The following is a 57671-nucleotide window of genomic DNA, read 5'->3' as shown; positions in this document are numbered from 1 at the left end:
CGCGACGGATCCGGCGGCGGCGCTGGACCTGCTCGCGAACGTCACCTTCTTCTGGGTCTGCTCCGGCTACCTGTACGAGGCCCGGCAGTACCTGGAACGGGCGATCGGGCCCGCCGAGTCGGCCCGGAGCACCGCTTGGGCGCGCGGTCTGTGGAGCCTGGGACTGACCCTGACCCTGCAGGGCGAGCAGGAGGCGGCGCACGAGACGGCCCTGCGGTGCCGGCACGCGGCCACCGCCACCGCCGACGCCGAGGAACTGGGCCGGGCCGCCTATCTGGACGGCCTGCTGCACCTGCTGGAGGGACGCCCGCTCGCGGCCGCGAACGGCGTCGCCGCCACCGAGACCGGCGCCACGGCCTCCCCCGCGCGGCCGCTGGGCGCCGCGGCCGCGCTCTGCCGCCTCGTGCACGTCTTCGGGCTGACCGGCTGCGGCCGGCTGGACCAGGCCCGCCGTGAGGCACGCGAACTCCGCGACGCCTGCGCGGCGTCGGGCGAGCACTGGACCCGCTCCTACGCGGAACACCAACTGGCCCTCATCGCCTTCCTGGAACGGCGGGCGCGCGACGCGGTACGCCACGCGCGGGCCGCCCTCGACGCCAAACGGCACATCGGGGACGCCTTCGGGATCGCCATGGTCATGGACCTCCTCGCCATCGCCCTGGCCGACGCGGGGGACGAGGGCGCGGCGGCCTACGCCTTCGGGGCGGCGGCCCGCTTCTGGCAGACGGTCGGTCATCCGCAGCGCGGCACACCGGAGATGGCGGCGCTGCGGAACGACTGCGAGGACCGGCTGGTGAGTTCGATGGGCGAGCGGCGCTACGAGCGGATGTTCCGGCGGGCGGCCACGAGCGACGCGCGGTCGCTCGTGGCCTGGGGAGCGGGCGGAGGACCCGCGCCGCTGCGCTGAACGGGGCCTGTTTTCCTCCCCAGTAGTGTCCTGCCGACCCATTGTGTTGAACCTTGTGCGCCTCTACTGTTCGGCTTTGCCTGAGTCTGTTCGATGGTGAGAGCTCAGGCGGATGGAGGCCGCAATGCAGGGCAGTGGGATCCGTTCAGAGATCGTGAGACCCGTACGCCGCCGGTGGCGAAGGGCGCTCCTGGCGACGGCCGCGGCCCTCGCACTGGCCATGGGCGTGACCGGGCCGGCCGCCGCGGCCCGCGACGACGGCGGCCGGGCGCCCGCCCCCCAGGCCGCAGCGGACCCGCAGCCGCACACGGTGACCCTCGACGGCTACTCCTTCCTCGTGGACGGCCGGCGCACCTACCTGTGGTCGGGCGAGTTCCACTACTTCCGGCTGCCGAGCCCGGACCTGTGGCGCGACATCTTCCAGAAGATGAAGGCCGCCGGCTTCAACTCCACCTCCCTGTACTTCGACTGGGGCTACCACTCGCCGAAGCCGGGCGTGTACGACTTCACCGGGGTACGGGACGTCGACCGGCTCCTGGACATGGCCCAGGAGGCCGGCCTCTACGTCATCGCCCGCCCGGCGCCGTACATCAACGCGGAGGTCGACAGCGGCGGCCTGCCCGGCTGGCTCACCACCAAGGCCGGGAACAACCGCAGCGACGACCCGCGGTTCCTCCAGTACGCCGACGAATGGCTGACCCGCATCGACCGGATCATCGCCCGCCACCAACTGACCAACGGCACCGGGTCGGTCATCGCGTACCAGGTCGAGAACGAGTACTACAACGGCTCCGACGCCGGCCGCTCCTACATGCGGCACCTGGAGGAGAAGGCCCGCGCCGACGGCATCACCGTCCCGCTGACCGGCAACAACAACGGCACCTTCAACTCCGGCACCGGAGCCCTGGACGTGGACGGCCCCGACTCCTACCCGCAGGGCTTCGACTGCTCCAACCCGGCGAAGTGGAACGGCGTCCCCGACATCAGCTACGACCACCCGGCCGGAAAGCCGCTGTACTCGCCGGAGTTCCAGGGCGGCGCCTTCGACCCCTGGGGCGGGCCCGGCTACGACAAGTGCGCCCAGCTCATCGACGACCGGTTCGCCGACGTCTTCTACAAGCAGAACATCGCCGTCGGCGCCACCGCGCAGAGCTTCTACATGACCTACGGCGGCACCAACTGGGGCTGGCTCGGCATGCCCGAGAACTACACGTCGTACGACTACGGAGCGGCGATCCGCGAGACCCGGCAGCTCGATCCCAAGTACGACGAGGACAAGCTCATCGGGTACTTCACGCAGTCGGTCGCCCCGCTGACCAAGACCGAGGCGATCAGAGCCACCCCGCCGGACGACCCCGCGGTCGTCGACACCGCCCGGATGAACCCCGACACCAGGACCCAGTTCCACGTCCTGCGGCACGGCAACTCCACGTCCACGGCCGTCGACAGGACGCACATCTCCCTGGACCTCAACGCCCAGCCGTCCGCCGACACCACCTACACCTGGGACGACCCCGACTCCGCGCTCCAGTACGCCGGTTCGTGGTCGCACGTCGCCGACACCAGCTACACCGGCGGCGACTACAAGCACACCGAGTCCTTCTCGAACAAGGCCGGCGACTCGCTCACCGTCCCCTTCGACGGCACCGCGATCCGCTGGATCGGCTCGAAGACCGGCAACCACGGCTACGCCGACGTCTACCTGGACGGCACCAAGACCGCCACGGTCGACGACTCGGGCGGCGAGAGCCAGGCCGTGCTCTTCCAGAAGACCGGCCTGACGCCCGGCGCGCACACACTGAAGATCGTCGTCGCCGGGAACCACAGCCCGGGATCGACGGACGACTACGTGGCCGTCGACGCCATCGACGTACCGACGGCCGCCACCGCCGAGCCGACCTACCCGGTCGTGCCGCAGCAGCCCGGCACCGCGATCACCCTCGACGGACGCGACTCCCACGTGATCGTGGCCGACTACCGCCTCGGCGACACGCAGCTGCGGTACTCGACCTCCGAGATCATGACCAACGCGACCATCGCGAACCGGGACGTCGCCGTGCTCTACGGCGACCGGGGCAGCGACGGCGAGACCGTCCTGCACTACGCCACCGAGCCCACCGTGACCACCGACGGCGGTACGGTCGCCACCAGTTGGGACCCGGCCACCGGAGACCTGCGGCTCGACTACACGCACCAGGGCCTGATCCGCGTCAGCGTCAGCGGCGCCGGACAGCGCCCGCTCCTGCTGCTCGTCGGCGACAAGGCCACGGCGAAGACCTTCTGGCGTCAGGACACGGCGAGCGGCCCGGTGCTCGTGCGCGGCACCCACCTGCTGCGGACGGCGACCAGCCTGCACGGCGGCCGGACCCTGGCGCTCACCGGCGACAACGCCGACGACAAGAACATCGAGGTGTTCACCTCCGCGACCCACATCACCTGGAACGGGCAGGCGTTGGACGGTCACGCCACCGCCACGGGGAGCCGTACCGGAGACATCCCGGTGGCCGCCCCCGTCCACCTCCCCGCGCTCGACGACTGGAAGCACGCCGAGGAATCCCCCGAAGCGGCCCCCGGGTTCGACGACACCACCTGGCAGGTGGCCGACAAGGCGACCACCAACAGCGTCTCCGGAGCCGGCTCGCCGCCGGTGCTCTACGCGGACGACTACGGCTTCCACACCGGCAACACCTGGTACCGGGGCCGCTTCCGCGCCACCGGCGAGGAGACCGGCATCCACCTGGTCTCGGACTCCGGCGGCGGCGCCCAGGCGTTCTCCGCCTGGCTGAACGGCACCTTCCTGGGCAGCTCCACCACGGGCAGCGGCGACTTCACCTTTCCCGCGGGTTCCGTGAAGTCCACGGGCGACAACGTCATCTCCGTGCTCACGGTTGACATGGGACACGAGGAGGACTACAAATCCTCCAACGGCAACAAGACCGCGCGCGGTCTGACCAGCGCCTCCCTCGTCGGCGCGCCGCTGACGTCCGTCACCTGGCGCCTCCAGGGCGTACGGGGCGGCGAGGACCTCCAGGACACGGTCCGCGGCCCGCTCTCGACGGGCGGCCTCTACGGCGAACGGGCCGGCTGGTCCCTGCCGGGCTACCCGGACGCCGACTGGAACCGGGTGTCCCTCCCGACGACCGACACCACGCCCGGCGTCTCCTGGTACCGCACCGACGCCGACCTCGACCTGCCGCGCGGCCAGGACACCTCGCTCGGGCTGACGTTCACCGACGACCCGGCCCGCAAGTACCGCGCCACGATCTTCGTGAACGGCTGGCAGGTCGGCAACTACGTCAACTACCTCGGCCCGCAGCACACGTTCCCGGTCCCCGACGGCATCCTGAACCCGAACGGCCACAACAGCATCGCCCTCGCCGTGTGGAACCTCGACGGCAGCACCGGCGGCCTCGGCAAGGTCTCCCTGACCGACTACGGCAGTTACGCCTCGTCCCTGCGCGTCGCGCAGAACGACAGCCCCCGCTACGACGCCCGGACCTACGCGATGCCCAAGCGCCCGGGAGCGGACGTCACCCTGGACGTGCCGGACACCGCCCAGCCGGGACAGGCCTTCACCGCGCGGGCGACGGTGCGGGTGCCGAAGGACGGGCAGCCGGCTTCGGGACTTACGGCGTCGCTCGCCGCCCCCGAGGGCTGGAGCGTGGGTTCCCCGAGCCCCGCGTCGGTCGGGCGCCTGCGGCCCGGCACAGCGGCCACCTTCACCTGGACGGTCCGGCCACCGGCCGGAACAACGCCGTCCGCCTCCGCGCTCACCGCCACGGTGCGCTACCGGCAGAAGGGCCGGCAGGCCACCGGCACCGACGAACGCATCGTCGGCGGGATCCCGCCGGCACCGCCCGCCGGGAAGAGCGACGTGAGCGACCTGCCGTTCCTGTCGGCCACCAACGGCTGGGGCCCGGTCGAGAGGGACAGCAGCGTCGGCGAGCAGGCAGCCGGCGACGGCCGCCCGATCACCATCGCGGGCGTCGGCCACGCCAAGGGCCTGGGCACCAACTCCGTCAGCGACGTCCAGCTCTACCTCGCCGGACAGTGCTCACGGCTGACCGCGGACGTCGGTGTCGACGACGAGACGGGCGGCGCGGGCACCGTCACCTTCTCCGTCGTCGCCGACGGCAGGACCCTGGTCACCACGCCGACGCTCCACGGCCGGCAAGCCGCCGTTCCGCTCGACGTCGACGTCAGCGGCGCCCAGGTGGTCGACCTCAAGGTCGGCGACGCGGGCGACGGCAACGGCAACGACCACGGGGACTGGGGGACACCCACGCTGACCTGCGGTTAGCCGGTACGGCCTGGCACCCGGATCCGGTCAGGGCAGGATGCCTGCCGGAGCCCGGGTGAGGTCGTGCAGGCGGGCGGCGTCGCGGCTCGGCGGCGCCCCGAACTGGCGGCGGTATTCCCGGCTGAACTGCGAGGCGTTGTCGTAGCCGACGCGCCGCCCGACACCGGTCACGTCGCCGGGGCGGGTGGCCAGCAGCAGCCGGGCCTCCTGGAGCCGGATCTGCTTCTGGAACTGGATGGGGCTCATCGCCGTCACCGCCTGGAAGTTGCGGTAGAAGGCGGAGACGCTCATGCCGGACATCCGGGCCACGTCCTCGACGCGGAACGACTCCGCGTAGTGCTCGCGGATCCAGCGCACGGCCCGTGAGACATGGCTCAGGCCGCTGTCGGCCAGACCCAGTTCACGGACCGTCGCCCCCTGCTCGCCGGTGATCAGCCGCCACAGGATCTCCCGTTTGACCAGCGGCGCGAGCACGGCCCGGTCGCGCGGCTCGTCGAGCAGCCGCAGCAGCCGGACCACCGCGTCCAGCAGCGCCGCCGGCGCGTCGCTGACGGCGATGCCCGACGGGACCCCTGCGCCGGCCCGGGGAAGGTCGCCGGGGCCCGCCCGCAGCAGCAGTTCGGCGACGGCGGACGGCTCCAGGGCGAGGCCGAAACCGAGCGCCGGCCGCTCGGGACCCGCCTGCGTGAACTGTCCCGTGACCGGCAGGTCGACCGAGGCGACCAGATACTGGCCGGCGCCGTACTCGTAGACCCGCTCGCCCAGGGCCAGACGCTTGGCGCCCTGCGCGATCACCGCCAGCACCGTGCCGGACATGGCGGGCGCCGGCGGGTCCGGCCGGTCGACCTTCGAGATGAGGACGCCGTCGACGGCCGTGCTCCAGTCGGGCCGTGCGTGCCGCTCCAGCAGGACGCGGAACTCTTCGAGGGACATGCGTCCATTCCAGCACCCCGCTGCCCCGCCACTCCCGTGATCGCGAGGATCGTGCAAGGACGCGAGAGCCGCAGGGGGTGACGGCGCCGGGCCGCCGGTGACACGATGCGAGGGGCGAGAAAGGTGGCGGCCGTGGTGCCTGACGTCCGCGCGTCGGTGGGCGCGATGCTCTTCCGCCGGGTGGCGGGCCCCGACGGACCGGCGACCCGTGCCCGCATCCACGGCACACCCGGCCCCCGCTGGTTCGCCTCCGGCCGCCCGATCCGCGCCGTCCACGCGGACGCCTCCATGTTCGTCGGCGGGCTGGGCGCCCTGCTCCTGCAGTCCCTGCACCCCCTCGCCATGGCCGCGGTCGCCGCGCACTCCGGCTACCGCGGCGACCCGTGGGGACGGCTCCAGCGCACCAGCGCCTTCCTGGCGGTGACCACCTACGGCACGGCGGACGACGCCGGGGCGGCCGTGGCCGCGGTGCGGGGCATCCACGAAAAGGTCCGCGGGAGGACACCCGACGGCGAGCCGTACCACGCGGCCGACCCGCACCTGCTCGGATGGGTGCACGCGGCGGAGACGGAGTGCTTCCTGCGCGCCCACCAGCGCTACGGCTCGGCGCCGCTGGACCGGGAAGGCTACGACGCCTACGTCGCCGACACCGCGCGGGTCGCCGAGGCACTCGGGGTGCCCGACCCGCCGCGCGACCGCGGCGAGCTGTCCGCGCGGCTGGCCGCGTACCGGCCCGAACTCAGGGCCACGCCCGAGGCCAGGTCCGCGGCCCGCTTCCTGCTCCTGGAACCCCCGCTGCCACTGCCGGTCCGTCCGCTCTACGGCATCCTGGCCGCGAACGCAGTGACCCTGCTGCCCTCCTGGGCCCGGACCCTGCTGCGGCTGCCCCGCCTCGCGGTCGTCGAGGACGTCACGGTGCGCCCGGCCGGTCACCTGCTCACCCGCACGATCCGCTGGGCCATGAACACCCCGGACGTCTCCTAGGGGCCCCGGACGGCGCGGACCCGCCGCGCCCCGGAGGGCGCGGCGGGTCCGGCGGTCGGCTGGTGGACCGGACTCAGGGCCTGCCCCGGGTCAGCGCCCACTCCGTCGCAGGTGACCAGAGCCCGCCGCCCGGCGTGCCGGGAGCGGCCCAGCCGCCGGGTCCTGCCACGGTGCCGTGGCCTCCGCCCGTGCCCGGCCGGTCGTCGTGGTCCGTGCGCTGGATGCCGACCGTGTAGGTCCGGGTGACCGAGCCGTTCGCCGAGGTCACCTTGATGGTGCGGGTGGTGAGCCGGGAGCCGGTCGAGGAGAGGACCGCACTGCCGTCGGTGATCCTCACCCGCGCGCCCGGCTCCGCGGGCACCGCGGACACGGCCGGGATCCCGCGGTTCTCCGGCCAGTCCACGACGTAGGTGGACACGTCCGGATCGAACCCGTCGATCGCGACGCCGCCCACCTTGATCGCCCGGGCGTCGGCGACGCTCGCCTTCGTGGCGTCCGAGTGGTTCGTCACCGTGACCGATCCGTCGGCGTTGACGACGACCTGTGCCGCCATCGCCGCCGCCAGGTTGATCCGCTGCCAGCTCGCCCCGCCGTCCGCGGTGAGGTCGAGCGGGTAGCCCGAGTCCGTCGCGGTCTGCTCCAGGACCTGGGTGCGCTGTGCGGCGGTCAGGTCCGGGAAGGCGGTGATCAGCAGGGCCGCCGCGTCGGACGGCGTCCGCAGGGCCTGGCCGCCCTTGCCGACCTGGGAGAACCCGTAGGTCAGGCGCTGGGTGTACAGGTCGACGTCCTGCGTCGTGCTCAGACCGTCGTAGGGGTCGCCCGCGCAGGCCGCGAGCGTGTCCCCGTACCCCTCGCTCTCGCACTGCGCGAGCAGTACGTTCTCGATCTCCGTGTGGGCCTGCAGCAGCAGGTCCTGGAACTCGGGGTCGGCCCACCGGTGCGCCACGGTCGCCTGGCCGGCGATCCGGCCTCCCATCACGTCGAGCGGGTAGTGGAACCCGAGGACGATGCGGTTGTTGCCGTACTCCGAGGTGCGGGCGAGGATCGACGGCGCCAGCTCCGGCAGCAGCGTGGCGAGGACGGTCCCCGCCTCGTAGCCGCCGTAGGTGTGGCCGCTCGGGTACGAGCCGCTGGTGGTGAGGCTGCCGTAGGAGCCGTCCTGCGACTCGTAGACGTCACCGCCGTCGCCGACGAACCCGAGCCGCACGTAGGGGCGCAGGTAGTCGTAGTGGTTCTTCGCCGCGTCGACCTTGTCCAGGCCCTGCGTGACCCGTGAGAACAGCGCGCTGGTCTTGGGCAGCAGGCCGCCGCCGAGGGCGTCGCCGTAGATCTTGCCGAGCCGGGATCCGAGCCCGTCGGCCATCGTGACGGTGGAGCTGTTCGTCGCGTCGACCTCGGCCCGGTCCACCTCCTTCTGGGTCGCCGCGTTGTTGACGGCCACCGCGATCCTGTCGTTCTCGGCGGTGAGCGCGGTGCCGGCCGGCACCTTGGTGTTGGCGGCCAGGGTGCCGGTGCCGAGGTCGCCGATGCCGTTGAGCAGGCCGTAGAAGTAGTCGGTCCCGTCGCCGGTGCCCGGCCAGCTGTCCGAGGCGTAGTCCGCCTTGAGCGTCGAGTCAGGGAAGGGCGAGGGCTGGTACGCCGGGTCGGCGGCGTCCGCCGTCGCGGCCGGGTCCGTGGCGGCCGGGTCGTCGGAGGTGCCGGCCAGGGTGACCGCGGTGACGGCGGCCGTGTGCGCCTTCGCCTTGCCGGTGGCGGTCAGCAGGGCCGTGTCCGCGGTGGCGGGCAGGTGCGCGGTGCTCCCGTCGTTCAGGGTCACGGTGTAGCCGATGACCGGGAAGCCGCCGTCGCCGGCCGGCCGCCAGGTCACGCGGACCTGCCTGCCGTCGGTGAGCACGCCCGTCACGTGCGGCTTCTGCGGCTTGCCGCCGCCGGTCACCACGGGTGCCGTAGCGGCGCTCCGCGGCGAGGCGCCGAACTTGTTCACCGCCTGGACGCGCGCGGTGTAGGACCGGCCGGAGCGGAGCCAGGTGAACGTGGTGCTGCGGGTGCCCGGGTCGTCGATCGTGATCCGGTGGCCGTCGCCGAGGTCGATCCGGTAGCCGGTGACGGCGGAGCCGCCGTCGTCCGCGGGTGCGGACCAGGCGACCGTCACGCTGGTGCCGGACGAGGCCGCCGACACCGCGCCGGGCGCGGCGGGTGCCGTCCTCGGCCTGGTGGCGAGCGCGGACACGGCGTGGCGGAGGGCGTCGTACCGCGCGGTGAGCGTGGCGTCCGTGGCCGTGGTGTCGGCGACGGCGGCCTTCGCCGCGGTGAGCGCGGTGGTGAACGCCTTCCAGGACGCGTCCGTGTAGCGGTCGTCGGTGAGGGCCGACGCGGTGGTGACCAGGTCCTCCAGCTTCAGTCGCGGCAGCGGCACCAGCTGGCCCGCGGCCAGGGTGAGGCTGCGGGTCCTGGTGTCGACCTCGGTCTGCGTGGCGTCGTCCGCGTCGGCGAGGGTCCGGGCGGCGGTGAGTTCCCGCAGGTACACCCCGAAGTCGATCGAGTCGTACCGGTCCGCGTCACCGGCGAGTCCCTCGTACCGGGCGATCGCCTCGCGCAGCGCGGTCCTGTCGGTGACGGCGGGCGTGTCGACGTGGGCGAAGGTGATCCGGCCCAGGTTCGCGACGTACGGGTGCGAGGAGTCCGGGGTCGTGGTCAGCCGCAGGTGGACGGCGTGCTTGCCGGTGACCGCCTTGGGCAGCGTCAGGCTGGTCGTCCCGCCGGACGACCACGCGGCGCCGGTGACCGGCAGCGGCACGGTCGCGTACGGCGTGCCCGGGTTCGCCGCGTCGAAGGAGTCCAGGTAGAGCTGGACGGCCGAACCCGTGCCGCAGCGGGCCGAGTTGTTGACGTAGGTGAGCGTCATGGTGGTCTTCGGCGAGGTGCCGAAGTCGATGTCGCCGTAGTCGAGCCAGGCCCCGTCGTAGGTGCCGCCGAGGTCGGTGGTGGAACCCGAGCCCGTCCAGCCGACCGGTTCGCTCTTGAGGCCGCCGCCGCTGTTCGAGCGGAACGCGGTGGCGTCGAAGCCCACGGGGGCGTCGGCCTGCCGGGTCAGGGCCAGCGAGTAGACGTTGCCGACGTAGGGCTGGGAGGACGTCTGCGTGCCGGAGACGAAGTCCGCGTAGACGTCCTGGACGCCGGTGAAGACGTTCGGGTCGAGCGGCACGGTCGTGGTGGCGACGGTTCCCCAGCCGGAGCCGGTGTAGTCGAGCGGGACGTCGACCTTCTTCGCGCCGTCCTTCGAGCCGAGGTGCAGCTCGATGTGCGAGTCGGACGCGGCCCGCGACTGGGGCTTGTCGTAGCGGACGGTGAGACTGTCGGCGCCGCTCTTGAGGTCGGTGTCCTTCCACGCGGCGAAGGCGCCGTCCGTCACGTTCTCGAAGATGCCGTTGGCGAGGTTGAGCGGAAGCGAACCGCCGCCGGTGGTGGTGCTGTTGACCGCGGTCAGCGTGGCGAGCGTGGTCGTGGGCGACGAGGAGACCTCGTTCGGCGAGAACTGGTACCAGTCGAAGTTCGACACCCACTGCTGGCCGGTCGGGGCGTGGAAGACGAACGTCGCGCTCTTGGCGGCGAGCAGGGCGTCCGGGTCGGTGACCGCCGCCTGCACCGTGCTGTAGTACTGCCAGCCGCCGGTTCCGGGCAGCGGCACGGTCGCCACGACCGGCCCGTCGGCGGTGCCGGCGTGGATGTCGACGCTGCTCGGCTTCGCGTTCGTCGCCTGGGCGTTGGCGTAGCGGACCGAGACGCTCTTCGGGGCGACGCCGCCGAAGTCCAGCTTGCCGTAGCGCTCCCAGGCCCCCTCGGTGACGCCGCCGAGGTCGCCGTCCGAGTAGTACGCCTCCTTCACCAGGCTGGGGCCCTCCATCTGGTCGGCGGCCTCGGCCTGGAGGACGGCGAAGCCGCCCTCGTCGAGGGTGAGCGCGTCGGCGGCGGAGTGCAGCCCGTCGCTCGCGGCCATCAGCGTGCCGGTCGCGGAGGCGGGGTCGGCGACGACGGTCCGGGCGCGGTCGAGCGCCGACCTGAACACGGTCCAGGAGCCGTCGGAGTAGTCGCCGCCGCGGACCAGGGACGCCTCGTCGACGAACGCGCCGAGCGCCTTGCGGTACACCGCGGCGGCCGAGATGCGCAGCGGGTCGGTCGCGGAGATCCCGGTGCCGGTCACGGTGGCGGCCGGCACGTGGTGGGCGAAGGCCGCGTCGCGGAAGGTGATGCCGAAGCGGACGTCGGTTCGGGTGCTGCCGGACAGCGCGAGCGTCGCGGTGCGGGAGCCGCTGACCCGCAGGTCGGCGCGGACCCCGTCCGGCAGGCCGGTCACGCTGGCGGCTCCGGACCGGGTGAGGCTGGTGCCCTCGCGGGCGTCGAACGCGGCCGGCCCGGACAGCGTGAGCCGCACGCTGTCGTCGACCGTGCCGTCCGCCGCGGTGGCGACGGTGCCCGGACGGGCGGAGAGGACCGTGCTGTCCTTGCCGGTTCCGGTGCCGCTGTCACCACCCGTGTCGCCGCCGTCGGTGTCCAGCGAGTACGCGGACTCGGTGTGCGCGCCCCACCGGGAGGGCTTGGAGCCCATGGTGAAGTCCAGGGTGCCGCCGGCGATGATCTGCGAGTAGTCCAGCCACGTGTTGTCGAACCGCTTGCCGTTGAGGGTCGTGCTCTGCACGTAGTAGGAGCTCGGCGAGACGCCGTCGGCCTTCACGGTGAACTTGGAGCCGCCTGCATAGCTGATCGTGGTGGAGTCGAAGAACGGGCTGCCGATCTGGAACTGGCTGGAGCCGGCGGTCACCGGGAACAGGCCGAGCGCGGCGCCGACGAACATGGTCGACATGGTGCCGGCGTCGTTGTCCATGGTCGGCAGGAAGCCGTTCGGGGACAGCTTGTAGACCTGCGTCTTCACCGGCGGGGTGAACTGGCCGCCGGAGCTGGGCGCCTCGTTCGTGGAGCCGGTCGCGATGTAGCGGTTCCAGGTGGCGCCGGTGTAGATGGCGCGCACCCACTTCTGCGTCAGGCTGGGCTCGCCGACGTAGTTGAAGAGGTACGGCGCCTGGAGGTCGATCTCGTTGGCGTTGGAGTGCAGCATGGTCGAGCCGTCGTCGGCGGCGGAGTCCTCGCCGAACATGTGCTCCACCGCGGCCTTGCCTGCCTGGTCGCCGCCCATGGCCTTGATGAGACCGCCCATGTCGTAGGCGTCGTACCAGTGGTACTGCCACAGCGTGCCCTGGTAGAGGCCGGCCGCCTCGAACTTCTCGTAGTCGGCGCTCTGCCAGTCGCCGCCCGTGGCGCGCGGGGTGAGCAGACCGACCTCGGTGCCGTCGGCCGCCGTCCAGGCGCCGGACTTCACGAGGTTGTCGATGGCCATGGTCGACTGCGTGCGCAGCTTCTTCGCGTCGTCCTTCTTGCCGAGCGCGTCGGCGATGACGGACAGCGCCCACTGGTCGTAGCCGCGCTGCACGGTCGTACCGGGGTCACCGGAGACGTAGCCCTGGCGGAGCTGGGCGCCCGTGTAGTAGCCGGAGTACGCCAGCAGCGCCGGATAGGCCTCGTCGAGCCGGTCGAAGTTCTTGAAGCCCTTCGACAGCGCGTCGGCGACCAGCACGGCCGAGCGCTCCCAGCGGACGGTCGGCACGGAGTGGGTGAGGCTGCCGAGGCTCTTGCCGGACGCGCGCTGGTCGGCGAAGAGCTCGATCAGCGACTGGATCATGTCCCGGTAGGTGGCCGGGTCGATGTACGCCTCCACCGAGTACTTGCGGAAGTCGTCCCAGGTGGACCAGCCGTCGTAGTACGTGAAGCCGTTCGCCCGGTGCACCGCGCCGTCCGCGCCGCGGTAGGTCCCGTTGGTGCTGGTGGCGTTCACCGGCAGCGCGTACATGCGGTACAGGTGGGTGTAGAACTCCTTGGTGAGCGTCGACCCGGGGTCGGACTTCGCCGAGGAGCGCACGTCGACCGCGCCGAGCGCGCTGTTCCACTCCGCCTTGGTACGGGCACGCGCCTGGTCGAAGGTGAGCCCCCCGACCTCGTTGCGCTGGTCGGTCGCGGCCTGCTCGGCGCTGATCGGGGAGAGCGTGATGCGCAGTTCGACGTCGTCGCCGGCCGCCTTGTCGAAGCCGAGGACGGCGCCGGTGTCGGTCCCGTCCTGGCTGGTGGCGTCGGTCAGCTTCCCGTCGTTGCCCCAGCTCTTGAGCGAGGTGACGGGGACGTTGGTGGTGGCGTCGTAGTACAGCTTGTACGAGGCGCCGTTGAACGAACCGGCGATGAGTCCGCTGATCGACATGGTGCCGTCGGCGAGCGTGGCCGCCTTCATCGTCGCGCGGGTACGGCTGGTGAAGTTGTTGGCGAGGTCGAGGACCAGCTCGGGGGAGGCCCCGGCCGGGAAGCGGTAGCGCTGGAGCGACGTGCGCGTCGTCGCGGTCGCCTCGGCCTCGATGGTGCCGGGGCCCTGCGTCACCGCGGAGGCGGTGCCGGATATCGCGCCGAGGCCCGCCTGGTAGTAGCCGGGCGTCGCGGTCTCGTCGGCGTGGCTGTACGTGTGCGCGTACGAGCCAGCGGCGGGCCGCTTGTCGTACTGCACGGAGGTGGGGACGACGAGCAGGTCGCCGCCGCCGCCCGAGCCGCCGACGCCGTCGAGGTTGGTCGAGGTGAACCCGGCGATGCGGGTCTCGTTGTAGTCGTACCCGGTGTGGTTGCGGTTCGGCGTGGTCAGCGGGTTGACCTTGGCCAGACCGTGCGGCGCTTGGGCGCCGGGCATGTCGTTGCCGTCGTCGCCGGCGGTCGACACGAAGGGGTCGACGAGCTTGGTGTAGTCCGTGCCGGGCGTGCCCGCGGACGTGCCGGAGGCGGGTATGGCCACGGCCGTGCCCGCGCCCGCCAGTGCGGCGGCGCCGAGCGCGCCGGCGAGGAGCGCGGCGACCGTGGCACGCCAGGGCCTGCCTCGCCCGCGGGCGGTTCTCGGTGGGATCGGGCGGGGCACGGGGGCATCGGGTCTGACAGGCACGGGACCTCTCCAACGTCGCGATACACCGCACGGTCCGGCCCGTAGGGGGACAACGTTGTCAGCCCGTACGACCCCCGGATCGTGCGGACTCGGGGCGAGACGGCAGTGGACGCACGGGATCGCACCCGTCGCGCACGGCCGCCGTCATAAGACACGGGTAAAGCGTGCAACGGGCGAACAGTACGCGTACAGGAGGTACGCGCGGGAACCGTTCGCAAGGAGGGGTGTTCCGGCCGACCGCGTGTCAGACCGCCCTGGTGGGAGCCGAGGTGACGCGGGCGGCGCCGGAGCCGGGGGAGCGGGCGGGCGGCCAGGCGATGGCACCGCGCGTCGGCGTCCGGACGTCTCTCGTGCCCCCGGACGCTCAGTCCCGCTGGTACTCCGCCACGGCCACCCGGCCCGAACGCAGCGACGAACGGCGGCCGGACGGGCTGCCGAGGCGCTGCGCGAGCGTGTGGAGGTCGTCGTCCGAGACCACCCGCAGGCCGTGTTCCGCCAGCAGGCCGGCCATCCGCTCCGGGGGCCACAGCGAGCGCCACGGCTCGCCCGACGTCACGGAGCTGCCGAGGACGCGGGCCAGCAGCCGGCCCACGGACGCCCTTGCCGACGGCGCCTGGTAGTTGAGGACGAGCGTGCTGCCCGGGGCCGACCTGGCGGCGAGCGCGGCGACCGTCGAGCGGACCTCGTCGCGCGTGAGGTAGGGCACGACGCCCTCCCACAGCCAGGTCGTCGGCTGCGACGCGTCGTGCCCGGCCGCGTCCAGCGCCGCACCGAGGGCGTCGACGGCGAAGTCCACCGGCGTGAACCGCACGGACCGGGCGGCGTCCGGCAGTTCGGGGACGGCGGCGAGCCGGGCCCGCTTGTCCTGCTGGGAGGCCGGATGGTCGACCTCCCACACATCCGTCCCGGCCAGCTCGGCCAGCCGCCAGGCGCGGGTGTCCAGACCGGCGCCGAGGATCACGAGCTGCCCCGACGGCCGCGCGCGCAGGGCGTCGTCGATGGCGGACGTCCGCGGCACGACGACCTCGGCGCAGGCGCGGACGCCCTCGAACGCGACCCGCGCCTGCCAGCCCTGCGGCACCGTGCCCGCCCGCACCTCGGTCACGGGCACCCGCTCCGCGTCCGTCAGCAGCAGGAGCGCCACCGGATCGGTGAACCGGTCGGCGGCGATCCTCCCGTCCGCCGCCGCCCGCCCCTGGCAGACCAGTACCGCCGTCCGGCTCGCCGCGCGTCCGCTCTCTCCCATGGGCAGGTATTCAACACCACGCCCGCGGCCGTCCCGCGGCCGCGCGGCCTCAGATGGTGCCCACGACCTTGCGGGGCGTGACGCGGACGACGACCCGCTGCGCGTCGTCCGCCGACGCCGGGTTGAAGTCGCGGTACTCCTTGCCGGTGTACTTGAGGGACAGCCGGTCGATCAGTTCCTGGCCGCCCTCCGTGGTGATCTCGGCCGTGCCGCGGATCTCCGCGTAGGTGTACGGCGCGTTGGGCGGGTTGATCATGATGTTCACGCGGGGGTCGCGCCGCAGGTTCCGCTCCTTGCGGCGGCCCACGGTCGTGGAGAACAACAGGTCGTCGCCGTCGCGCAGGAGCCAGACGACGGACTGCTGGCAGCTGCCGTCGGGCTGCACGGTCGCCACGACGGCGAACACCGGCGTGCTGTCGACGAGCTGCTTCAGATCATCCGAGAACGTGTCGGACAAGGCGGACGCCCCTTTCCTCGATCGTGAACCGGCGCTCGGCCCGCTCACCGTACGTGATCAAGTCCTGCGGGTACCCGGACCGGGCCGGGTACACGCCGGTGACGGCCCGCGAAGTCCACGGCGGTACCGGCGGACCCGTCCTCGGTGCGCGGCGCGGACCGGCGCGGACGGCCGGCCGAACGGCCGACGTGCCCACGCCGGTTGTGCGTCACGCACCCGCCTGGGGGATCAGGCCGTGTGGAGCGTCAGGCCGTACCTGCTGAGGATCTCGTTGACCGGCTGGTACCAGGTCTCGCCGCCGGAGCCGCAGTTGCCCCAGCCGCCGGAGGTGACGCCCTGTGCCTGGTCGCCGCTGATGAAGGAGCCGCCCGAGTCGCCGGGTTCGGCGCACACGCTCGTCTTGGTGAGCTGGTGGACCGCCCCCTGGCTGTAGTTGACCGTCTCGTTCTTGGCCAGGACGGTGCCGCAGTGCCAGTGCGAGGTGGAGCCCGAACGGCAGATGGACGCGCCGACGGGTGCCTCGGCGGAACCGCGCACGAGCTGGTCGGAGACCGTGCCCCAGCCCAGCACCACCGGTACGGTCCACCAGCCGCTGCCCACGTTCACCCAGGAGTAGTCGTTGTCCGGGAACGAGGACCCCTGGAAGTTGCCGACATAGGAGCCGTCCCAGCCGTACACGGCGGCACCCGGCTGACCGCAGTGCCCGGCGGAGACGAAACCGCCGTACACGGAGAAGCCGATGGAGCAGCGGACGTTGCCCGTGTAGTACGGGTCGCCGCCGACGGTTCCGGCGGCGAGGGTGCTCGGCGTGTGCGCGGTCTCGCGCACCACGACGGGGCCGGACGCGCGGGCCCGGGTCAGGAAGGCCCGGACATCGTTGTCGGCACGCTGCGTGCGGACGACGTTCACGACGACGGCGCCTGCCTCGGGGTCGACGTACCAGCTCGCGATCCCGGCGGGGGCGTGCAGGGCGTCGACGCGCGCCTTCGCCGCGCCCAGCTCGCGCGCACTGTGCGGGACGAGGCGGACGGCCGCACCGGTGGCGCGGACCGCGTCGGTGTCCGCGCCGCGGGTGACGGCCACGGTGAGGGTGCCGCTCGCGGCGTCGAACCAGGAGCCGCCGTACGACGACCCGGCGGCCCGCTTCGCCTTGCGTTCGACGGCGGTCGCCTTCTTCTCGGCGGCCAGGCGGCTCTCGGCCTGCGCCTTGCTCAGGCCGAGGTCGTGTTCCATGGCGGAGAGGAGGGCGGCGGAGGCGGGTGCCTCGGCGGAGGGCGCCGGGGTGTCGGCGGCGGAGGCGGGCAGGGTGTTCGCGGTCGCCCAGGTGCCGAGCAGCAGCAGCGCGGACAGGGCGGAGCGCATGGCTGTGGTGCGTCTCAAGGGAGTGGCCCTTCGTCGTTCCGGCGGTGTGGGGGTGGAACAGCAGACCGGTGAGAGCGCTCTCAGACGTGCGCGGCAGACTCTAGCCGGGGATCCTGGGCAGGTCCATGCCAATCACGTGCCGGGTGTCCCGCCGGGCCGCGTCGGACGCGTCGCCCGGGACCGGTCGGGCGGGTGTGGCCGCCTGTCGGACGGGCCGACCGCGACCGTCTCGACGGGTCGGTGTCGGATTCCTTCGACGGGTCGGTGTCGGACCGCTCCGATGGGCCGGTCCGGATCATTTTTGCGGTTCCTTCCGACCGCTTTGACGTGCTGCTTCCGACGGGTTCGACGGGCCGGTCCAAATCGTTTCAGCGGCTTGGTCCGGAGCCTTTCGGCCGGTCACCTCATGCCCTTTGGGCCTATCACCCTCTGCGGTTGCGGCGGGTCACCCCCTGTGGCCCGGCCGGTCACTCCGGCGGGACCGGCCGATCGCGCCCCGTGAGCGCCGTCGTCGCGAGTGTCCGGGACGCCCGGTAGGTGCGACGCTGGGACGGCAGGCATCCGCCGAGAGGACCCGGGAGGGCCCGATGGGACGTGATGTGCCGGCCCGGGTGTTCACACGGGAGGACCGGCGCCGGTACCGCGAGAAGATGCACACCTGTCTCGACGTACTGGCGCAGATGCTGCGCGGGTCGGGCTTCGAGAGCGAGCGCCCGCAGGTCGGCATGGAGATCGAACTCAACCTCGTCGACGACGACGGGATGCCGGCGATGCGCAACACCGAGGTGCTGCGGGCGATCGCCGACCCGGCGTGGTCCAGTGAGCTGGGCCGGTTCAACCTGGAGATCGACATCCCGCCCCGGGAGCTGACCTCCGGTGGACCCGGCGCCTGGGAGCAGACGATCCGCGACGCGCTCAACCACGCCGAGGACCGCGCCGCGACGGTGGGCGCGCACCTCATCATGATCGGGATCCTGCCGACGCTGGGCGAGCCGGACGTGGGCGAGACCGCCCTGTCCGGAGACCCGCGCTACCGGCTGCTGAACGAGCAGATCTTCGCGGCCCGCGGCGAGGACCTGCGGATCGGCCTCGAAGGCGTGGAACGCCTGTCGATGTACGCCGACGCCATCACCCCCGAGGCCGCCTGCACCAGCACCCAGTTCCACCTGCAGGTGGACCCGAAGGACTTCGCGTCCTACTGGAACGCGGCCCAGGCGATCGCCGGCGTGCAGATCGCCCTCGCCGCCAACTCGCCCTTCCTCTTCGGCAGGGAACTGTGGCGCGAGACCCGGATCCCGCTGTTCGAGCAGGCCACCGACACCCGTCCCGAGGAGATCAAGGCGCAGGGGGTGCGGCCGCGGGTGTGGTTCGGAGAACGCTGGATCACCAGTGTCTTCGACCTGTTCGAGGAGAACGTGCGCTACTTCCCGGCGCTCCTGCCGCTGTGCGACGACGAGGACCCGCGCCGGGTCCTGGACGCCGGCGGCGTGCCGCAGCTCGGCGAACTCACGCTGCACAACGGCACGATCTACCGCTGGAACCGCCCCGTGTACGCCGTCACCGAGAGCGGCCCGCACCTGCGCATCGAGAACCGCGTCCTGCCCGCCGGTCCGACCGTCGCCGACATCATCGCCAACGCGGCCCTGTACTACGGCCTGACCCGCGCCCTCGTGGACGAGGACCGGCCGGTCTGGTCGCGGATGTCCTTCGCGGTCGCCGAGGAGAACCTGCACGCGGCGGCCCGCGACGGCATCGACGCCCGGCTGTACTGGCCGGGTGTGGGCGAGGTGCCGGTCACGGAGCTGGTGCTCAGGCGGCTGCTGCCGCTGGCGCACCGGGGACTGGAACTGGCCGGCCTGGACGCCTCCTGGCGCGAGCCCATGCTCGGCATCGTCGAGCAGCGCTGCGTGAACGCCCGCAACGGCGCCCTGTGGCAGGCGGAGACGGTCCACCACTTGGAGCGCGCCGGTGTCTCCGACCGCCGGGAGGCGCTGCGCCGGATGACCACCGCGTACATGGACTACATGCATCTCAACGCGGCCGCGCACACCTGGCCCGTGGACTGAGCGGCGCGGCGAGGGCGAGTGCCGACCCGGCCTCGGGCGGCGGCCGCCGCCGTGTCAGGATGCCGGGTGATCGCCCTGTTCCCGGAGGCTTCCTGACGTGAGTGAGACCGAGGTGGCCGTCGCGCCGCGCCCCCTGCTGCTGGCCGACGGCGCCCCCGCCGCCGACGCCTGGTCCCTGGACCCGGCGCTGACCCACCTGAACCACGGCTCCTTCGGCGCCGTACCGCTGGTGGCGCAGGAGCGGCAGGCCGGGCTGCGCGCCGAGATGGAGCGCGCGCCGGTCGTGTGGTTCCCGGAGCTGCCCGGACGGCTCGCCGCCACCCGCGCCGAGCTCGCCGCCTTCCTCCGCGTCGACGCCGCAGACCTCGCCCTGGTGCCGAACGCCAGCGCCGGTGCCAGCGTGGTCTACAACGCCCTCCCGCGCCGCCGCGGCGGGGAGATCGTCGTCACCGACCACGGCTACGGGGCCGTCACCATGGGGGCCGAGCGGCTGGCCCGCCGCTGGGGCGGCCGGATCCGCACGGCGCGGGTGCCGCTCGGCGCGGACGCGGACGAGGCGTACGAGGCGGTGGCCGCGGAGATCGGGGACGCCACCGATCTCGTGGTGGTCGACCAGATCACCTCGGCGACCGCCCGCCGGCTGCCGGTCGAGCGGATCGGCGCGGAGGCACGCCGGCGGGGCGTACCGGTGCTCGTCGACGGCGCCCACGCCCCCGGTCTGCTCGCCGCGCCGCTCGACGGCGCCACCTACGACTTCTGGACCGGCAACTTCCACAAGTGGGGGTGCGCGCCGCGCGGCACCGCGGCCCTCGTCGCCCGCGGACCGCAGCGGGACCTGCTCCACCCGCTGATCGACTCGTGGGGTGCCGGGGAGCCCTATCCCACGCGTTTCGACCACCAGGGCACCCTCGACGCCACCTCCTACCTGGCCGCGCCCACGTCCCTCGACTTCGTGGAGCGCACCTGGGGCTGGTCCGCCGCCCGCCGGTACATGGACCTGCTGGCGGACCACGCCGCCGAGGTCATCGGTGCCGCGTTCGCCCCGCTCACCGGTGACGACAGCCGGGTCGACGTCGGCATGCCGGTCCCCGGGATGCGGCTGGTGCGGCTGCCCGACGGCCTCGGGCGCACCCGGATCGAAGCCGACGCGCTGCGCGACCGGGTGGCCCGCGAACTGTCCGTCGAGGCGGCCTTCACGAGTTTCGGCGGCGTCGGCTACCTGCGCGTGTCCGCCCATGTCTACAACACCCCGGCCGACTACGAGCACTTCGTCAGGACCTGCGTGCCCGTTCTGGGCGACTGGGCCCGCCAGCCACGCGGTTGAGTCGGCGGGCCGGGCGGTCGCGGCCCTTGACTCGGTAGCCGGCCGGCTCCATCCTCGTCCGAGGTATTGCGCGGGTCATGACAACCTCAAGGGTTGGCCAACCGCGTCTTCCCGCGACCGAGGGATGGGGCCGTGACGCAGACTCGACGCTCGTACCGCCGACGCGCAAACGTCACCGTGATGTCGTTGCTGCTCCTGGTGCTGGCCGTGGTCCTCGGGCCCGCCCCGAGTGCGGCGGCCGGCGGCGACTGGTGGACCCCGGCGGCGCGGCCCGCCCCGGACGTCGGCATCGGCGTCACCGGCGAACCGTTCACGGGCACCACCGCGGCGGGCGAGGTCCGCGGCTTCGTCGACGCCCACAACCACCTGTTCGGCAACGAGGCCTTCGGCGGCCGGCTGATCTGCGGCAAGGTCTTCTCCGAGGCCGGGGTCGCCGACGCCCTCAAGGACTGTCCCGAGCACTACCCCGACGGCTCGCTCGCGCTCTTCGACTACATCACCCACGGCGGCGACGGCAAGCACGACCCGGCCGGCTGGCCGACGTTCAAGGACTGGCCGGCCTACGACTCGATGACCCATCAGGCCGACTACTACGCCTGGGTGGAGCGGGCCTGGCGCGGCGGCCAGCGGGTCCTCGTCAACGACCTCGTCACCAACGGGATGATCTGCTCGGTCTACCCGTTCAAGGACCGCGGCTGCGACGAGATGACCTCGATCCGGCTGCAGGCGAAGATGACCTACGACCTCCAGGCGTACATCGACCGGATGTACGGCGGCACCGGCAAGGGCTGGTTCCGGATCGTCACCGACAGCGCGCAGGCACGGTCGGTCGTCGAGCAGGGCAAGCTGGCCGTCGTGCTCGGCGTGGAGACCTCCGAACCCTTCGGCTGCAAGCAGATCCTCGACGTCCCGCAGTGCGGCAAGGCGGACATCGACAAGGGGCTGGACGAGCTGTACGCGCTCGGCGTGCGCTCCATGTTCCTGTGCCACAAGTTCGACAACGCCCTGTGCGGCGTCCGCTTCGACTCCGGCGGCCTCGGAACGGCCATCAACGTCGGCCAGTTCCTGTCCACCGGCACCTTCTGGCAGACCGAGAAGTGCACCGGCCCGCAGCACGACAACCCCATCGGCGACGCCCCGTCGAAGGCCGAGTCGGACCTCCCGGCGGGCGTGACCGTCCCCGCCTACGACTCGGACGCGCAGTGCAACAAACGCGGCCTCACCGAGCTGGGCGAGTACGCGGTGCGCGGCATGATGCAACGCAAGATGATGCTGGAGATCGACCACATGGGCGTCAAGGCCGTCGGCCAGGCGCTGGACGTCCTGGAGTCCGCGTCCTACCCGGGCGTGATCTCCTCGCACAGCTGGATGGACCTGGACTGGACCGGCCGCGTCTACGCCCTCGGCGGCTTCGTGGCCCAGTACATGCACGGCTCCGAGGGGTTCGTCGCCGAAGCCGCGCGGACCAAGACGCTGCGCGACCGGTACGGCGTCGGCTACGGCTTCGGCACCGACTTCAACGGCATCGGCGACCACCCCGCACCACGGGGCGCGGACGCCGCGAACAAGGTGACGTACCCCTTCCGGAGCGTCGACGGCGGCTCCCTCGTCGACCGGCAGACCTCGGGCGAGCGCACCTTCGACATCAACACCGACGGCGCGGCCCACGTCGGCATGGTCCCCGACTGGATCGAGGACATCAGGCGGGTCGGCGGCCAGGACGTGGTGGACGACCTGTTCCGCGGCGCCGAGTCCTACCTCGGCACCTGGGGGGCCACCGAGCGGCACCAGGCCTCGGTGAACCTCGCCGCGGGACGGCCGGCGAGCGCCGGTTCCTCCGAGTGGAACCCCTTCACCAGCTACCGCCCGGACCGAGCCGTCGACGGCGACGGCACCACGCGCTGGGCCAGTGACTGGAGCGACGACCAGTGGTGGCAGGTCGACCTGGGCGCCACCCGCTTGGTCTCCCGGGTGACGCTGGACTGGGAGCGCGCGTACGGCCGTTCGTACCGCATCGAGCTGTCCGCCGACGGCGCGAACTGGAGCACCGCCTGGTCCACCACGACCGGCGACGGCGGCCTGGACACGGCCCGGTTCACCGCCACCCCGGCCCGCTACGTCCGCGTCCACGGCCTCGCCCGCGGCACCGGGTGGGGCTACTCCCTGTACGAGGTCGGCGTCCACAGCGCCTGACGCGCCGGCCGGCGACCGGGCACGCCCGCCGTCGCCGGCCTCGTGGCCCCCCGGGTGCCCCGCCAGGAATGCAGGCTCGGGCCGGAGCCCATACCGTCGAAGGCAACGACCAGCAGGCCCCCACCGGCCGCCGGGCGGTCGACGAGGGCCCGTCCGACGCGGGAGGGGCCCCGCGGGACTGCCAGGCCACTCAGGGAGACGCGCATGAGTCGCGCCAAGCGCAGGACCCGTAACACCTCCCGCAAGCGGGTGACGCCCCGGCTCGACGACACCGTCGGCACCCTGGACGAGTCCCGGTCGGCCGCCGGTCCCGGAAACGCGGCATCCGGCGAGAACGGCGGCGAGCGGACGGCGGCCGTCCGTGCCGCATACCGCCAGGAGGGCGAGCGACGGCTCCGGCGCGGCGGCTCCGCACGGCCGCCCCACACCCCGGCCGAGCCCCACACCCCGGCCGAGCCCGGCGTACCGGCCGAGCCCGCCCAGGACGGCGTCGCTCCCGCCGGACCGGTGTCCCCGCCCGCTCCCGCACTCGGCCCCCGCGCCGACGGCCCGCGGCCCGGCGAGGCGCCCGGTCCGGCCCCGTCCACCGTCCGCGACCGGCTACCCCGGCGCCCCGCGCGAGGCCCCTCGTCCCGGCCGCGGACGATGCGGATGCGCATATCCGAGGCGGAACCCTGGTCCGTCACGGTGATGAGCTTCCTGCTCCTCGGAGGCCTCGGCATCCTCACCGTCGTCGCCTCGGTCGCCGCCTGGGGCCTGGCCGCCCTTCTCGCGCCGGACGCACTGCCCCGGCTGAGCACGTTCCTGACCATCGCCTTCAGCGTGATCATCCTCGAAGTCGTCCTGGGCTCGTGTCTGGCGGCCCTGACGACCTTCCTGTACAACCTGACCGCCCCGTACAACGGCGGTCTCGAAATCTCCCTCACCGACGACCTCGGCCCCACCGAGGCGGGTGCCAAGGCCCAACTGGCCGTGGACCGCGCCCACATCCGGGCCCGCCGCTACCTCCGCGCGCACACCCCGGCCCGGGTCGTCGACGCGGTGCGCCGCCTGTCGGCCGGATACGTCTCTCTGCTGAACAGGGCCGCCTCACTGTTCCGCAGGCCGCCCTCCGACCGGCACCCGGAGCCGGTCACACCGGCCGACCAGCCGGCCCCTGTCACCCCGGAGGCCGGTCCGGGGGAGTGAGACCCCGCCCCTGACCCGGGATCCGGTGCGCCGCTCCCGGTCAGGCGCCCTCCAGCGAGACCACGGTGGCGTCCGTGCCGCCCTGCGGCGTCTCGAAGCTGACGGTGTCGCCGACCCGGTGTCCGAGCAGTGCCCGCCCGAGCGGACTGTCCTCCGTCACCAGGTTCTCGTCGTCCGCGGAGGCGATCTCGCCGATCGCGACGCTCTGCACCGCGCCGTCCGCGAACCGCACGGTGACGGTGGAGCCGACGCCCACCACGCCCGCGGGGGCCGGCCGGGCGACGGCCGCCTGGTGCAGCCGCAGCGTGATGTCCTCGATACGGGCGTCCAGGCGCCGCAGGTCGTCGGCGCGCTGCAACTCGTCGGCCTGGTCCGCGTGGTCGCCCGGCGCGTCGTCGCCGACCAGCGTCGCGGCGACGTCCCGCCGCTCGGCGTGCAGATCGGCCAGCTGCTGCTCCAGCGCGCGACGGCCCTCGGCGCTGATCGGTTCGGGCCCACCCATGGCCGCTCCTTCGGGGACGGGACGACGGACGTCGCGCTCTGATCACCGACTGTACCGATTTTACCGACTATGTCCCTCGCGGGGTCAGCGCAGGAAGCCCTCGTAGTTGCGCTGCTGGAGCTGGCTCTCGATCTGCTTCACCGTCTCCAGGCCGACACCCACGATGATCAGGATGCTGGTGCCGCCGAACGGGAAGTTCTGGCTCGCCCCGAACCCGACCAGCGCGATGGTCGGCACCAGGGCGATCACGCCCAGGTACAGCGAGCCCGGCCAGGTGATCCGGTTGAGCACGTACGACAGGTACCGCGCCGTCGGCCGCCCGGCCCTGATGCCCGGGATGAAGCCGCCGTACTGCTTCATGTTGTCCGCGACGTCCTCCGGGTTGAACGAGATGGAGACGTAGAAGAACGCGAAGAACACGATGAGCAGGAAGTACAGCACGATGTAGACCGGGTGGTCGCCCTTGGTGAGGTTCTGGGCGATCCACCGCTTCCAGACCGAGTCCCCGCCGGAGAACTGCGCCACCAGGGCCGGGATAGACAGCAGCGAGGAGGCGAAGATGACCGGGATGACGCCCGCCTGGTTCACCTTCACCGGGATGTAGGTCGAGGTGCCGCCGTAGGCCCGGCGGCCGATCATGCGCTTCGCGTACTGGACCGGGATCCGGCGCTGGGCCTGCTCGACGAAGACCACCAGGCCGACCATGGCGAGCCCCACGACGATGACGGAGCCGAACTCGATCCAGCCGCCCGCCAGGGTGCCCTGCTTCTTGATGGCCCACAGCGCGGACGGGAAGGAGGCGGCGATCGAGATGAACATCAGGATCGACATGCCGTTGCCGATGCCGCGGTCGGTGATCAGCTCACCGAGCCACATGACCAGGGCGGTACCGGCGGTCATGCAGATCACCATGGTGACGGTGGTGAAGATCGACCGGTCCGGGATGATGCCGGCGGCGACCGAGCAGCCGGAGAACAGGGCGCCGCTGCGGGCGGTGGCGACCAGGCCGGTGCCCTGCAGCACGGCGAGGGCCACCGTCAGGTACCGGGTGTACTGCGTGATCTTCGTCGTACCCGCCTGGCCCTCCTTCTTCATCGCCTCCAGGCGCGGGATGACCACGGTCAGCAGCTGCAGGATGATGCTCGCGGTGATGTACGGCAGGATGCCGAGCGCGAAGATCGTGATCTGGAGCAGCGCACCGCCGCTGAAGAGGTTGACCAGCCCGAACAGCCCCTGGTTGCCGGACGCCTCGGTCACGCACGCCTGGACGGCCCGGTAGTTGACGCCGGGGATCGGGACATGGGTGCCGACCCGGTAGAGCACGATCATGCCCAGCGTGAAGAGCAGTTTCTTCCGCAGGTCGGGCGTCTTGAAGGCATTGATGAACGCGGTGAGCACGGTGCCGCCTGCACCCCTTCGTCCTGGTCGGTCCGGGCGGCACATGGATGACCCGCCGTGCGCCGCCCGACACCTGGTCAGCCGGAATTGGGAACTTTTGGACTCACCTCTCAAAGGTGGCGTAGGCGGCTTCCTGTCGCCACTGGACCGCGGCCTTGGCGCTGGTGTCCAGGAGCCGGCGGCACTCCGCCGTCGGAGTGCGGCCGCTGCCGGGCAGCCGGCCCGCGCAGGCGGTCGCCGGGTGGTAGCCGTCGCGGGTGGGGTTGCCGCGCCACAGGCTCCGGCCGGGCAGGAACGCGTACTCCAGTGAGGCGCGGGCCAGGTCCTTCAGCTCGGGGTAGGTCAGGCCGTAGGTCTGGGCGGCGTACTGGTACTCGTGGGTGATGTCGATGCGGGAGACGCCGGGGTCGTCGGTGGCCAGCACGACCGGCACCCCGTAGGAGCGGTAGGTGGCGAACGGGTGCTCGGCGCCGCTCACCCCGAGGATCTGCGCGTTGCTGGTGAACGGGACCTCGACGGCGATCTCGCGGGCGGCCATCGTGCGGGCCGTCTGCTGCCAGCCGTCCTCGTGGACCAGGTCGACGCCGTGGCCGACCCGGTCGGTGCCGGCGACGTTCACGGCGTCCGCGATGTGGAACTTCAGGTCCTCGGGCTTGACCAGACCGGGCCACAACTCGCCCGCGTGCAGGGTGACATGGGCCTTGGGGTAGACGGTGCGCAGGTAGTTGACCATGCGCATCTGGAGGCGGTAACCGGCCAGCGAGCTGTCCCAGTCCTCGGGCTGGACCAGGTTGACGGCGACGAACCGCGAGTCGCGCTCGGCCAGCCGCATGCCGAGGGCCAGCTGGGTGAAGACGCGCTCCGGTGCGCTGCCGCGGTTGACCTGCGAGATCCAGCGGACGGTCAGCGCGCAGCCGGGGCGCGGACGGCTGGTGCCGCAGCGGGCGGCCGTCCGGAAGGCGGCGTCGCCGTCGTCGGCCTCCTTGCGGGCGTCGGCCACGACCCTGTCGAGTCTGCCGCCGGCCACGAGCTTGGCGTGCAGCGCGGCCAGGTCGGGGTCCCAGCCGACCTCGGCGGCCAGCTGCCGGGCGCCGTCGGAGGCCGGGGTGACCATGGTCTCCAGGTAGAACTGGTTCTGCGCCGCGTCCGTGTCGGCGACCTGGGCCAGCAGCTCGCCCCGGTGGCGCCAGGGCACCTCGCCGAACTTGTTGAACGTGTCGAAGAAGTGGTCGTGGCCGTTCTGGTCCGGCGGGAAGTCCTGCATCGACCAGGCGCGCACGATCGCGTCGTGGAAGTCGCGGTCGGTACGGGCGTCGGCGGCCGGACGGGTGCCCGCGCCGCACGGCGGCACGACCGCCGTCAGCGTGGCCGTGTCGATGCACAGCCCGTCCTCGGCGGCCAGTTCGATGAGGTATTCGGTCCTGACCGCACCGGAGAGGTGGTTGTGCAGGTCACCGCCCTTGGGCAGGTGCCGGAAGAAGCCGCGCAGCAGCCGGGGGTCGTGGCGGATGGATTCCAGGTAGGCGGCCGTGCGCGACTCGGCGGCCGTCATCGGCCGGGGGGCGCGCGGGACGGTCGCCTCGTGCGCGGCGGCGGGCGGCGCGGCGGACAGGGACGCGAGGCAGAGCAGCGAGAGGGCACCGAGCCCGGCGGAGAGCGCCGTGCGGCGTGCGGGGTGCGAGGCGCGAGGGCCGTGAGAGGTCGTCACCCTCCGATGATCTTCAGGGCCGCCCGCCGGTCCCGGCTGCCGCGCGGTGGGTACGGCGGAGTCACCCGCGCGGGCGCAGCCACGGCCCCGCCCCGGCCGCCGTACCGCGGCGGGCGCCGCGGCCCCGGCCGCTCAGTCCGCCGCCGGGCCCGGCCGCCCGGCACCCGCGTGCTCCGCCAGCGCCCGCTGCCGGGCCAGGTCGACGGCCGTCTCCAGGGTCTGGATGTCGTAGGCGCCGTGGTGGCGCCGGCCGTTGATGAAGAACGTGGGAGTGCCGGAGACGCTGCTGAGGTCCGCCGAGTCCACGTCCTCCGCGACCCGGGGCGCACCGCGGTGCTGCTCCAGGTCCCGCCGGAACCGCTCCTCGTCGAGCCCGAGTTCGCGCGCGTAGCGCAGCAGGTCGCGGGCGCCGAGGGCGTCCTGCCGGTCCAGCAGCAGGTCGTGCATGTCCCAGAACCGGCCCTGGCGGGCCGCGGCCTCCGATGCCTCCGCCGCCAGTTGGGCGTTCGGGTGGACGTCGGTCAGCGGCAGGTGCCGCCACACGTAGCGGACGTCCGCGTCGGTGCCCAGCAACTCCCGCACCACCGCCTCGGCCTGCCCGCAGTAGGGGCACTCGAAGTCGCCGTACTCCACCAGGGTGACCGCCGCGTGTTCGGGGCCGCGGATCCGGTCGTGGCGCGCGTCGACGGTGACCGCGAGGTCGGTCAGCGGATCGGTGTCGCCGAGCAGGGCACGGGCCCGGCGGGCGGCGGGCAGCAGGTTCATCACGCCGGTGACCGCCCAGCTCGCCGCGAAGGCGCCGACCAGGGTGGCGAGGATGCCGATGCGCGCCTGGTCCAGCTCCTCGCCCTCGAAGGCCAGCGAGGCGATCAGCAGGGACACCGTGAAGGCCGCTCCGGCGATCGCGCCGCCCGCGGTGACCGAGCCCCAGCCGACGTTGGGCCGCAGCCGCCCTCCGGACACCAGCCGCGCCGCCGCCATGGACCCGACGAGCCCGATCACCTTGCCCGCCACGCAGCCGCACACGATGCCGAGCGTGACGGGCGAGGTGAACGCGTCGGCCAGCTTCGCGCCGCTCAGTTCGATACCGGCGTTGGCCAGCGCGAACACCGGCACGATGCCGAAGCTCACCCAAGGCAGGAACTTCTGTTCCAGCCGCTCGTTCGGCGAGATCGCGGCGGTCAGGCCCTGGACGGCCGAGCGCTGCAGCTCCGGTGTGGGCTGCTCCCGGAACAGGCGGAAGAGGCGGCTGGCCTGCTCCAGGTCCTCGCGCGGCGCCGGATAGGCCACGACCAAGGCGCCGACCGCAAGTCCGGTGACCACCGGGTCGACGCCGGCCTCGTGCAGCGCCACCCACACGACCACCGACAGGACGGCGCAGTACCGTCCCTTCCGGACCCGGGCCAGCCGCAGCAGCATGATCACCAGCAGGGTGCCCACCGCCACCAGCAGCGCCGGCAGGTGGATGTCGTCGCTGTAGAAGACCGCGATCACCAGGAGCGCGACCAGGTCGTCGACGACCGAGATGGACAGGATGAACGCCCGCAGGGAGGCGGGCAGCCGTGATCCGAGCACGGCCAGGATGCCCAGCGCGAACGCGGTGTCGGTGGACATCGCCGCACCCCAGCCGTGCGCGGAGTCGCGGCCGGCGTTGAAGGCGAGGTAGATCAGCGCCGGTACGACCATGCTGCCCAGGCCCGCCACCGCGCTCAGCAGCACCCAGCGCCGGTCGCGCAGTTCGCCCATGTCGAACTCGTGCCGGGCCTCCAGGCCGACGACGAAGAAGAACAGGCTCATCAGACCGGCGTTGATCCACTCGTGCAGGGGCAGCGACAGGTGCTTCGTGTCGAACCCGATCGTGAAACGGGCCTGCCACACGGCGTCGTACGAGCGCAGGTCGATGTTGGCCCACAGCAGGGCGACGCACACCGCGCCGAGGAGGAGGACGGCACTGCCGGTCTCGGTCTGCACGAAGGAGCGCCAGCGCGTCGTGCTCCGCGTGGCCAGCCCCTGGGACGCATCGGTGGACTCATCGCCGCTCACGTGCCGATTATCGCCACGCCCGGCGCGCGACTCTCGGATTGCCCGGCATTCGGCCCGGCTGACGGCGGGTCAGCTCCGGCCCAGGAGGCGGCCGCGACGGCCTCCGGCGCGGGGGTGTGTGACTTGTCACGCGAACCCATGCCGGTCTGAGTTGTCTGCATCACAGCGGAAATGTCCTTTTGGCGGCCATGCTCGACGCGGCGCTCGGCTCCCGAAGTGGAGCCCGCGACCGGCCTCTTGGGTGCCCCTCCGTGGTGACCCAGGGCACGGCATTTGCGACATTCACCCCTTTTCGTTCGAAAGGTGTCTCATCATGGCCGCATACCTCTGTCCTCCCGCCGTCATCCACGGCGAGCACACCGTGGAGACCAGCCAGATCGTGGCGGAGGTCCGCGACCGCCATCCGCATGCGCCCTGGGCGCCGCGGGTCGACGGCATCGCGGCGAGCACGGGCATAGCGAGCCGCGGCTGGATGCTGCCGCTGGAGTCCGCCGTCGCCCCCGGCGAGGGCGGCGGCCTGCGGGGTGTCGGCCACGGCCCGGCCCAAGAGGCGCTGGCGCGCGAGGGGTTCGCCCAGCAGGACGTGGACCGCGCGATCGCCGCACTGGAGGCGATACCCGTGCCGCAGACCGTCCAGGAGCGCACCGCGCCGGCCTGGGAGGCGGTGCAGTCCTACGGGGAGCGCGCGGCGCGCGGAGCCCTGCAGGCCGCCGGCCTGGACGTCTCGGACGTCGACTGCCTGATCACCAGTCACTCCACCACCCCGGCGCTGCCGGGGCTGGACGTCGCCCTCTCCAACCGGCTCTCGCTCCGCGACGACGTGTTGCTGCTGCCGGCCACCCAGTGGGCCTGCATCGCCGGCACCCGCTCGCTGGCGCTGGCGGCCGACCTCGTGGCCGCGGATCCCGACCGGGTGGTCCTGGTCGTGATCTCGGAGGCGCTGAGCACCACCTACCAGCCCGCGGACGACACCCTGGAGTCCCTGATCGTCCGGCTGCTGTTCGCGGACACCGCGGTCGCCGCGGTGGTCACCGGCCGCCGCAGGGAGCAGTCGGTGCTGCGGCTGGACGCCGCCTGGCACCACACCCTGCCGGACACCCAGGACCTGCACCGCCTGGACACCCGGGCGGACGGCACCCACTTCGTGATGGACCGGCGCGGGCCGCGGGCCGTGCAGGAGACGGTGACCGCGATGTGGGAGTGGCTGCGCCTGCGCCACCAGGACGACCCCGCGCCCTGGCACCCCGACGTCCTGCTCGCGCACCCCGGCGGGACCCGGGTGCTGGAGTACATGGAGCAGACGATGCCCGACACGTGGCCGTCCGGACTGCTCGCCCACAGCCGGGACAGCTACACCACCGGCAACCGCGGCGGCGCCGCCGTCTTCGACATCATGCGGCGGGCCCACGCCGCGGGTCAGCGGCCGGGCAGCCGCGCGGTCCTGTACGCGGCCGCGCCGGGCCTGAGCGCGACCGCGCTGGAAGGGGAGTGGCTCTGAGGGACGGCCGCGGTGTCCGCGTCACCTCATCACCTCCGCCCAGACCACCTTGCCGGCGTCCGTCCACCGCACCCCCCAGCGGGTGGTGAGCTTGTGGACGACGTGCAGGCCGCGGCCGGCGTCGTCGAAGAGACCGCCGCGGCTCAGCCGGGGCCTGCCGTTGCCGGTGTCGCCCACCTCCAGCAGCAGGGCGTGCCCGGACCGGATCAGCCGTACCGTGACGGGCCCGGTGGCGAAGCGCACGGCGTTCGTGACCAGCTCGCTGGCCAGCAGCACCGCGTTGTCCCGGGTGCCGTCCCGGGTGCCCCAGCGCAGCAGCAGCGCGCGGACGTGTGCGCGGGCACGGGCGGGAGCGTCACGGCGGGCGGGCAGCCGCCAGGTCGCGGTGTCACCCTTGCGGTAGCCGATCATCCGCGCCAGCAGCAGCGTCACGTCGTCGCGCTCGTGCAGGGGAGCCAGCGTCGAGACGACGTGCCGGGCGGCCTGCTGCAGACCGTCCCAGGGGTGCACCGCGGACACGGCGTCCGCCAGCATGCCGATGCCCTCGTCGATCGACACGCTCGGATCCTCCACGAGACCGTCGGTGTACAGGGCGAGCAGCGAACCGGGCGGTACGTCGAACGTGTGCACGGCGAACGGCTCGCGCAGCGCGAACTCGGCGCCGAGACCGGGATGCGGACGGACCGCGAGCGTGCTCGCCCGGCCGTCCGGTGAGACCAGGACCGGGGGGAGGTGTCCGGCGCTGGACAGCGCCAGACTGTGGCTGACCGGGTCGTACAGAGCGATGCAGCAGGTCGACCCGAGGGCGCTGTACCCGGCCGCCAGCCCGGAATCCGCGTCGTCCAGCAGCGTCACGGTCTCGTCCAGGCGCTCCAGCACCTCGTCCGGCGCCAGCCCCGCCGACAGCAGGGCGCGGGCCTCCATGCTGAGCTGGCCCATGGTGGCCGCGGCTCCCAGACCATGACCCACGACGTCTCCGACGACCAGCGCGGTCCGGCCGTCCGGGAGCGGGAAGCTGTTCACCCAGTCACCGCCGACGCCCGCGCTGTCCGGTGTCGCGGGCTGGTACACGCTCGCGATCTCGATCGTGTCGCCGCCGGCGCGGGGCAGCAGCCTGCGCTGGAGCGCCAGCACCTGCTTGTGCTCACGCTGGTGCTGACGGGCCAGGTCGACGTGGTGGGCGGTCCTGGCGACCAGTTCCTGCAGGTCGAACAGCTCACTGTCGCGGAAGGGGCTGTCGGCCCGCCGCCAGACCTCGGCCACGCCCAGCACGACGGGCGGCGAGCCGTCCAGGACCAGCGGAATGCACGCCACGCCGGCCGACCGGTCGCCGGGCACCAGCGCCCGCATGACCCGCGGGCTGCCCAGGACCCGCTCGACCGCCTTCCGGTCCGGCATGACGATGGTCTGCGGTGTGTCGTCCCGCCGTACCGCCTGCGCCAGCAGCCGGCTCGCGTCGCTCGGCAGGTCGTCGCCCGGTGTCACGTAGCCCTCGGGCCACACCCGGTCCGGCACCAGGGCGGCCCGCCGCAACCGGATGCGTCCCTGTGCCTGCCCGGTGACCCCTTCGCCCGTCCACACCGTGAAGTCGAGGTCGACGGCGGCCACGTCGCCCCACGCCAGCAGGGACTCCGCCAGCGACTGCGCGGTCTCGCCGATGTCCAGGGACGTGCCGATCGCGGTCTCGGCCGCGTACAGGTGCAGCCGCGTGGCCATGGCGATCAGGGAGACGGTCAGCCCCTCCTGGGGCGCCGCCGCGGGCAGGATGCTCAGGGAGACCACGAGCTCCGAGCCGTCGTCGCGCCGCAGGCGCTGGATCCGCGCGACATGCGCCTCACCGGTCTCCAGGACCTGCCGCAGCCGCCGGGTGACCGTCGGCACGTCCCCGGGCGGCAGCAGGTCGACGAAGGGGCTTCCGGGCACGGCGTCCAGACCGGCGAACACCGGGGCGTCCAGGTTGCGGCGCAGGACCAACAGGTCCTTGTCCAGGTTGACCACGCCCAGGATCCGGTCCTGACGCCCGGACTCCGGCAGGTCCTCGGCCGGCTGCGGGCGTGCGGCGCGCTCCGCGGGCGCCTGCGGGACGTACCGTCCCAGGGCGCTGCTGACCATGTCGAACGGCGAGGAGGACGAAGGGGTGGGGGAGGGCGTGGAGTCCATACGGCTCCCTCAGCAATCACCGACGCGGCACCGGGGCCGTGGGCCGGCCCGGAGACGGGACCCCGAGACCGCCGACCGCACACCTCACCGGGCATCGCGGCGGGCCGCGCCGCCCGCACCGGCCGATCGCGCGCCCGCGCCTCGCCGCGGCCCCGCGCCGGGTGCACTCCGGCGGGAGGCTGCTCGGGACCGCCGACGGCTCACATCGGGAAGATCCGCGCGATGAAGTACGCGGCCACGATCGCGACGCCGATGAGGATCAGCCCCAGCCACAGGCCCGGGTGCTCCCACGCGCCGCCGTCCGCGCGTTCCTCGTGCGCCTCCGCCGTACAGCCTTCGGCCGGCGGAGTCTCCCCAGGGGGGACGAGTGGATATGCCATGCGTCCATGGTCGTACGCGGCGGTCGGCCCCGCACCCCGGCCCGCGCGGGCCAGGCCGCGTCCCGCAGCGCCGGCACTGGTGCCGGCGGGCCGGATCGGACAGGCTGCGGCGCATGGACTGGATGCCCCTGCTCTCCACCCTGGCCGGTGCCACCATCGGGATCGCGGCCACCCTGATCGCCGACCGCAACCGGTGGCGGCGCGAAGAGGACAGACACGCGTGGGAGATCCGGCGCGAGGCGTACACCGTGTACGTCTCGGCTCTCAAGGCCGCCGGCGAGGAGATACGGGCCGTCGCGCTGGGCGATCACCTGACCGCGTCCACGCGGGACGCGGCCGTACGGGAGGCCGTGCGCGGCAGCGGCGTCTACACGGCGAGCGAAGCCCTGTGGCTGGTGGGGCCGACGCGGGTCGTGGCGGCGGGGAACGAGGCGTTCCACGGGCTGCGCGCCCTGCGCGACGCCTATGCCCGCGGTGTCGCCGTCGGCTCGCCCGAGGAGGCGCCCCTGGTCGCGCGGCGGCGGGCCGCCATGGCGCGGATGCGGCAGGCCATGCGGGAGGACCTGGGCATCGGACCGCTCGGGATCGAATGAGCGCCGCCCCTCCCGGTCACCGGGAGGGGCGGCGCTCGGTGGTGTTTTCTAGCCCCAGCTGATGGCGGTCGGCCTCGGTACGGACCGCAGGCGCCGCCTGCCGAACCGGACGTCCCAGCCGTCGTCCCGCCGGGTCAGCAGGAACGCGCTCAGGGGCGGCACGGTCAGGTGCCAGAAACCTCGCGCCGGTACCGCCATGGCCCCGACGAGCACGGCCCGGACGACGGCCGCCTCGGCGATGGCCACCGCGCGCCCGGTGTCCGGCGCCACGCCGCTCAGCCAGTCCGCCGCCCGGCGGCAGAGCTGTCGTACGGACTCGCCGTCGTGCGGGGTGGCGTCCGGGTCCGTGCGCCAGGCGCTGAACCCGTCGGGATCGGTCGCGGCGATGTCACGGACCGCGCGGCCCTGCCAGGTGCCCACGTCGAGATCGCGCAGCAGCGGCTCGGACGACGCCACCAGGCCGATTGCGTCGGCCGTCTCGGAACAGCGGATCGACGGGGTCCGCACGGCCGGCTGATGCGGAGAGAGCACTGCTCTCGCATACCCGGCCATGTTCATGCCGTGCTCGCTCAGGTGGGCGTCGCCGAGCAGCGGGTCCACGGTGGCGTCGCCGCCGGGGGCGCACAGAAGCGTCAGGTGGATCGACATGGGACTACCCCTTTCCTGGCCGGATCTGGCTGCCGACGGGGCGAGCCCCGTGCCCTCCACCTTCGGGCCCGGCGCCGTCCGGCACTATCCCCCAGGTGTCCGAAGCCACCCCGCCGACCGGCCGGGCGGGAGCGGCGGCGGGGCCCGGATTCAGCGGTGCGGCTCGTGGGGCAGTTCCAGCCGCAGCTCGTAGCCGCCCTCGGCCGTGGGGCCCGAGGTGACGGTGCCGCCGAGGAGCTCCGCCCGCTGGGCCAGTCCCGCCAGACCGTGGCGGGCGCTCGGCAGGACGAGCGCGCTGCGGGTGGGGGCGGTGTTGGTGACCGTGGCGCGCAGCGAGCCGTCCCGGAGCCCGATCCGGACGGTCACGCGGGCGCCGGGAGCATGCTTGCGGACGTTGGTCAGCGCCTCCTGCACGGTCCGGTAGACGGCGCGCTGCACCGTGGGCGGCAGCTCCTCGGGCAGGTCGATCTCCAGCTTCGCCTCGATGCCGCCGGCCTCCAGCAGGTGCTCCAGGTCGGCGAGCGAGGGCTGCGGGGTCAGCTCGGTGGGCCTGCTGCCCGACGCCCGCAGGACCCCGACCATGTGCCGCAGCTCCTCCAGGGTCTGCACGCTCAGCCGCCGGATGGTGGCCGCGGCGTGCCGCGTCTCGGCGTCCCGGCCGCCCACCTGGAGCGCCCCGGCCTGTACGGCGATGAGACTGACCTGGTGGGAGACCACGTCGTGCATCTCCCTGGCCAGCTGGGCGCGCTCCTTGGCCAGCACGCTCTGCGCGGTCAGCAGCCGCTCCTGCCTGCGGGCCTCGGAGATGTCGGCGATCCGCAGCGACAGCTCGCGCCGGGCCTGCACGAGCTGGCCCAGGAACACCGGAGCGGCGGCGGTGGCCAGGGTGTAGCTGAGGTGGAACACGTTGTTCGTCTGGGACAGCTCCGTGGCGTCCAGCGACGACCACGGCCAGGGCAGGAAGTCGATGATCGCGTAGATGAGCGCGCAGGTGCCCAGCAGGAGGCGGTGGCGGTTGAGGGAGGACAGCGTGTACAGCGCGACCATGGGGGTGACCACCGCGTCGGTGACCAGGCCGGTGGGGAGGGCGAGGACGAACGTCGTCAGCGGCATCCGGTGACGCAGCGCCAGGCCGAGGGCGCCGACGACCGCGCAGGCCGTGGTGAGCCGGTCGGCCAGATCGACGTGGGCCCAGGCGTCGGCCAGCGCCACCGCGACGACGGCGATGTCCGCGAGCGCGGCCCGTGGCTGCCGGCGGTTCACCGCGCCCCCTCGTCCTGCGCGGACGCCAGCAGCCCCGCGCGCTCGGCGATCAGGGCCGCCTGGACGCGGGTGCTCACCCGGAGCTTGCCGAGCACGTTGGTCACATGGCCCTTGATGGTCCCGGTGCTCAGATGCAGCCGTTCGCCGATCTCGTTGTTGGCGAGCCCCTCCGCCATGAGGACGAGCACGGCACGCTCGCGTTCGGTGAGCCGGGCGGTGAGCGCGAGGGCGGACGGCTCACGGACGGTGTTGTCGAGGAACCCGCCCACCACCAGACGCGTCACCTTGGACGACAGCACGGTCCCCGACTCCGCCAGGTCACGCACCAAGTAGGGGAGCTGTTCGGGATCGGTGTCCTTGAGCAGGAATCCGGCGGCGCCCGAACGCAGCGCGGTCGCCACGTACTCGTCCGTGTCGAACGTGGTGAGCATGGCGACCACCGGCGGCTCCGGCATCCGGCGGAGGTCGGCGAGGATGGTGAGCCCGTCAACGTCGGGCATCCGGATGTCCAGGAGGACGACGTCGGGGCGCAGCTCCCGCGCGCTGTGCACGGCCTGGCCGCCGGCCACCGCCGCGACCACCTCGATGTCCTCCGCCGATTCGAGGATGTGCGTGAACCCCGTACGGATCAATGCCTCGTCGTCGACCACCAGCACCCGGATCATGTGCGCTCCGCTCCTCGCATGCCCCGGTCGATGCGTACCCCGGCGGTGCCCCGCGGCCCGACGGCCGCCTCCCAGAACCCGCCGGTTGGCGGCGCGACCTCAGCCGGTCGGCGGGCCCCCGCCCGCCGACACGACGTCGGCCGTCGTCTCGGGTCCGCGGCACCGGTCCTTTCCCTGGCCGGTGCCGGCTCGCCACCGGGCGGAGCCCGGCCGCTCACGCGGCGGCGTTCGCTCACCGACAGGGCGACGGGTCCCGTCCGGTGACCATGGCGGTGCCCGACCGCCGACGGGGGAGAGGCGCTCGTCCACCGGCGGGGCGGCTGCTCCCCGTTCGGGAACGTGCGGCCTGCGCCCCCGGTTCACCCGCCCGCGGCTCACGTCCATGACCGGGGCGGCCCGCCGCCGACCGGACGGGGCTCGTCAGCCGCCCGGTCGCCCGCCGATCCGCGCGATCGGCCCGCCCTCCCGCGCGAGCAGCACCTCGCCACCGCTCCACCGGCCCCTGTCCACAGGCGGCGCACGGCGGCTGTCCACCGACAGGCGGCTCCCGCCCGGCGACGGTGCGGCCCCCGCCCCCCCCGCCCCTCGCCCTCGCGGTGGCCGACCGTCGCCGCGAACCGCGTGGGCGGCCCGTCGTGGCGGAGCCGGGTCCTTCCCGGCCGTCTCACTACGCTGAGCGCGGGAGACGGACGAACCTGGACAGATCGGGAGACCATGGCCCTGGAACTCGACATCGACCGCATCCGCCGGACCGTCGAGGAAGGCGTCCGCGACAAGGTCTGCCCGGGCGCCGTCTGGGCCGTCGGCGACCGTTCGAGGAACATGGTCCTCGGTACGCCGGGGGTGCTGGATCCCGACCGGGCCGACGAACCGATGCGGCACGACACCGTCTTCGACGTCGAGGGGCTCACGGAGATCCTCGCGGTGTGGTCGTCCGTCGGATGCCTCGTCGAGGCCGGTGAACTGGACCTCGACGCGCACCTCGGCGACTTCTGGTCCGAGGTGCGCGGCCGCCCGCTGGGCCGGGTGAGCACCCGCGACCTGCTCACCCACACGGCGGGCGTCCCGCTCCGGGGCAGCCTCGTGAGCCTGTACGGCACCGACCCCCGGGACGTCCGCGACGGCATCCTCCACGACGCCGTGCGCCGTCCGCCGGGGCAGGCCGTGGAGTACACCGAGCGCGCCGCCCTCGTCCTCGGCCGGCTCGTCGAGGAACTCTCCGGCCGCGGCCTGGACGCGCTCGCGGACACCGAGGTGTGGCAGCCCCTCGGCATGACACGGACCCGCTTCGGCCCGCTGCCGCGGGAGACGGCGGACCGTTGCGCGCCGACCGCGGTGGACCGGCACACCGGGATCCGTCTGCGGGGCACCGCGCTCGCCGCGTCGGCGCGCCTGCTCGGCGGGGTGTGCGGCGCCTCCGGGGTGTTCACCGTCCTTCCCGACCTCGCGGCGTTCCTCCGGCACCTGCTCCAGCCGGGGCGGGGCGAGGCACAGCCCGGTTTCGGCGTGGCCTGGGTCCAGGAGTCGCTGCGCCCGCAGACCGGTGAACTCGCCCCGGCAGGCGGCCTGTTCTGGCGTCTGGCGCCGGGAGCGGCGGCCGGGGCCGACGACGTCTGGGAGCCGCACGGCTCCGGTGCGGCCACCGCCTGGCTGTCTCCCCGGCAGGGCCGCTGGGCGGTCCTGCTGACCAACGCGTCGTACTACACCAGGGATTACGGCTCCCTCGTCCCCGTCCGCGACGCGTTCCGCTCGCTGGCCTTCGCCTGAGCGCACCCGGCCCCGGCGCGAGGTGGTGAACGGGCCGTCCCTCCGCGCCGATTGCCGCCGCCTTCGTCACGGGTGTGGCGCGTGCTCACTCGGCCCCGGGTTCGGAACCGGGGCGGACATAGGCGCGGACCCGGAAAGCACGCGTGCGTTCTCGCCGGGTTCACGGCGACGAGTGGGAAAGCTGGGACCGGGGGAGAACAGTGGTTCCGCTGGATTGTCGACGTCGAGCCCTTTTCGGAAAAAAGTGGTCGCACGCCTTTTATTTCGGATCGAATTCAGAGCGCCATCAGGTCGAACGGTCGGAGTATTTCGGGCGTGTGTCGGCCACGCGCCTCCCACTGCGCCGGACTGCGCCATCCGCCGCCGCAATAACACCGTGCGCTCGCGGAATAGGATGGATTTGGCCGCCGCGCCGGCTGTACATTTTTTCCTACCGAAGGAATTTCCAACCAGCGGTTTTCCCGCTGAGAGGGACGCGGATGACGAGCCACGCAACTGAAGTCGACCTCGAGAATCTGTTACGTGAGAGATTACAGGCCACAGGTACGGAAGCGCGCTGGACGGTCGACGCGGACGACCTGTGGTGCCGCCTCACCCGGCAGTCCGGAATTCGACGCCGGCAAGGTTGGAAACTGCATGTCTCCGCGACGGCGGCCTCCGCTCCCGAAGTCCTCGTGAAGGCCTTGGACGTTCTGCTGGCCGAGGAATCGGCATTCAAGTTCGTCCGCTCGCTCGAACAGGTGAGCGCGCTCAATACCCGTGCCACTCCGCGCGGAAACTCCGGAAAGTTCATCACCGTTTACCCGCCCTCCGACGGCGACGCGGCCCGCGTGGCGCTGGAGCTGCACCGGGCCACGGCGGGACTGGCCGGCCCGCGGATCCTCTCCGACCAGCCCTACGCCCCGCAGAGCCTCGTCCACTACCGCTACGGCGCCTTCGTCGGCCGCCGCCGGCTGTCCGACCAGGGCCTGCTGGTGTGGTTCATCGAGGACCCCGACGGCAACCCGGTGGAGGACAAACGCACCGGGCAGTACGCCCCGCCCGCCTGGGCGGTCAGCCCCTTCCCCGCCTCCGTACCGCTCCCGCCGCGACAGGAGAAGGCGGCGAGCCGCCCGGTCCTGCTCGGCGGCCGGTTCTCGGTACGGGAAGCGATCCGGCACACCAACAAGGGCGGTGTCTACCGGGGCACCGACGTCACCACGGGCGCACCCGTGGTGATCAAGGAGGCCCGGCCGCACGTGGAGGGCGACGCGTCCGGCGCCGACGTCCGCGACTGGCTGCGCGCCGAGGCCAGGACCCTGGAGAAACTGAAGCACACCGGACTGGCGCCGGAACTGCTGGCGATGTTCGAGATGGGCGGCCACCTGTTCCTCGCCCAGGAGGAGGTGCCGGGCGTCCCGCTGCGCAACTGGGTCGCCGAACGCTTCCGCGACCTGGGCAGCGAACGCTACCGGGCGGACGCCCTCGACCAGGTCGAACGCCTGGTGGACCTGGTCGCGGCGGCCCACGCCTGCGGCTGTGTCCTGCGGGACTTCACACCCGGCAACGTGATGGTCCGCCCCGACGGGGAGCTGCGCCTGATCGACCTGGAGCTCGCCGCCCTGGAGGACGAACGGCCGCTCCCGACCCGGGTCGGCACCCCCGGGTTCAGCGCTCCGGAACGTCTGCTGGACGCCCCGGTGTCCCGGACGGCCGACTACTACAGCCTCGGCGCCACCATGTGCTTCGTGCTCGCCGGCAAGGTGCCGAACCTGCTGCCCGAGGACCCCGACACCAGACCGGCACAAGAACGATTCGCGGAGTGGCTGACCGCCTGCGCGGGGACGCTGCGCCTGCCCGACGGCCTGCCGGAGATGATCCTCGGGCTGATGCGGGACGACCCCGGTGAACGCTGGGACCCCGACAGGGCGCGGGACGCCCTGCACGGGATCGACCTGACGCGGCCGGCGCGCCCCACCCCCGGACCGGTGCGGTCGAGCGGGCCGGACACCGGGACCGAGGCCGCCGTCGCCGGGATGGTCAACCACCTCGTCGAGACGATCACCCCTTCCGACGAGCCGCGGCTGTGGCCCGTGTCGACCCTCGCCGGGGAGACCGACCCCTGCACCGTGCAGCAGGGCGCGGCAGGTGTACTGGCGGTCCTGACACGGTACTTCGAGCTCACCGGAGACCCCCGCCTGCCGGAGCTGATCTCCACCGCGGGCCACTGGATCGCCGCCCGCACCGACGCCCGGTCCATCCGCCCCGGCCTGCACTTCGGCGGCCGCGGCATCGCCTGGGCCCTGTACGACGCCGGCCGTGCCGTCGCCGACCGCAGACTCACCGACCACGCGCTGGCCCTGGCGCTGGCCCCGCCGGAGCCGACACCCAGTCACGACATCACCCACGGCACGGCCGGCAGCGGACTGGCCGCCGCCCACCTGTGGCACCGCACGGGCGATCCGCGCCTGGCGCGTCTGGTCGTCGACGCGGCCGACCGGCTGGCTGCCGCCGCGGAGCCCGAGCCTTCCGGCGTGAGCTGGCCGGTCCCCGCGGAAGCCGTGTCCGAGGAAGCGGGCAAACGCTATCTGGGCTTCGCCCACGGATCGGCCGGCATCGGCAGCTTCCTCCTCACCGCCGCGAGCGTCTCCGGCAGCCTGGACCACCTGGAGCTGGCCGTGGCCGCGGGCGAGCATCTGGTGGCCCACGCCGAGACGGTCGGCCGGGCGGTCCAGTGGCCCGCCCAGGCCACCGACCCGCCGACCGCCCCCTACTGGTGCCACGGTTCGGCCGGCATCGGGTCCTTCCTGATCCGCCTGTGGCAACGGACCGGCGACGACCGGTACGGCGACCTCGCCCGCGGAGCCGCGCACGCCGTCGTCGAACGCGCCTCCCGGGCCGGTCTCGCCCAGTGCCACGGACTCGCCGGCAACGGCGACTTCCTCCTCGACATGGCCGACGCCACCGGGGATCCCGTCCACCGCGAGGCGGCCGGGGAACTGGCCCGCCTCATCGTCACCGAACGCGCCCACCGCGGCAGCCACGTCGTCTTCCCCAACGAGTACGGGGACGTCTCGACGAGCTGGAGCGACGGGTCCGCGGGAATCCTGGCGTTCCTCCTGAGGAACCGCCACGCAGACTCCCGGCACTGGACAGTCCAGCAGCCGGGCTGAGCGACAGGAACACCTGTCGCCGACGCACAGAGAAGGAGATTGTCATGGAGAACCAGACCCTTGAGCTGCTGGCCCACCTGCACGCCCTTCCGGAGACCGACCCGGTCGACTTCGACGGAGCGTCGTTCTCCGGCACGTGCGCCTGCGTCGGCCTGCTGACGCTGCTCAACACCGTCTGTGTGGGCATCAGCTGCGCGTAGCCGAGAACCTCCGGCCGGCGGCGGTCCACGGGCCGCCGCCGGCCGGAGCACGCCCCGCCGCGGCCGGCGGGCCCGCACAGGACACCCCGTGGACGAGGAGCCGACCATGCAGGCACACGCCGGTGACGACGCCAGGACCCGAGCGACCCCCCGCACCGCCGGACCCGGGGATCCGGACGCCGAACGGCCAGCCGCCCGGCCGGACCGCGCCATCACGACCCGCGGCCTGGTCAAGAGCTACCCGGGCCCCGACGGGACCACCACCGACGCCGTGCGCGGCCTGGACCTGGACGTGCTCAGGGGCGAGACGTACGCCTTCCTCGGCCCCAACGGCGCCGGGAAGTCCACCACCCTCGCCGTGCTGTGCGCCCTGGCCCGCCCCACCGCGGGCCGGGCCACGGTGGCGGGCGCCGACGTACTGCGCAGTCCGGACCAGGTACGAAGACTGGTCGGGATGCTCTTCCAGCACAGCGCCCTGGACCCGGACCTGACGGCCGAGCAGAACCTGCACATCCACGCCCGCCTGTACGGCCTGCGCCGCAGGCACGCCCGCGTCCGCGTCACCGAGATGCTCGACGCGGTAGGACTGGCCGACCGGCGGCGCGCCCTGGTACGCACCCTCTCCGGAGGCATGCGCCGCCGTCTGGAGCTGGCCCGCGGCCTGCTGCACGCGCCCGAGGTGCTGTTCCTCGACGAGCCGACCACCGGCCTCGACCCGCACGCCCGCGCCCAGGTCTGGCAGTACCTGCGGGCCCTGCGCGACCGGCACGGCAGCACGCTGTTCGTCACCACGCACTACCTGGAGGAGGCCGAGAACTGCGACCGCCTCGGCATCCTCGACCACGGCCGGCTGGTGGCCGAGGGCACGCCCCTCGCGCTGAAGGCCGAGATCGGCGCGGACCGGCTGGTCCTGCGCACCGGCGACGACACGGCGGCCCGCCAGGTCGTCGCCCGTGCCGTCCCGCCGGGCACCGTCCTCACCGCGGACCCCGACGGAGTCTCCCTGCGCGTGCCCGACGGCAGCGCCTGGATCCCGCGCCTGTGCGCGGCGCTGGCGGACCAGGGCATCGCGGTGCACGCCGCGTCCGCGACCCCGCCGACGCTCGACGACGTCTTCTTCCACCACACCGGCCGCAGCATCCACACCCCCCGGTCCCACCCCGCTCCGGACGTCACCGCTTCGGACGCCACCGCTCCGGCGGCCGCCGAGCCCGTCGCCGAGGAGGCCCCATGACCGCGCCCGCCCTCCCGGCCTCGGACGCCCACGAGAGCGCCGCCGGCTCCGGCCGCGGGTCCGGGCCCTCGCCGCGCCACGAACTGCGCGCCGTGCACGCCCTGGTCCACCGCGACCTGCTGCGCATGGCGTCCCAGCCCGTCCACACGGGCCTGATGCTGCTCCAGCCGGTGCTCTACCTCTTCGTCCTGGGAGGCGGTCTGGCCGCGCTGATCCCGAACTCCTCGCTCGGCGTCGGCTACCAGACCTACCTCTTCCCCGGCATGCTGATGATGACCGTGCAGGCGCCGGCCATCATCGTCGGCGTCCGCCTGATCACCGACCGGCAGAGCGGCTACCTGCGCGAACTCCTGATGGCCCCGGTCAGCAGGCCCACCCTGCTGCTCGGCAGCTGCGCCGGTGGCACCCTCGTCTCCACCGTCCAGGGCGCCGTCCTGCTCGGCCTGGCCGGTGCCGTCGGGCTGCCGTACGACCCGCTCCTGCTGGCGCTCCTGCTCGCCGCGATGATCCTGGCGTCCTTCACCGTCACGGCCCTGGCCCTGCTGCTGGCCGTCAGCATCGACCGGCCGGAGATCTTCCACATGCTGCTCGGCCTGGTGATGATGCCGCTGCTGTTCCTCTCCGGAGGCTTCTTCCCGCTGCACAACCTGCCGGGCTGGGCGCATGCGCTGGCCGCCGTCAACCCGCTCGCCTACGGAGTGGACGTGCTGCGCCGCTGCATCGCGCTGCGGGTGCCGGACGCGGCGACCGCCGCGGGCATCGAGTGGTACGGCCGTCAGCCCCCGCTGCTCCTGGAGGGCGGTCTCCTGGCGGTCGCCGGGGCGCTGGCCCTGCTCTGGGCCGCGCACCGCTTCGGCCGTCCCGAATGACTCTTCCGGAACGGCCGCGGACGGCGTGCGCGGGGTCTCAGCCCATCTGCCCGGTCCTCGCGTCGTGCCACAGGTCGACGCCGCCGTCGACGGCGTACGTGTCGATCTCGGCCAGTTCCTCCGCCGTGAAGTCCAGGTTGTCCAGCGCGGCGACGTTCTGCTCCAGCTGCTCGGTGCGGGACGCGCCGATGACCAGCGAGGTGACCCGCTCGTCCCGCAGCGCCCAGGCGAGCGCCATCTGCGCGAGGGTCTGCCCGCGCCGCTGCGCGACGGCGTTCAGCGCCCGCAGCCGCTCCACCATGTCGTCCGACAGCCAGCCCGTGTCGAAGGACGTACCCGCCGCGGCCCGCGAGCCCTCCGGGATCCCGTCGAGATAGCGGCCGGTGAGCAGGCCCTGCGCGAGCGCCGTGAACCCGATGACGCCGAAGCCCTCGTCCCGTGCCGCGTCGAGCAGCCCGTCCGTCTCGATCCAGCGGTTCACCATGCTGTACGACGGCTGGTGGATGAGCAGGGGCGTCCCGAGGTCCCGCAGGATCGCGGCGGCCTGCCGGCTGCGCTCGGCGTCGTAGGAGGAGATGCCGACGTACAGGGCCTTGCCCTGGCGGACGGCGGTGTCCAGCGCGCCCATCGTCTCCTCCAGGGGCGTGCCCGCGTCGAGGCGGTGGGAGTAGAAGATGTCGACGTAGTCGAGGCCCATGCGCTGCAAGGACTGGTCGAGGGAGGCCAGCAGGTACTTGCGGGAGCCGCCGCCCTGGCCGTACGGGCCGGGCCACATGTCCCAGCCAGCCTTGGTGGAGACGATCATCTCGTCCCGGTACGGCGCGAGGTCCTGCTTCATCAGCCGCCCGAAGTTGATCTCCGCGGAGCCGTAGGGCGGGCCGTAGTTGTTGGCCAGGTCGTGGTGGGTGATCCCGAGGTCGAAGGCGCGCAGCGCGATGTCCCGCTGGGACTGGAACGACCGGTCGTCACCGAAGTTGTGCCAGTAGCCCAGCGAAAGGACGGGCAGGTCGAGGCCCGAACGCCCGGTGCGCCGGTAGCGCATCGTGCCGTTGTACCGCTCGGGATCGGCGACGTGGTTCATGGGGGTCTCCGCAGGTGACGGTGGGTTTCGTGCCGTTCGTGGGGTGAACGTGCCTACTGTGCCCCGGCGCGATTGCCGAGTCCAACAGCTCACGCACATCGGATTCATCGCTGTCACTTCTCAAAGCGGAGCCCGCCGGCGGCCCGCCACGGCCGCGCGGGGACGGCGCCTGCGCCCCGTCCCCGCGTACGGTCCGGGCCGGTCAGACGCTCGCCGTGAAGGTGTAGGCACCGGCGGGCAGATGGTACGTCGCCGGGCCCGCCGGCACGGCCTGCGCCGGGGCGGCGACCGACTCGGGCCGTGAGGTGGGCACGGTGACGGAGGCCCAGGTGCTGACGGGCACGGTGACGTGCAGCCGCAGCCGGCCCCCGGAGACGGCCCAGTTGCTGGCCGCGGCGCCGTACGGCGTGTCGTACGTGCTGACGGCCGAGGTCACACCGCCGCCCGGCCGCGGCGCGATGCGCAGTGCGGCGTACCCGGGGCTCGCGGGGCCGAGACCGCCGACCTGGCGGTAGAGGAAGTCACCGACCGACCCGAGGCCGTAGTGGTTGAAGGAGTTCATGCCCGGGTCGTTGAAGGAGCCGTCCGTGCGGATGCCGTCCCAGCGTTCCCAGATCGTGGTGGCCCCGTGGTCGATCATGTAGCCCCAGCCGGGGAAGCCGTGCTGGAGCAGGATCCGGTAGGCCGTCTCGACGTGGCCGTGGTCCGCCAGCACCGGCAGGAGGTTCTCCACGCCGAGGAAGCCGACGCTGAGGTGTCCGTCCGTGGCCGCGACCTTCGCGGCGAGCCGGTCCGCCGCCGCACCGGCCAGGGACGCCGGGAGCAGCTCGAAGGCCAGGGCCAGCACGTAGCCGGTCTGGGTGCCGCCGCGGACCGTGCCGTCGTCCGAGACGAACCGCGCGCGGAAGGCGGCCGCGACCCGGTCGGCGAGCTGACCGTAGGAGTCGGCCTCGGCGGCGCGGCCGGTGGCGGCCGCCATCCGGGCCACCAGACGGGCCGACCAGGCGGAGTAGGCGGTGCAGATGAGGTCCTGGGCCGTGTTGTCGTCGACGTTGAGCCAGTCCCCGTAGGTCGTCCGATCGCGAATCAGGTCGCTGCCGGAGGTGGCCTGCAGGTAGTCCACCCAGCGGGCCATCGCCGCGAAGTGCCGGTCCGCGACGGTGAGGTCGCCGAACCGCTGCCACAGCGTGTACGGAATGACCACTCCCGCGTCTCCCCAGCCGGCCGTGCCGGCCCCGCCGGTCACCGCCGGCGCGACGTCGGTGAAGGCGCCGTCGGCCTGCTGGGCGTCCGCCAGGTCGTCGACGAACTTGGCGAGGAGCCCGTGCGTGTCCAGGTTGAAGGTCGAGGTCGCGCAGAAGGCGGCGATGTCACCCGTCCAGCCCAGGCGTTCGTCCCGCTGGGGGCAGTCGGTGGGGATCGAGAGCATGTTGCTGCGCTCGCCCCACACGATGTTGTGCTGGAGCTTGTTGAGCAGCGGTTCGGAGGCGCTGAACGAGCCCGGCTGCCGGGCGTCCGTCCACACCGCGCGGCCGGTGACGGTGGTGGCGTCGGGCCGGAAACCGGCGGGCAGGCCGCTGAGTTCGGCGTACCGGTAGCCGTGGACGGTGAACCGGGGCTCGTACGTCTCCACGGTCCCGGTGCCGGCGAGGGTGAAGGAGTCGGTGGCCTGCGCGCCGCGCAGGTTGGTGGTGTACAGCGTGCCGTCGGGGTTGAGGACCTCGCCGTGCCGGACGGTGACGGTGGTGCCGGCGTCGCCGCGGACCGCGACGCGGTTCCAGCCGGCGAAGTTCTGCCCCAGGTCGAAGATCCACACCCCGGGCCGTGCCTCGGTGACCGAGACGGGGCGGAACTCCTGCTGCACGGTGACCCCGTTGTCGACCTGCGCCACCAGGGGCGGGACGGCTCCGTCCCGGACTGTGACGGCGCTCCAGCCGCTGTCGTCGAAACCGGGCGAGTCCCAGCCCTGGACGTGCAGCCGCGCGTCGTAACTCTCGCCCTGGTACAGGTCGTCCGCGGTGATCGCGCCGGTGGCCGTGCGCCAGCCGCGGTCGGTCTTCACCAGCTGGGTGGACCCGTCGGCGTACGTGACGAGGAGCTGTGCGCCGTAGAACGGCCGGGTGCCGTAGTGCCGGCTGCCCGCGAAGCCCAGGTTGCCGGAGAACCAGCCGTTGCCGAGCCAGGCGCCGAGCACGTTGGTTCCCTGCCGGAGCCGCGCGGTCACGTCGAACACCTTGTACTGGAGGCGTTTGGCGTAGTCGGTCCAGCCGGGCGCCAGCACGTCGTCGCCGACCTTCGCGCCGTTGAGGCGGGTCTCGTGCAGGCCCAGCGCGGTGGTCAGCAGCCGTGCCGAGGCGATCCGCCCGCGCACCTCGAAACTCGTGCGCACCATCGGTGCCGGACCCACGACCTGCACGTTCGACCCCCACGGGCCGCCGCCGTAGGTCGCGAGCGCGCGTGCCGCGGGCCAGGCGCCGTCGTCGTACCCCGGGTCCTGCCAGCCGGCGGGCGGGTCCTGGTGCGCCCGCCACCCGTCGTCGGTGACCACCGTCGGGCCGCCGGTGACGGTCAGTTTGGCGATCAGCCCGGCCGGGGACAGGGTCGTGTTGGCGCTCGCGATCGCCAGGGTGTTGGCGCCGCTCCTGAGCCGCGCGGTGACGTCGACCGTCGCGGCGGTCTTCCAGGAGTCGGTCACGCGTCGGGAGCTGCTCACCCGGGTTCCGTTGACCCAGACGTCCGCGGTGTCGTCCCCGGTCACGATCAGGGTCGCGGCGGCGGGCGCGGAGTCCAGCGTGAAGGTGCGCCGGAACGAGCGGGTGGCCACGGGTGCCTGGGAGGCGGGATCACCCTCCGGGTACCAGATCCAGGCGGCCCCGGAGAGGTCCTGGCCCGGCGCCCGTCCGATGAAGTCGGCGGACCACTCCTGCGCCGGCGCCAGCAGTCCCGTCTCGAACCACGCCGGTGTGCTCCACGCGGACGCCCGGCCTTGCGTGTCCCAGACGCGCACCCGCCAGAAGCCGCGGGTCAGGCTCTTCAGCGGCGTCCCGGCGTAGGCGATGTCGATCTGCCGGTCGGACGGGACCCGCCCGCTGTCCCACAGGTCGCCGCTGCCGCCGGACGTGGACGAGACCTGGATCTGGTAACCGCCCTGGCGCTGCTGCGGCTCGGCCGAGTCCAGGATCCAGCCGAAGCGCGGGTGCGCCGTGTCGATGCCGAGGGGGAGGGTACGGCGCTCGACGGTGGCGGCGGCCACGCTCAGCGGGGACGGGGCCGAGAGGTCGGGAGCGGCGACCCGGGAGTACCAGGGAGCCGTGCCGTAGGCGCCGAGGTCCCGGGCCGACGGCCAGCCGTCGTCGGCGAAGCCGGGCTGTTCCCAGCCCGCCGGCACGTCCTTGCCCGCGGACCAGCCGCCGTCGGTCACCGCCTCGGTCGTGCCGCCGGCGGTCCGTACCCGGATCCGTCCGATGACGCCGGCCGCGCCGCCGTCGTTCCGGCTCGCCAGCGCGATGGTGTTGGTTCCCGCGGTGAGGGCGGGCCGCAGGTCCACGTACAGGGCGGCGCGCCAGGACTCCGCGACTCTGCGGGAGGCGGCGAGCGGCTTGCCGTTCAGCCATACGTCGACGGAGTCGTCACCGGTGACGACGAGCTGGGCCTCGGTCACCTCGCCCTCGGCGACGGAGAAGCGGCCGCGGAAGTAGCGGTGTCCGGCGGGGGCCGAGGAGCCGGGGTCGCCTTCCGGGTACCAGATCCAGCGGGCCGGGGACAGCGCGACGGGCCCGGCCGGTGCGCCGGCCGCCAGCGCGGGGCCGGCGAAGGTGCCGACGGCTCCCGTGGCGAGGGCACCGGCGGCCAGCGCCGACGCCGTGCCGAGGAAGCCGCGTCTGCTGACCGGGGATTCCGGCGAGCCGGGAGCGGGGGATGCGGTCTGACTGGCCAACGGAGTACTCCTTCACACGGGTTGGGCGAAGCAGGACGGCTCGGTGGGCGAACGGCGTGATTGAAACGTTTCAAACCGTTAATGCGGTGGAAATGTATGAAAGTTGATGAGCGGCGTCAATAGAGTGGCGCATCGTTTCATTCACTCGGCTACGCTGGCCGCGGAGGTGCCGAGTGACCGAAGCGGACAGCACGTCGGGGGAGGTCGCGCAGTCCGCGACCGTCGTGGTGATCGGCGCGGGTCCGGCCGGACTGACGGTCGCCGCGCTGCTGCGCAGGTGCGGAATCGACTGCGTCGTCCTGGAGCGCCGCAGCCGCGCGTACGTGGCGCAGCGTCAGCGGGCCGGCATCGTGGAGAGCCGTGCCGTCGCGATGTTCGAGTCCTGGGGACTGGCCGACCTGGTGCTGGGCGGCGCTCCGCACGACGGCATCCTGGAGTTCCGGGTGGACGGCGAGCCTCACTTCGTCGACGACACCGGCGGTGCCGAGGGTCCTCCCGCGCGCCTGTGTCCCCAGCAGGTCCTGGTCCAGAAGCTCACGGCCACGCTGCTCGCCGACGGCGCCGACCTGCGCTACGAGACGGCCGACGTCTCCCTGCACGACCTGACCGGCGATGGCCCGACCGTCCGCTACCGCTCCGCCGACGGCACCCGGCACGCGATCACCTGCGCCTTCGTCGCCGGCTGCGACGGCGATCACGGCGTCACGCGCTCCGCCGTCCCCGACGGCGTGCTCACCGCCCACACCCTCGACCACGGCATCGGGTGGCTCACCGTCCTCGCCGACGCGCCGCCACCCGCCCACCCCCTGCTCGCGGTCGGCTCCGAGGGCTTCGCGGCGCACTTCCCCCGCGGGCCGCACAGCAGCCGCTACTACCTCCAGTGCCCGCCCGACGACCACCCCGACGCCTGGCCCGACGCCCGCGTCTGGGAAGCGCTGCGCAGCCGCCTGGCCGACCCCGCCCTCACCGCCGGCGAGATCACCGACCGCGAGACCTTCCGGCTGCGCAGCCTGGTGCACGATCCGATGCAGTACGGACGGCTGTTCCTGGTCGGAGACGCCGCCCACATCCTGTCCCCGATGGGCGGCAAGGGCATGAACCTCGCCCTGTACGACGCCGACCTCTTCGCCCGCGCCGTCCGCGACCACGTCCGCGACGACGACGATTCCGGGCTGCGCACCTACTCGCGGCGCTGTCTGCGGCGCGTCTGGAGCGACCAGGAGTTCTCCCACTGGCTGACCCGGACGGTCCACGACGCCGGCGACGACACCGGGTCGGGCCCGTTCCTGCGCCACCTGGCCCGCGCCCGCCTCGACCGGCTCTTCACGTCCCCGACGGCCGCCCGCTCCTTCGCGGAACTCATGACGGGGCTGGACCTGGCGTAGGAGCGCTGCCGTGCAGCACCCTTCGCGGGCAACCAGGGTGTTCTGTCGGGTGATTGACGTGACGGGAAGGGGCCTGCTTCACTGAGGCGGTGGCTGAGCCACTGGACCAAGAAGTCGCTGCACCAGTGGGCCACCGGACCGGTGAGCCGCTGAACGACCGACCGAAGCCTGGGAGATCCTCCGTGGCCGTCGAGAGCATTCCGCGCCGAACCGTGGTCGACCTGCTGGAAGCACGGCTGCGTGACGACATCCTGAACGGCACGCACGAACCGGGATCGCTGCTGCCCCCGGAGCGGGAGCTGGCCGCCGGGTACGGAGTCACCCGTACGACCCTCAAGCACGCGCTGACCCGGCTGGAGCAGGCGGGACTGCTCAGCACCCGGCACGGCATCGGCACCCGCATCCTGGACTACCTGCGGGTCGGCGGCGCCGACCTGCTTCCGATGCTGGCCGCACAGGATCCCACCTGGCTGCGGGAGGTCTTCGAGGTACGGCGCCACGTCGGCGTCCTGATCGCCGGCCGCGCGGCCGTCCGGCGCACCGCACGGCAGGCCCGGCGGCTGGAGGACCTGCTCCGCCAGGTCGCGGACGCCGCCGCCGCCGACGCCGTGCAGCTCGCCGACGCCGAAGTGCACCGCGAACTGGCGCGGGCCACGGGCAACCGCGTCTACCTGCTCCTCACGAACACGCTGTTCAACGCCTACCTCCCGGTACGGGCCGCACTGCGGGCGCCGTTCGAGGACGCGGCGCGTGCGGCGGACCGGCTCGCGCCGGTGGTGCGCGCCGTGGTGGACCGGGACGGCGAAGGCGCGCGGCGGGCCGCGGAGACGTACCTCGCGGGCACCGAGAAGATCATGCTCGGCTCACTGGGCAGCCCGCGCGGCCGCCCGGCCGCCGACAGCCCCCGCTAGCCGCGCGTCCCGGCCCCGACGCCCGCCCCGCCGGTCCTCCCGGGTGCGGCGGGCATGGCGTGCACGGCCGAACCGGCAGGCTCAGGCGCGCCCCTCGGCATGCGCCCGCGCCCGTTCACCCCCCCCCGTTCTCTTTATGTCATGCACGGGTCAATCGCGAGGTTCCGAAGGCCGCCCGGCGAGGGCGGCGCCGGGGACCCGAGGCGATCCGGGCCCGGCACCCCCGATACGGCCGCCCGCCCACCGTGGGCGCGGCGGCGACCGACACCACTAGGAGCATGGTGAGCAGATCAAGCAAGAGACGCGGCCTTCTCGTCGGCGTGATGCTGTCCGCGGCCGTCGGCGGCACCGTCCAGCCGGCGATCGCCGCGCCGCAGCGGGACGCCGGGGACCGGTCGGCACCGTCGCGGACGTCCGCGGTGGGCGCGGCCGAGCAGGAGATCGCGCGGACGCTGTCCGTCTCGCTGCGTGACCCGCGCTGGCGCGCGCAGGTCCGTACGGCCGCGCTCGGCGCCGAGGACGTGGACCTCCAGGCGCTCACGGGCGGGGCCACCGCCGCCGGGGGCAGGGACCTGTTCGCCTCCGTCGCCGCGGCGGACCGCCGCATCGCGGGACTGAAGGGCCTGCCCGCGTCGACCGGATCGCTGCTGCGCGTCCGGCTCGGCGCGCCGTCCATGCGGTCCGGCCTGACCGCCGGGGCCACGCCCTGGATCGCGGTCGCCGCGACCGCCGACGACGCCAGGAGCCTCACGGCGTACGACAGTCAGGGCCGTGCCCACGCCGTGGACACCGCGCGCGTCCCCGACCGGCCGCTGTACGTCCTGGACATCGACGTCACCAAGGCGCACCGAGCCGGGCTGCGGGTGCTGCAGAACGCCTTCGCAGACAAGGGTCTGGCCTCCCGGCCGAGGACGGCGGCCGGCGCGGCCGCCGCGAACGGCGGCTGGTGGGCCACCAAGGTCACGGCCGTCGAGGTGAACGACGACGAGGAGCCGTGGTTCAAGGGTGCCGCCGAGATGTTCTCGCTGGTGACCGGCTTCGGCCAGGACGGCGCCGCACGCGTCGACTCGGTGGACATGCCCTACCTGGACTACGACGGCACCGTCTACTACCCGAACCAGATCCTGGTCAACTGGTCCACCTACAAGTACGACCTGGCCGACGTCGTCATGATGGAGGACGACGACGGCACCAACTACCGTGCGCTCGCCGAGGCGATCACCACGGCACTGCTCACCGTGACCGACCAGGGCACCTACATCCCGCTGGTGAACGCGGTCCTGAGCGCGATCCCCGACAGCTGGTTCACCGACGACCCCGACTACGTGGAGTCCTGGTACACCCTCGCCCAGAACTCCACCGGACGGCTGAACGGCGCCTCGGGCAACGGCTGGATGACCGTCGAGCCCTACTTCGTCTCGGAGTTGTAGCCCCGGCGCACGAGCGCGGACCGTTCACCGCCCGCCGGTGAACGGTCCGCGAGGGCGTCCGACCGCACCGCCCGGTCCGGTCGGGCGCCCCTCGTCCGCGGCTTCAGGGGCCGGTCTCCTGGTCGTGGGCCAGGGCGTGGACGACCGGGGCGGTGCCCGTGTACAGGTCCCGGTACTGGGCGAACCGGCGTTCGTAGACGGCCGCGGTGGCCGGATCGGGCCGGACCACCGACTCCACCGGGTTCCAGGCCGTGATGTCCGGCCGGCCGACCAGTCCGGCGGCCAGGAACGCGGCGCCGTAGCTCGCGCCGATGGTCGTGCGCGGGACGGCCTGTTCGAGACCGGTGACGTCGCTGACGATCCGCGGCCACAGCCCGCCCCGGGTGCCGCCGCCGACCGCGACGATCCGCCGGATGTCGGCACCGGCCGCGAGCATCGTCTCGACGTTGTGCCGCACCCCGAAGGCGGTGGCCTCCAGCGCCGCCCGCATGAGGTCGCCCCGGCTGTGACCCAGCGTCAGGCCCGCGATCACGCCGCGGGCTTCGGGGTCCATCAGGGGGGTGCGTTCCCCGGCGAAGTACGGAAGCATCACCAGGCCGTTCGCGCCCGGCGGCGACGCGGCCGCCTCGTCGAACAGCACCCCGTGGCCGACGTCGCCGAAGAGGTGCCCCAGCCAGTCGGTGACGGCTCCGGACGTGGCCATGCCGCCCGCCAGGCAGCGGGTGCCGGGCAGCGCGCCGACCGTCGACCACATCGACGGACTGGTCACGAGCCGGTCGACGGTGTTCACCAGGAACATCGTCGTGCCGTACATCAGCATCAGGTCGCCGACCCGGTGGCCGCCCACGCTGACGGCCTCGCTCCAGGCGTCGATCGTCCCCACGACGACCGGAGTGCCGGCCGGGATGCCCGCGACGGCCGTCCGTACCCGTCCGGCCTCCTCACCCGGCCAGTGCAGCGGGGGCAGTTCGATGCCCGGGGCGATCCGCTCGGCCCACTCGGCGATCCAGCGGCGTCCGTGGATGTCGAACAGCGGAGTGCACTGGCTGGCCGAGTGCAGGTCCAGCACGTAGGCGCCGGTCAGCCGCTGCGCCAGCCAGGACGCGGGCATGAGAAGACGGCGGGCGCGTGACCACGCCTCGGGTTCCCGCTCCCGGATCCAGGCCAGTTTGGGGCCGACGGCCTGCGACGACAGCGCGGAGCCGCACCTGCGGAAGATCGTGTCCTCGCCCAACTCCTGGTTCAGCCGGGCGATCTGCTCCGTGGCGCGGGTGTCGACGCCGTACAGCACCGCCGGCCGCACCGGCTCTCCCGCGCCGTCGACCAGCAGCGTGCACGGGCCCATGCCGCTGACTCCCACGGCCCGCACGGCGATGTCGTCGCGGTCGAGGAGTTCGGCCGCGAGCGAGACGAACTCGTCCCACCACACCTGTGCGTCCATCTCGACGTGCCCCGGCCGGGGACGGTCGACCACGTGACGTCGTACGGCCTCGCCCAGGATGCGGCCCGCCCCGTCGACGACCACGCCCTTGGTGCTGGAAGTGCCCACGTCCACTCCGAGGACGACGTCGATCATGTGTGCCTCCCTTGGTGCCGGATCCGCCACCGTAGTCGCTCGCACGGGCCGGTGAGCGCGACCGCGCCCGCGGGGAGCGGGGGTTGCCGCAATCGTTGACATGCTCCTGCCTTGTGGCTAGCTTCACGAGGAGTTCCCGCTCTGCCCCTCGGGCGATCACGGCCCAGGGTCCCCGCCAGGCACTCGCATCTCAGGCACCTCATCTCCACGGTTGGACAACGTTGTCAGCCTGCGGCGATCAAGGCGATCTCGGCGCTCCATCCCTCCTCGGGTCGCGTTCTCGACGCGAAGACAACGTTGTCTGGCCTCCACTTCCGAGTAGAGGAGCACACCCCGTGATCACTCGACTGTCGAGACCGCCCGGAACCATGGCGATCGGTCTCCTCGCCGCCGCGGCGCTCGCCGCGGCCGGACTGTGCACGCCCGCGTGGGCGGCCGGGAAGGCCGCGCTCGTCACCTCGCCTGCGACTCTGGTCAATCCGTTCATCGGGACGTCCAACCAGGCCGACGACTTCCCGGGCGCCGACGTCCCGTTCGGCATGGTGCAGTGGAGCCCCGACACGCCGTCGCGTCCCGACGGCGGGGGCTACGAGTACAGCGACTCGTCGATCACCGGCTTCAGCCTGACCCACATCGCGGGACCCGGCTGCGGCGCCGCCGGCGACATACCGGTGCTGCCCACGGTGGGAGCCGTGAACACCGGTGCCACGGACGCGTTCTCGCACGCCAACGAGTCGGCGTCCGCGGGGTCCTACAAGGTCACGCTCAACAACCAGGTGACCACCGAGCTGACCACCACGACCCGCAGCGGCATGGCCCGCTTCACCTTCCCCTCGACCAGCCAGGCCAACCTTGTCTTCAAGCTGACCGGCAGTCAGAACGGTGCCAGTGCGACCCAGTTCACCAAGGTGTCGAACACCGAGGTGAGCGGGCAGATCACCAGCGGCCGCTTCTGCGGCGCCGGGAACACCTACACCGTGTACTTCGACATGGTCTTCGACCAGCCGTTCGCGTCGCAGGGCAGCTCGGTCGCCAAGGCGCCGGCAGCCGCCTCGGCCCCCGCCGAGGCGTCGAAGAACGCCGCCGGGAAGCCCGGCGCGCCGGTGCTGCACGGCAAGAGCCCGAGGGCCGCGGAACCGAAGGCCACCAAGGACGCCGCCACCCCGGCCGCCGCCGCCTCGAACGGCTACGTCACCTTCAACACCACGTCCAACCCGGTCGTGCAGGCCAAGGTCGGCGTCTCCTACGTCTCGGTCGCCAACGCGGTCGCCAACCGGACCTCGGAGAACGGCGGCTGGGACTTCAACGCGACCCGCACCGCCGCCCAGAACGCGTGGAACAGCACGCTCGGCAAGGTGCAGATCGCCGGCGGCACCGCCGCGCAGCAGCAGAGCTTCTACACCGCGCTGTACCACTCGCTGCTGCACCCGAACGTGATCAGCGACAGCAACGGCCAGTACTACGGCTTCGACGGCAGGACGCACACCGTGGACTCCGGCCACGGCGCGGTGTACGCGAACTACTCGGGCTGGGACATCTACCGCTCGCAGGCCCAGCTCGAAGCGCTGGTCGCCCCGCAGGTCGCCTCCGACACCGCCCAGTCGATGGTCGACGACTACGCGCAGACCGGCATCTTCCCCAAGTGGTCGGAGAACAACGGCGAGTCGTACGTCATGGTCGGTGACCCCGCGGACGCCATCCTCGCCGACTACTACGCCTTCGGCGCCCGGAACTTCGACACCGCCACCGCCCTGGCCGACATGGTCAAGCAGGCGAGCACCGCCAACAACGACCGTCCCGGACTCGGCTACCTGAACTCACCGGGCTACATGCCGCACGACGGCAGCTACGGCTGCTGCAACTTCTACGGCCCGGTGGCCACCACCCTGGAGTACGACACGGCCGACTTCGCGATCTCGGCGCTGGCCGGCGCGCTCGGCGACACCGCGAACCAGAAGACCTACGCCAACCGCGCCCAGGACTGGCGCAACGTGCTCAACCCCGCCTCCGGTTTCGTGGAGCCCCGCAACGCGAGCGGCTCGTGGACCGGCGGCTTCGACCCGACCAGCGGCACCGACATGGTCGAGGCCGACTCCTGGATCTACACCGGGATGGTGCCGTTCAACGTCGGCGGCCTGGCCCGCGCCAAGGGCGGCAACACCGCCATGAACCACTACCTGGACACCGTGCTGCGCAGCTACACCGGCGCCAACGGCTACGCCTGGGTCGGCAACGAGCCGAGCATCGAACTCCCCTGGGAGTACGACTACACCGGGCAGCCCTGGAAGACGCAGGGCACCGTGCGGGCGATCCAGGACCAGATCTGGTCCAACACGCCCGGCGGTCTCGCCGACGGCAACGACGACCTCGGCGCGATGAGCGCCTGGTACGTGTGGTCGGCGCTCGGCATGTTCCCCGAGACGCCCGGGACCTCCGACCTGGCCCTCGGCTCACCGCTGTTCACGCAGGCCGTGATCACCCTGCCCTCGGGCAGGACGCTGACCGTGAACGGCAACGGGGCCGCGGACAACGCCCCGTACGTGCAGTCCGCGGCGTGGAACGGCTCGGCGTGGAACAACGCCTACGCGCCCACCTCGGCGATCACGTCCGGCGGCACGCTCGACTTCACCCTGGGCACCGGTGCCAACACCTCCTGGGCGACGGCGGCGAGCGCGGCTCCGCCCTCGTACGCGGGGGACACCACCGCGCCCGCTTCGCCGCGGATCGGCCCGCTCACCTCGGCGGTGGCCTCGAACCTCTGCGTGGACGACGCGTCCTCCAGCACCTCCGACGGCACCCATGTCCAGATCTGGGGCTGCAACGGCACCTACGCCCAGGACTGGATCGTCGCCGGTGACGGAACGATCCGGACCCTCGGCAAGTGCCTGGACGCCGACCACAGCGGGACCACCAACGGCACGCTGATCCAGCTGTGGACCTGCAACGGCAGCGGCGCCCAGCAGTGGACCGCCGGAGCCAACGGGTCACTGGTCAACCCGGAGTCCAAGCTGTGCCTGGACGACCCCAACTCCTCGACGGCCAACGGCACCCAGCTCCAGCTCTACACCTGCAACGCCACGGCGGCGCAGAACTGGAAGCTCCCCGGCTGAGTCCCGCGACGGCGGCCGGGTGCGCCCCCCGGCGTGCCCGGCGCCGGAAGCACCGGCGGGGGGGGGGGGGGGGGCGCCCCCCCCCCCCCCCGCGGGGGCCGGGCGGGCGGGGGGGGGCCCCCGCCCCCCCCGCGGGGGGCGCCCCGGGCGCACGGCCCCCCGGCGGGAGGGCCCCCC

General features: G+C 72.9%; 35 protein-coding genes (1 of these 35 running past the window's edge). 18 read left to right on the top strand and 17 right to left on the bottom strand.

All coding sequences use genetic code 11. The annotated features are described in order from the left end of the window. On the top strand, positions 1–907 hold the final stretch of the coding sequence (locus tag ACIQOE_RS40290; RefSeq protein ID WP_401417057.1) for an ATP-binding protein. 1130 nt of this gene lie to the left of the window's left edge; the window shows 907 of its 2037 coding nt (coding positions 1131–2037); its start codon lies beyond the left edge, outside the window; the stop codon is at positions 905–907. A 124-nt stretch (positions 908–1031) separates the two neighbouring features. Then, the gene (locus tag ACIQOE_RS40285) at positions 1032–5207 is read left to right on the top strand and encodes a beta-galactosidase (protein WP_401417055.1); all 4176 of its coding nucleotides are present in this window, start codon (positions 1032–1034) and stop codon (positions 5205–5207) included. A gap of 27 nt (positions 5208–5234) precedes the next feature. On the opposite strand, the gene ACIQOE_RS40280 is transcribed toward ACIQOE_RS40285, so the two are convergent. Then, positions 5235–6140, bottom strand: a complete 906-nt coding sequence (locus ACIQOE_RS40280; protein ID WP_351324671.1) for an AraC family transcriptional regulator — start codon at positions 6138–6140, stop codon at positions 5235–5237. A gap of 165 nt (positions 6141–6305) precedes the next feature. Between ACIQOE_RS40280 and ACIQOE_RS40275 the strand changes: the two genes are divergently transcribed. Next, on the top strand, positions 6306–7124 hold the full coding sequence (locus ACIQOE_RS40275) for an oxygenase MpaB family protein (RefSeq protein WP_401417105.1): 819 nt from the start codon (positions 6306–6308) through the stop codon (positions 7122–7124). Positions 7125–7197: 73 nt separating this feature from the next. On the opposite strand, the gene ACIQOE_RS40270 is transcribed toward ACIQOE_RS40275, so the two are convergent. The 4 genes from ACIQOE_RS40270 to ACIQOE_RS40255 form a co-directional block, all read right to left on the bottom strand. After that, positions 7198–14124, bottom strand: coding sequence for a glycoside hydrolase domain-containing protein (locus ACIQOE_RS40270; RefSeq protein WP_401417054.1), 6927 nt, complete (start codon positions 14122–14124; stop codon positions 7198–7200). Positions 14125–14512: 388 nt separating this feature from the next. Further along, positions 14513–15394: a class I SAM-dependent methyltransferase gene (locus ACIQOE_RS40265; protein ID WP_401417053.1), complete on the bottom strand. Its 882-nt coding sequence runs from the start codon at positions 15392–15394 to the stop codon at positions 14513–14515. Between the two features lie 49 nt (positions 15395–15443). Then, entirely contained in the window at positions 15444–15851 is a 408-nt protein-coding gene (locus tag ACIQOE_RS40260) for a PPOX class F420-dependent oxidoreductase (protein ID WP_351324663.1), read from the bottom strand. A gap of 228 nt (positions 15852–16079) precedes the next feature. After that, entirely contained in the window at positions 16080–17213 is a 1134-nt protein-coding gene (locus ACIQOE_RS40255) for a S1 family peptidase (RefSeq protein WP_401417103.1), read from the bottom strand. Positions 17214–17800: 587 nt separating this feature from the next. Here ACIQOE_RS40255 and ACIQOE_RS40250 point away from each other — a divergent pair. From ACIQOE_RS40250 to ACIQOE_RS40235, 4 genes are all read left to right on the top strand, one after another. Further along, positions 17801–19279: a glutamate--cysteine ligase gene (locus ACIQOE_RS40250; protein WP_401417052.1), complete on the top strand. Its 1479-nt coding sequence runs from the start codon at positions 17801–17803 to the stop codon at positions 19277–19279. Positions 19280–19376: 97 nt separating this feature from the next. After that, entirely contained in the window at positions 19377–20603 is a 1227-nt protein-coding gene (locus ACIQOE_RS40245; protein ID WP_401417051.1) for an aminotransferase class V-fold PLP-dependent enzyme, read from the top strand. Positions 20604–20783: 180 nt separating this feature from the next. After that, on the top strand, positions 20784–22796 hold the full coding sequence (locus tag ACIQOE_RS40240; protein ID WP_401417049.1) for a discoidin domain-containing protein: 2013 nt from the start codon (positions 20784–20786) through the stop codon (positions 22794–22796). Positions 22797–23000: 204 nt separating this feature from the next. Then, positions 23001–23984, top strand: a complete 984-nt coding sequence (locus ACIQOE_RS40235) for a DUF3566 domain-containing protein (RefSeq protein WP_401417047.1) — start codon at positions 23001–23003, stop codon at positions 23982–23984. A gap of 40 nt (positions 23985–24024) precedes the next feature. Here the strand turns inward: ACIQOE_RS40235 and ACIQOE_RS40230 are convergent, their stop codons facing one another. The 4 genes from ACIQOE_RS40230 to nhaA form a co-directional block, all read right to left on the bottom strand. Beyond that, on the bottom strand, positions 24025–24486 hold the full coding sequence (locus tag ACIQOE_RS40230) for a GreA/GreB family elongation factor (protein ID WP_351324654.1): 462 nt from the start codon (positions 24484–24486) through the stop codon (positions 24025–24027). 84 nt (positions 24487–24570) lie between these two features. Beyond that, positions 24571–25884: a preprotein translocase subunit SecY gene (gene secY / locus ACIQOE_RS40225; protein WP_351324652.1), complete on the bottom strand. Its 1314-nt coding sequence runs from the start codon at positions 25882–25884 to the stop codon at positions 24571–24573. A gap of 103 nt (positions 25885–25987) precedes the next feature. Next, on the bottom strand, positions 25988–27592 hold the full coding sequence (locus ACIQOE_RS40220) for an adenosine deaminase (RefSeq protein ID WP_365562390.1): 1605 nt from the start codon (positions 27590–27592) through the stop codon (positions 25988–25990). Between the two features lie 132 nt (positions 27593–27724). Further along, positions 27725–29635, bottom strand: a complete 1911-nt coding sequence (nhaA, locus tag ACIQOE_RS40215) for a Na+/H+ antiporter NhaA (protein ID WP_401417045.1) — start codon at positions 29633–29635, stop codon at positions 27725–27727. 313 nt (positions 29636–29948) lie between these two features. Here nhaA and ACIQOE_RS40210 point away from each other — a divergent pair, with 313 nt between their 5' ends. Beyond that, complete coding sequence (locus ACIQOE_RS40210; RefSeq protein ID WP_399009106.1) at positions 29949–31133, top strand: type III polyketide synthase; 1185 nt, start codon at positions 29949–29951, stop codon at positions 31131–31133. Between the two features lie 21 nt (positions 31134–31154). Here ACIQOE_RS40210 and ACIQOE_RS40205 read toward each other — a convergent pair whose 3' ends face one another. Then, positions 31155–33293: a SpoIIE family protein phosphatase gene (locus ACIQOE_RS40205; RefSeq protein ID WP_401417043.1), complete on the bottom strand. Its 2139-nt coding sequence runs from the start codon at positions 33291–33293 to the stop codon at positions 31155–31157. Between the two features lie 200 nt (positions 33294–33493). Then, a complete protein-coding gene (locus tag ACIQOE_RS40200; RefSeq protein WP_351324644.1) occupies positions 33494–33673 on the bottom strand; it encodes a DUF6480 family protein in 180 nt (59 codons plus the stop codon). A 113-nt stretch (positions 33674–33786) separates the two neighbouring features. On the opposite strand from ACIQOE_RS40200, the gene ACIQOE_RS40195 reads away from it, so the two are divergent. Further along, positions 33787–34266, top strand: a complete 480-nt coding sequence (locus ACIQOE_RS40195) for a hypothetical protein (RefSeq protein WP_401417042.1) — start codon at positions 33787–33789, stop codon at positions 34264–34266. 48 nt (positions 34267–34314) lie between these two features. Here ACIQOE_RS40195 and ACIQOE_RS40190 read toward each other — a convergent pair whose 3' ends face one another. From ACIQOE_RS40190 to ACIQOE_RS40180, 3 genes are all read right to left on the bottom strand, one after another. Then, complete coding sequence (locus tag ACIQOE_RS40190) at positions 34315–34914, bottom strand: histidine phosphatase family protein (RefSeq protein WP_351324641.1); 600 nt, start codon at positions 34912–34914, stop codon at positions 34315–34317. Between the two features lie 150 nt (positions 34915–35064). Beyond that, positions 35065–36177, bottom strand: a complete 1113-nt coding sequence (locus ACIQOE_RS40185) for a sensor histidine kinase (protein WP_401417040.1) — start codon at positions 36175–36177, stop codon at positions 35065–35067. Beyond that, positions 36174–36842, bottom strand: a complete 669-nt coding sequence (locus ACIQOE_RS40180; protein ID WP_351324638.1) for a response regulator transcription factor — start codon at positions 36840–36842, stop codon at positions 36174–36176. Before ACIQOE_RS40180 ends, ACIQOE_RS40185 begins: the two co-directional genes overlap by 4 nt. Positions 36843–37556: 714 nt before the next feature. Here ACIQOE_RS40180 and ACIQOE_RS40175 point away from each other — a divergent pair. The 5 genes from ACIQOE_RS40175 (at position 37557) to ACIQOE_RS40155 (ending at position 44064) form a co-directional block, all read left to right on the top strand. Then, positions 37557–38609, top strand: coding sequence for a serine hydrolase domain-containing protein (locus ACIQOE_RS40175; protein ID WP_401417038.1), 1053 nt, complete (start codon positions 37557–37559; stop codon positions 38607–38609). Positions 38610–39088: 479 nt separating this feature from the next. Further along, positions 39089–41761, top strand: a complete 2673-nt coding sequence (gene lanL, locus ACIQOE_RS40170) for a class IV lanthionine synthetase LanL (RefSeq protein WP_401417036.1) — start codon at positions 39089–39091, stop codon at positions 41759–41761. Positions 41762–41805: 44 nt separating this feature from the next. Beyond that, the gene (locus ACIQOE_RS40165) at positions 41806–41961 is read left to right on the top strand and encodes a VenA family class IV lanthipeptide (protein ID WP_317440737.1); all 156 of its coding nucleotides are present in this window, start codon (positions 41806–41808) and stop codon (positions 41959–41961) included. A 106-nt stretch (positions 41962–42067) separates the two neighbouring features. Beyond that, positions 42068–43195, top strand: a complete 1128-nt coding sequence (locus ACIQOE_RS40160; protein WP_401417034.1) for an ATP-binding cassette domain-containing protein — start codon at positions 42068–42070, stop codon at positions 43193–43195. Further along, positions 43192–44064 carry an ABC transporter permease gene (locus tag ACIQOE_RS40155; RefSeq protein WP_365562413.1) on the top strand — a complete coding sequence of 291 codons (873 nt, stop codon included), beginning with the start codon at positions 43192–43194 and terminating at the stop codon, positions 44062–44064. Before ACIQOE_RS40160 ends, ACIQOE_RS40155 begins: the two co-directional genes overlap by 4 nt. A 37-nt stretch (positions 44065–44101) precedes the next feature. Here ACIQOE_RS40155 and mgrA read toward each other — a convergent pair whose 3' ends face one another. Next, positions 44102–45145, bottom strand: coding sequence for an L-glyceraldehyde 3-phosphate reductase (mgrA, locus tag ACIQOE_RS40150; protein ID WP_362646866.1), 1044 nt, complete (start codon positions 45143–45145; stop codon positions 44102–44104). A 202-nt stretch (positions 45146–45347) separates the two neighbouring features. Further along, on the bottom strand, positions 45348–49082 hold the full coding sequence (locus ACIQOE_RS40145; protein WP_401417031.1) for a family 78 glycoside hydrolase catalytic domain: 3735 nt from the start codon (positions 49080–49082) through the stop codon (positions 45348–45350). Between the two features lie 173 nt (positions 49083–49255). Between ACIQOE_RS40145 and ACIQOE_RS40140 the strand changes: the two genes are divergently transcribed. From ACIQOE_RS40140 to ACIQOE_RS40130, 3 genes are all read left to right on the top strand, one after another. Further along, the gene (locus tag ACIQOE_RS40140) at positions 49256–50467 is read left to right on the top strand and encodes a 4-hydroxybenzoate 3-monooxygenase (RefSeq protein WP_365562418.1); all 1212 of its coding nucleotides are present in this window, start codon (positions 49256–49258) and stop codon (positions 50465–50467) included. A gap of 182 nt (positions 50468–50649) precedes the next feature. Continuing rightward, positions 50650–51378: a FadR/GntR family transcriptional regulator gene (locus ACIQOE_RS40135; protein WP_401417029.1), complete on the top strand. Its 729-nt coding sequence runs from the start codon at positions 50650–50652 to the stop codon at positions 51376–51378. A 278-nt stretch (positions 51379–51656) separates the two neighbouring features. Further along, on the top strand, positions 51657–52808 hold the full coding sequence (locus ACIQOE_RS40130; protein WP_401417027.1) for a DUF3103 family protein: 1152 nt from the start codon (positions 51657–51659) through the stop codon (positions 52806–52808). A gap of 103 nt (positions 52809–52911) precedes the next feature. Here the strand turns inward: ACIQOE_RS40130 and ACIQOE_RS40125 are convergent, their stop codons facing one another. Continuing rightward, positions 52912–54384, bottom strand: coding sequence for an FGGY-family carbohydrate kinase (locus ACIQOE_RS40125; protein ID WP_401417025.1), 1473 nt, complete (start codon positions 54382–54384; stop codon positions 52912–52914). Between the two features lie 335 nt (positions 54385–54719). Between ACIQOE_RS40125 and ACIQOE_RS40120 the strand changes: the two genes are divergently transcribed. Further along, the gene (locus ACIQOE_RS40120; RefSeq protein WP_401417023.1) at positions 54720–57494 is read left to right on the top strand and encodes a lectin; all 2775 of its coding nucleotides are present in this window, start codon (positions 54720–54722) and stop codon (positions 57492–57494) included. Positions 57495–57671 lie beyond the last annotated feature (177 nt).

Source organism: Streptomyces sp. NPDC091282, from assembly GCF_044757385.1.
In the GTDB taxonomy this organism is placed as follows: Bacteria; Actinomycetota; Actinomycetes; order Streptomycetales; family Streptomycetaceae; genus Streptomyces; species Streptomyces gramineus.
The sequence above is the reverse complement of the archived record's forward strand: the minus strand, read 5'-3'. Positions and strand labels throughout refer to the sequence as shown.

What these genes read in the sequence shown, in the direction of transcription:
- ACIQOE_RS40175 (WP_401417038.1), top strand. Translation starts at nt 37,557, where the DNA reads ATGGCCCTGGAACTCGACATCGACCGCATCCGCCGGACCGTCGAGGAA.
- mgrA (WP_362646866.1), bottom strand. Translation starts at nt 45,145, where the DNA reads ATGAACCACGTCGCCGATCCCGAGCGGTACAACGGCACGATGCGCTAC.
- ACIQOE_RS40195 (WP_401417042.1), top strand. Translation starts at nt 33,787, where the DNA reads ATGGACTGGATGCCCCTGCTCTCCACCCTGGCCGGTGCCACCATCGGG.
- ACIQOE_RS40265 (WP_401417053.1), bottom strand. Translation starts at nt 15,394, where the DNA reads ATGGGAGAGAGCGGACGCGCGGCGAGCCGGACGGCGGTACTGGTCTGC.
- lanL (WP_401417036.1), top strand. Translation starts at nt 39,089, where the DNA reads ATGACGAGCCACGCAACTGAAGTCGACCTCGAGAATCTGTTACGTGAG.
- ACIQOE_RS40180 (WP_351324638.1), bottom strand. Translation starts at nt 36,842, where the DNA reads ATGATCCGGGTGCTGGTGGTCGACGACGAGGCATTGATCCGTACGGGG.
- ACIQOE_RS40250 (WP_401417052.1), top strand. Translation starts at nt 17,801, where the DNA reads ATGGGACGTGATGTGCCGGCCCGGGTGTTCACACGGGAGGACCGGCGC.
- ACIQOE_RS40190 (WP_351324641.1), bottom strand. Translation starts at nt 34,914, where the DNA reads ATGTCGATCCACCTGACGCTTCTGTGCGCCCCCGGCGGCGACGCCACC.
- ACIQOE_RS40255 (WP_401417103.1), bottom strand. Translation starts at nt 17,213, where the DNA reads ATGCGCTCCGCCCTGTCCGCGCTGCTGCTGCTCGGCACCTGGGCGACC.
- ACIQOE_RS40285 (WP_401417055.1), top strand. Translation starts at nt 1,032, where the DNA reads ATGCAGGGCAGTGGGATCCGTTCAGAGATCGTGAGACCCGTACGCCGC.
- ACIQOE_RS40280 (WP_351324671.1), bottom strand. Translation starts at nt 6,140, where the DNA reads ATGTCCCTCGAAGAGTTCCGCGTCCTGCTGGAGCGGCACGCACGGCCC.
- ACIQOE_RS40155 (WP_365562413.1), top strand. Translation starts at nt 43,192, where the DNA reads ATGACCGCGCCCGCCCTCCCGGCCTCGGACGCCCACGAGAGCGCCGCC.
- ACIQOE_RS40125 (WP_401417025.1), bottom strand. Translation starts at nt 54,384, where the DNA reads ATGATCGACGTCGTCCTCGGAGTGGACGTGGGCACTTCCAGCACCAAG.
- ACIQOE_RS40165 (WP_317440737.1), top strand. Translation starts at nt 41,806, where the DNA reads ATGGAGAACCAGACCCTTGAGCTGCTGGCCCACCTGCACGCCCTTCCG.
- ACIQOE_RS40235 (WP_401417047.1), top strand. Translation starts at nt 23,001, where the DNA reads ATGAGTCGCGCCAAGCGCAGGACCCGTAACACCTCCCGCAAGCGGGTG.
- ACIQOE_RS40205 (WP_401417043.1), bottom strand. Translation starts at nt 33,293, where the DNA reads ATGGACTCCACGCCCTCCCCCACCCCTTCGTCCTCCTCGCCGTTCGAC.
- ACIQOE_RS40130 (WP_401417027.1), top strand. Translation starts at nt 51,657, where the DNA reads ATGGTGAGCAGATCAAGCAAGAGACGCGGCCTTCTCGTCGGCGTGATG.
- ACIQOE_RS40210 (WP_399009106.1), top strand. Translation starts at nt 29,949, where the DNA reads ATGGCCGCATACCTCTGTCCTCCCGCCGTCATCCACGGCGAGCACACC.
- ACIQOE_RS40275 (WP_401417105.1), top strand. Translation starts at nt 6,306, where the DNA reads ATGCTCTTCCGCCGGGTGGCGGGCCCCGACGGACCGGCGACCCGTGCC.
- ACIQOE_RS40160 (WP_401417034.1), top strand. Translation starts at nt 42,068, where the DNA reads ATGCAGGCACACGCCGGTGACGACGCCAGGACCCGAGCGACCCCCCGC.
- ACIQOE_RS40200 (WP_351324644.1), bottom strand. Translation starts at nt 33,673, where the DNA reads ATGGCATATCCACTCGTCCCCCCTGGGGAGACTCCGCCGGCCGAAGGC.
- ACIQOE_RS40230 (WP_351324654.1), bottom strand. Translation starts at nt 24,486, where the DNA reads ATGGGTGGGCCCGAACCGATCAGCGCCGAGGGCCGTCGCGCGCTGGAG.
- ACIQOE_RS40240 (WP_401417049.1), top strand. Translation starts at nt 20,784, where the DNA reads ATGTCGTTGCTGCTCCTGGTGCTGGCCGTGGTCCTCGGGCCCGCCCCG.